This is a genomic window from Sphingomonas glacialis (assembly GCF_006439055.1).
GTDB classification, from domain to species: Bacteria; Pseudomonadota; Alphaproteobacteria; order Sphingomonadales; family Sphingomonadaceae; genus Sphingomonas; species Sphingomonas glacialis_A.
The window spans coordinates 112431-169635 of sequence record NZ_RCZC01000009.1 but is presented as its reverse complement, the minus strand read 5'-3'; the positions used below and the strand labels follow the sequence as shown (position 1 = coordinate 169635).

Sequence of the window (57205 nt, the reverse complement as noted above, 5' to 3'; positions counted from 1 at the left end):
CTTGATGATCGGCCCGCTGCCCTGGAACACCAGTTCCTGGCGGCTGGCGGTCGAATCGCGATTGTTGGTGCGGTAGGTGTTGGGCGAGGACCCGCGCAGGTCGTTGGGCTCCCACGTGCCGGTGATGCTGGCGTGATAGTCGTTCGACCCCGATTTGGTCGTCGCGACGACATAGCCGCCGGTCGCGCGGCCGAATTCGGCGGGCGCGCCGCCGGTCTTGACCTCGACCGTCTGGTAGAAGTCGAACGGCACCTCGGTCGGCTGCAGGCCCGAGACGAAATCGGTGACGTTGAGACCGTTGATGTAGAATGCGTTCTCGGTGAACGACGCGCCGGCGAGCGACACCTGGTTGGAGAAGCCGCCATTGGCGCCCGACGAGCCCTGCACCGCACCCGGCGTCAGCAGCATCACGTCGCGCAGCGTGCGCCCGATCGGCACGCGCGTCTGCAGCGAGGCGAGGTCGATCACCGCGCCGGTGGTGGTGTCCTGGAAATCGGCAACGCGCTGGCGGCGCCCGGTCACGACGATGTCTGAGGCGCCGGCGGGCGGGGCGAGCGTGAAGCTGTTGGCGCCGCCGGTACCGCGGGTGAGCGCGATGTTCTTCTCGCTATAGGGCGCGAAGCCCGGCGCGGTGACGGCGAAATCGTAATTGCCCGGCGCGAGCTGCGGAATGGTGTAGGCGCCCGATTCGTTGGTCGCGGCGACGCGGCTGATGCCGCGATCGGACGAAGTGATCTTCACCTCGGCATTGGCGATCGGAGCACCATCCTCGCCAATGACGCGGCCCGATGCGGCGATGTTGGTATAGTCCTGCGCCTGCACTGGCTGGACGAACAGCGTCGCACACGGAACCGCAGTCCCGAGCAAAAGTACGGCGCGCACGACGACGGCGCGCGAAAATCGCGTTGAGCAGCTCACGGTTTGATGTCCCCCTCAGGCAGATAGGTGCGACGCGGGTGAGTCCCGCTCGCCTTGATCCCGGCCCTAGACGCGCGCCGTGGACATTTTGTGACTATCGGGAAAGAAATCCACACGCGAGATGGATTGCGTGTCGGTGACGGCCCGCTGGCGATCGCATATGCATCGATAGCCAAGACACGCCGGTGGAGACGACACGCCATTTCGATCGCCGAGCGTGCCTAGGTCAATCGCAGGCACTCAAGGATGTTGCTTGAGTGAGCGCGCCGATCAGGAGCGCCCCGGTTCCGCGAAACGCGTCACACTCCAGAAATGGATACGCCCCCTGGCCCATTGCAGCGCGTTGGCTTGGTACCATCGTCGCGCGACTCATGCGCCGCAGCGAGGCCCAGAACGGTTGCGCAGGCATGCGAACCGATAGAACCGAGCCTAGACGGCGAGCGCCCGTTTTCCGGGGTGATGTCAATATATGTGGACTGTTGCGGCGGGCTCCGAACGAGCCCTTGGCGGAGACGGAGGGGTTCGATATTATCCATTAGGTTGCTGTTTTCCCGATGTTTTTACAACTTGGAAGTCAGAAAATACCCTGGAACGCGCCCCGTAAAATAAGCATTTTATTTTAATCCCTTAAGTCAATATTTCGATTCCTTGCTTGAGATTCGAACCCTCAGACGGCAACTACTCGGGAACAATCGGACTTCATTCGGGGGAGGCCACCGCAGCCTTGAAGCGTGCCGCCCCGGCCAGCGGCGCGGACTATGACAGCGTTCGCGGCCGCATCAGTAAGCGCTGGGCGCGCCAGGGTGACAGCGTCTTCACGCTCGACGTCACGCTCCCGCCCAATATGCGCGGTGGAGTTCATATGCCGCTCGCATCGGGAACACGTGTGCTCAAGGAGGGGCGCCCGCTGACCGGTCGTGCAGGCATGCATATCGTGTCGAGCGACGCGTCCAAGGCGGTGATCGCGATCGGCAGCGGCCAGTACGGCTTCTCCACCGCCTGAGGCGATCGTCATCGCCGTCCGCGGCCGGACCGGTCGGTCAGTCAGTCGTCTGCCAGGCTCCCGGTTCGTGCAAGGCGAGCAACGCGAAGAAATCCTCGATCGTAAGGCGCGTGTCGAGCACATTGAAAACTCGCGCCGTACGCCCTGGAATCTCCTCGCCATAGCGTCCGTCGAGCTGAATGCGCCGCGCTGGGCGGACTACCGAAAGGCTACTCTCCGCCGACAGAGCGGTTAGCAGCACGGTCGCGCTGTCCCCCATCGCCCAGCTTCCGCCGATCTTGATGAAGGCGGGAAGCTGCAGGAACCGATCGTAAAGCCACCGCCCAAGCGGTGAGGCACCCCGTAAACGAACGCTCATTTCGGCGACCGACATTTGGAGCTGGCGATACGCTGGCTGTGGAACCTGCCACAGCGGAATCGCGGACTCCTCAATGACGTGGCGGGCCGCTGCGATATCGCCCGCCAGATTATATTCCCAGTGACCATCGGGATAGGCGCCTCCGCCTATCCAGACCAAAGTTGCCCGCGCTGCAATGCGTGGTTCAATCCGCAGGGCAGCGGCGATGTTGGTCAGCGGCCCGCCGCAGGTGATGAACAACGGCAGCGGATCATCGCGCATCGCTTCGGCAACAATAGCCTGCGCCGCCGCGGAGACTTGCTGAGGACCATCGCCGAAATGCTTGGCGCCCGCGATCACCGGAACAGGCGGGAAGGCGCCCTGAGCGATGAGGTCGGCGGCGATGCCTCGACCAGTCTTGGCGCTTCCGGGCACTGCAGATTCGGTGCTGCGATAGGCATAGAGCGGCGAGCTGGTGACCAGTGTCGTTCGGGTGGTGGAGGCCATCAATTGGTGCGCCAGTGCAATCAGCGCGTCGGGGTCGCCGGCAAAGTCGTTATCGACGATAATCCTGGCTGAGCGTTGCTGGGGAATCTTTGTGCCGGGCGCCGCCACGGCGCGCCGGGGCAAGACCACCGCGGTCGTGGCGAGCCCCGAGCCGAGAAGGATGGAACGGCGATCTACTGGGAAGCGCGTCACGGCCTTCTCCTCAAGGTTTAACCGTTTCGGTCCAGCGCTCAAACATTGCATCGGGCGAAAGTCAGCGATTCGCGACATTCGGCGAAACGCCGCCCTAACCCGCTACCTTGACGAAGCGATCCGTAAAACTCCGGGCCCGCAGCGGCGCGTCGGAACCGGGAGGGCGGATCATCCAGCAATCTTCCGTGTCGAGCTCGGCGACATTGACCCAGTGTGAAGGACAATGATCTGCTGGATGATCCCAACTTCGTGAAACGATCAATCGGGATTTCGCCACGACATCAGCCGCAAAGGTAGCGGTTGCAGCGCAATCGCCGAGGGGAGGCCGCCGATCTTGCCGCAACCTCCCCGTCGTGCATTAGAATCGGAACTGCGCAGACAGACCGATCGTCCGAACCGAATCGAGCCCGAACTGCTGGGTGTAGGACAATAGCGGCGTCGCCTGCCCGCGCGCGTTGCGTGCATTCGCGTCGCCCGAGTCCACACCGATTGCGGTCGGCGTGATCTTGTTCGTGCAATTCTTGCAGAACAGCGAGAGACGCAGCGCCTTGCCGACCTTGGCGCCGACACTTGCGCCGAAGATATCGACCGCGCTGACCGTCGCGCCCGGTGCCTGGCTCACGACATAGTTGATGCTCGAACGGTGATACCAATTGCCTTCGATGAACGGCGCCACCGGCCCTTCGGTCGGCACTTCGTACATCGCCTGGAAGCTCGAGGTGAAGGCCGGCGCGGCGGGAAGCCGCAGCCCCGACGCATCGAACGTCTGCACCGTCGCCGAACAGCCGCGCGTGGTCTGCGTGGGATAGCATTGCGCGCCAGTGAAATTGTCGAACTTCGACGACAGGAACGACATGCTCTCATTGATGCTGAATCCGGCGAACGGACGCAGCCCGACCGCCACTTCGACCCCCTTCGACGTCACCTTGGCCGCGTTCTGGACAAGGAAGGACACCGTGGTGGGGTTAAACGCCTGGACCTGGAAATTGTCGAACTTGGTGTAGAAGGCGGAGACGTTGAACGTCACGCGGCGATCAAGGAAGCTCGTCTTCACGCCGATCTCGCCGGTATTCGACGTCTCGCCCCGCACGATCACGTTCGCCGTCGCGGTCGGGAAGGTATCGTTGAAACCCGGCCCCTTATAGCCGCGGCCATAAAAGCCATAGGCCATGATGACCGGGGTCACCTGATATTGCGCGCCCGCCTTCCAGCTGAAGTCGGTATTGCCATAGCTCGACGAGAAGGTGCCGCGCGGACCTGCCAGTGCCGAGAAATAGTTGAGCTGATTTTGTACGCTGGTGATGTCGATATCGTCGCGAGTCACACGCCCGCCGGCAAAGGCGGTCAGCCCGGCAGCGATCGTGTAGGTCAGCTGGCCGAACGCGGCATAGCTCTTGGTCCGCAGCACATAATTGATATCGCTGCCAATCTGGGCGACGTTGCTGACCGTGCAGCGCGGCGTCGTGCCGACGATCGCCCCGACGCAGAACGGCGAACCGCCCACGGCCGAATCGGGCGTGTAGCTGTTGCCGGCCTGGAAACGCTGAAGGCTGAGGTCCGACTGGAAATAATAGAGCCCGGCCTGACCGCTCAGCCGCCCGGACGACGGCAGCGCGAGGCGCAGCTCGTTCGAATATTGGTTGTACTTCGCGTGGGTTTCGTTGCGGTTCAGCCCGTTCGACGACAGATAGTCGGTGTCGAAATTCTGGTCCTGCTTGTAATAGCGCCAGGCGAACAGATTGCTCAATTCCCAGCCGCTGCCGAAATTGTAGCTTACCTTGGCCTGCGCCCCGCCGGTAGCCAAGTCGCGATACTGATCGGCATCGCCACCGAATTTGAGGTTTTCGGACCCAGCGACGATCGCGTTGGCGGCGAGCGGCCCGGTGTTGAGGCTGTTCGTGGCGACCTGGCGATAGGTGACATCGCCGATCCCAGCGATGCCATGGCTCTCGTTATAATCCCCGATCAGGTAGAACGACAGATCATCGGTCGCCTGCCAGAAATACTTGCCCTTGAGCGACAAGGACCGCGCATTGAGGTCATGCCGGGTGCCGTTCCGCGGCGTGCCGACATAGGTCGTGCCGGGCTCCTGATACGAATAGAGCATGTTGAGACGCAGCGCCGAGGTCGCGCTGACCGGGATGTTGAGCGTCTCGCGGGCGATGATGCCAGGTGCCGTGCCGCGGCCGCCCAGCGTATCGCGCGAGGCGAATTCCAGATCGGTCGCGCTCGACGCCACGCCGAGCACCGGGCGTGCGGTGACGATGTTGATCAGGCCGGCCGAGGCATTCTTGCCGAACAGCAGGCCCTGCGGCCCGTTGAGCACTTCGACCCGCGTCAGATCGTTGAGCAGCGGCGTGTTCAGGATCGGTCGGCCGAGATTGACCTCGTCGATCGCGGTCGCGACGCTGCTGTCGATCGTGCCGGCAAACGCGAGCGTGCCGACGCCGCGCACCGAGAAGGTGTTATCGATCCCGACCTGCAGGGTCGGTGCCGCGCGCGAGATCTGGGTGAGGTCGTTGAGATTGCGCGAGGTCAGCGTTTCTGCCGACAATGCTGTCACGCTGACCGGAACGCGCTGCAGGCTTTCGCTGCGGCGCTGTGCGGTGACGATGATGTCGCCGGCCGCCGCCGAGTCCGGATCGACTTGGGCGCTGGCGATGGTGGACGGGGTAGCCGATGCTTCGGGTGCTGGGCCTGCGGGTGGCGTCGCATCCTGCGCAAATGCCGGCGCTACGAACGGCGGCATCGCGGCGAGCAAAAGTGCTGCTCTGAGTCTCATGACCTCTCCTGTCTTGACCATTTTCTTATGGAATCGGCCTAACTGGTCAGGCCATAGCGCTCAAATTGATTATTTTTCTTACCAACGATTTGTATAATTTATCGATTCATTTACGGAAGAAGATGCGCCGTACGGTTCAGGGTCTCGATCTCAACCTATTCGTCGCGTTCGAGTCGCTGATGGAAACGCATAACGGTGCGCTTGGCAGCAATCGCCTGGGACTCAGCCAACCCGCCGCCAGCGCCGTGATCGCGTGGCTGTGCGACAAGACTTATGTCGTCGCCAGCTGGGGCTAGCACCCGATCTTCCAAGGCTACATCACGACCGAGGATGTCTTTCGCTACGAGCATGTGGCGGTCTCGATCGGCGGACCGCTCGGCTATACCGTCGGGGACCGGCGGCTCGACCTGCTCGAGCATCGGCGCGTGATCGAGTTCGACGGCATCGTTCAGCTTAGCGCCCTACCTTTTTGTCGGCACGATGCGGTTGAGCCTGATGGACGAGGAACTGGCGCGGATCTCCGCCAAGAGGTTCGAGATCCAATATCGACCGCTGCCCTTCGCGTTCGAGCCGCTCCGCGAACTGGTACAGATACACGGGAGCCGTGTGGCCGACCCGGGCGTCCACTGGTTGAGCGAACAAATCCGCGCGCAAGCGGCACGTGTCGACTTAGCTATCGCGCCGCCACGGTCACTGCCCCGCGGGTCCGATGGCCGTCCTCGGTGTCGAAGCCGGCGATCAAACTGAAATTGTTGAACGGATCGTTCTGAAGAAGCGTCGTGAATTGAAGCCTCTCCTATTAGGGAAAGCCATCGATCACGATCCGTAGATTGAATTTCCGCTTGGCCTAAAACATTCCTACCCTCGCCTCCAAGCGGAGAAGGCCTAAGCCACGCCATTCTACTGGCCGGATCGATTGCGCCCATGGCGTCGTACGATTGGGCTGCACCTGAACTGGCAGGCCGATCCCGCGCTCAGCGAACGCAGTTCATATCGGAACCCATTATGCCAATCCTTAATCGTCGCGACCTGGTTGTCGGCGGATCCGCGGTCTCGGTCGCCGGGGCGGCGCTCCTCGCCGATCGGCTCCAGGCCAAACCGCCGGCCAAACGCTTCGCTAAGGATTTCCTGTGGGGCGCCGCGACCGCCGCCTATCAGGTCGAAGGCAACAACGTCGGTAGCGACGTGTGGACGGTCGAACACGTCAAGCCGAGCGCCTTCCGCGAACCATCGGGCGATGCATGCGACAGTTTCCATCGCTGGCCGCTGGATCTCGACATCGCGCGCAGCCTCAATCTTACCTGCTATCGCTTCTCGATCGAATGGGCGCGGATCGAGCCCGAGCCCGGCCAATTCTCGGTCGCGATGCTCGATCATTACCGTGCCATGCTCGACGGATGCCGCGCGCGCGGGTTGAAAGCGGTGGTGACCTTCAACCACTTCACTTGCCCGCGCTGGTTCGCGATGCGAGGCGGCTGGACCAATCCCGAGGCGCCGCAGCTCTTCGCGCGATTCTGCGACCGCGCGGCGCGCGCGCTCGCGAGCGGGATGCACGCCGCCGCGACGCTCAACGAACCCAATTTGATGCGGTTGCTGCGCTATAAATTGCCGCCCCAGGCGCTCGCCGGAAGCGAGGCGGTCCAGGTCGCCGCAGCCCACGCGTCCGGCTCGGATCGCTTTGTCGCAACGATGATCGAAAGCGCGGCGCAGACCGAGGCGGTGCTGCCGATCATGATCGCGGCGCATCACGCCGGACGCGCCGCGATCAAGGCGGTGCGCAGCGATCTGCCCGTCGGCGTTTCGCTCGCGATCGAGGATGACCAAGCGGTCGGCGCGCCGCAGGGACGCGACCGCAAACGCGCGCTATGCTACGATGCCTGGCTTGAAGCAGCGCGCGGCGACGATTTCGTCGGCGTACAGAATTACGAACGCGCCCGCATCGGCGCGGCCGGCACGCTTCCGCCGCCCGCGGACGCGGTGCGCAACGCGGCTGGCGCGGAAATCTACCCGGCGTCGCTCGCGGGTGCCGTCCGCTATGCGTGGGAGACGGCGCGCGTCCCGGTCCTCGTCACCGAACACGGTGTCGGCACCGCCGACGACCGGCAGCGCGCCGCGCTGATCCCCGCCGCCCTCGACCATCTCCACGATGTGATGGCCGAGGGCGTGCCCGTTCTGGGCTATATCCACTGGTCGCTGCTCGACAATTTCGAATGGGTGTTTGGCTACGGGCCAAGATACGGGCTCGCCAGCGTCGACAGTGCGACGTTCAAACGCACGCTCAAGCCCAGTTCCGCTGTCCTTGCGGCGATCGCCCGCGCCAACGCTGTGTGACTCAGGAACCAGCCGCGAACGCAGGATGAACCGAAGGGCCGGATCAGCGTGAGAACCAAACCTATCGGTAGTAATGATCTTCGTCGCTGGGCAGGAATGTCTCGCCGGAATCCCTTTCCAGCCGGTAGGTTCTGGTGTCGAAGTCATCCGCCAAGCTCGTGGCTGGTGGTTCACTGTTAGCAATTACGACGACACGGCATGTTCTTGCAGTAGTGGTGACGAGTCTGGCCAGCGGGCCCAACAAGGTGGAATGCAAAAATAAATTTTGACTCGTTGAGGATGAGAATGTCCGGCTTGCTCAGTGGGCGTCCGAGCAACTGCGTCACAGCGGTTCGGAGTCGCTTATAGTGAGCGCCTCCGCTCGGCATCTTCGTCGTTGTCGAATATCATGTTCGAAGGACAGATCGAGCCCACGACCTTCAGTCCTGCTTCCGCCTGCTCCAACCACTCGTCGATCGCCCCGCACGACGGTGTTTCGGCGGCGCAACGCTTCAGCCAGCGATCAATGCCCACGGGCAAGCAATCTGGGATCAAGCTGTCCCAGGTGCGGCCCAAGATAGCAAACGATTGCCGCCACGACGACAGCACCGATTATAACAATAATAGGCCATCGCGCAGCGCGCAGGAGCGCGTCGTGCCCGCGATCGCCGCGCTTATTGAACAGCATTTTATTTCCACTTCTTGATCCGTCGCCAAACCAACGCTACTAACATTTGCATTCGAATGCAAAGGATCGCTTATGGCATATCATCTCAAGCGCGGCGCGACGCTCGAAGCAAAAGCAACGCGCAACCGTGAAGTCCGTGACGCCGTAGAGAAAATTCTGGAAGACATAGAGACGCGCGGCGATGACGCCGTACGCGCCCTGTCGATCCGCTTCGATGACTGGGACCGCGAAAGCTTCCGCCTGAGCGCGAAGGAAATCCAGGATTGCATTGACCAACTCGCCGCGCAGGACCTTAAGGACATCGAATTCGCCCAGACACAGATCCGCAACTTTGCGCAGGTCCAGCGCGATTCGATGCGCGACGTCGAGGTCGAGACGCTTCCCGGTGTCATCCTCGGTCACAAGAACGTGCCGGTGAATGCAGCGGGCTGCTATGTTCCGGGCGGCAAATACCCGCTGCTTGCCTCGGCACATATGTCGGTCATCACCGCCAAGGTCGCCGGGGTGGCGCGTGTGATCACCTGCGCGCCGCCCTTCAAGGGCAAGCCTGCCCCGGCGATCGTCGCTGCGCAGGCAATGGCGGGCGCCGATGAGATCTACTGCCTCGGCGGGATTCAGGCGGTCGCCGCAATGGGGATCGGCACTGCCTCGATCGCCCCGGTCGATATTCTCGTAGGGCCTGGTAACGCCTTCGTCGCCGAAGCAAAGCGCCAGCTTTTTGGTCGGGTGGGGATCGACCTGTTCGCCGGCCCGACTGAGACGCTCGTGATTGCCGACGAGGTCGGCGCCGACGCCGAATTGTGCGCGACCGATCTGCTCGGCCAGGCCGAGCACGGCCCCGACAGCCCCGCTGTACTTCTCACCACCTCGGAAAAGCTGGCGCGCGAGACGATGGCCGAGATTGATCGGCTGCTGCAAATCCTGCCGACCGCCGATTACGCACGCAAAGCATGGGACAGTTTTGGCGAGGTGATCGTCGCAGAGTCCGATGCGGAAATGGTCACGATCGCCAATGCGATCGCCTCCGAGCATGTCCAAGTGATGACGCGCGACCCCGACTATTTTCTTGCCAACATGACCAATTACGGCGCGCTATTTCTCGGCGCGCGCACGAACGTCGCCTATGGCGACAAAGTCATCGGCACCAACCACACACTGCCGACGCAGAAAGCAGCGCGCTATACCGGCGGGCTGTGGGTCGGCAAATTTCTCAAGACCTGCACCTACCAGAAGGTGACGACTGACGAGGCCTCGGCCATGATCGGCGAATATTGTAGCCGGCTGTGTGCGCTCGAAGGGTTTGCCGGGCATGGTGAACAGGCCAATGTCCGTGTGCGACGCTATGGCGGCCGCAACGTGCCCTATGCCGGGCGCGCCGAGCCGCTGGTCGCGGCCGAGTAGATGCGGCTGCCGATCACACCGTCCGCGTCGCTTCGCGGCAAGCGCGCGATCGTGACCGGTGCGGGGCGTGGCATAGGCCTCGCCTGCAGCGCCGCGCTGGCGGCGGCAGGCGCGGCGGTGACGCTGGTGGCGCGCTCCATCGGCGAGATCGAACAGGCGGCAGCGGCCATACGTGCAACCGGCACACCGGCCGAGGCAGCGGTGCTCGATGTGTCAGACCTCGCTGCCGTCTCCGCCTTCTTCGCCGAGCGGCCGGCGTTCGACGTGCTGGTCAACAATGCTGGGACCAATCGGCCAAAGCCCATGCAGGAGGTCGAGGAGGCGGATTACGACGCGGTGCTCGACATCAACCTCAAGGCGAGCTTCTTCGTCGCGCAAGCTGCCGCGCGGAGGATGATCGCCGAAGGCCTGTCCGGTTCGCTGATCCATATGAGTTCGCAAATGGGCCATGTCGGCGGCCCCAATCGCGCGCTGTATTGCGCGTCGAAATGGGCAATCGAGGGCATGAGCAAGAGCTTCGCGTTAGACCTAGCACCCTACGCCATCCGCTCGAACACGATCGCGCCAACCTTCATCGAAACGCCGCTGACACGCCCCTATTTCGAGGACGCGGTATTCAAGGCGGCCGTGCTCGCCAAGATCAAGCTCGGGCGGATTGGCCAAGTCGAGGATTTGATGGGTCCGGTGGTTTTCCTCGCCGGCGCCGGTTCGGCGCTGATGACGGGCACCAGCCTGATCGTGGATGGCGGCTGGACCGCCGATTGATCGCGCTGCACCGTCAGCGCATTTACATGGGACAAGACTGATGGCCGACCGGATTCTGACGACGCATGTCGGCTCACTGCCGCGCGACAAGGCGGTCACCGACCTGATCTTCGCGCACGAACGCGACGAGCCGATCGACCCTGGCGAGTTCGACCGCGTCGTCGGTGCCGCCGTCGATGCCTGCGTCGCGCGCCAGGTCGCTGTTGGCATCGACTTAGTGTCGGACGGCGAGATGTCGAAGATCTCGTACGCCACCTATATCAAGGACCGAATCACCGGCTTTGCCGGCGACAGCGCGCGCACGCCGCCGGCCGATCTCGAGGCATTTCCTGGCTTCCTTGCGCGCCAAGCCGCAGCTGGCGGCACGCCGACCTATCGCCGCCCGCGCTGCGTCGCCGAGATCGCGCCGCTGACGCTGCAACCGCTGCACGACGACGTCGCACGGCTGGATCACGCCGTGCACCTACATGCGCCGCACGGCGCGTTCATGAACGCCGCCTCGCCCGGCGTGATCGCCTTGTTCCAGCCCAACGACTTCTACCCAACGCAGGACGCCTATCTCGAGGCGCTGGCCGAGGCGATGCGGCCCGAATATGAAGCGATCTGCGCGGCCGGGCTAATCCTGCAGCTCGACAGCCCCGATCTCGGGCTCGGGCGCCACATGATGTACAAGGATCGCAGCGACGCCGACTATCTCGGGCTGATCGGCCAGCACGTCGAAGTGCTCAACCACGCGCTGCGCAACGTACCCGCGAGCCAGGTGCGGATGCATGTCTGCTGGGGCAATTACGAAGGGCCGCACCATTGCGACGTCGAGATGGCGGTGATCTTGCCGACGCTGATGCGGGCGAAGCCGCAGGGGCTGCTGTTCGAAACCTCCAATCCGCGCCACCAGCATGACTGGCAGGCCTTTACTGACATGGTAACGCTGATCCCCGAGGACCGCGTGCTGATCCCCGGCGTGATCGATTCGACCACCAACTTCGTCGAGCATCCCAAAGTGGTGGCCCAGCGGATCGAACAATATGTCGATATCGTCGGTCGCGAGCGGGTTATTGCCGGCACCGACTGCGGCTTTTCTACGTTCGCGGGATTTGGTGCGATCGATCCCGATATCGTCTACGCCAAGCTCGCGGCGCTGGCGGACGGCGCGACAATTGCGAGCGAACGGATTTGGGCACGGGCTGCATGACGTCTCTGAAACAGCGCCTTGCCGCGCGTGAGACCTTGGTCGGGACCTTCGTCAAGACGCCATCGCCGATCATCGTCGAGGTGCTCTCACTGACCGAGCTCGATTGCCTGTGCCTCGACGCCGAGCATGCCCCGTTCGATCGCGCCGCGATCGACGGCTGCGTGATGGCGGCGCGGGCGAGTGGCAAGGACGTGTTGGTGCGCATCGCATCGGCCGATCCCGCGCAGATCCTCGGCGCCCTCGATTGCGGCGCGACCGGTGTGGTGATCCCGCACGTCCGCTCGGCCGATGAGGCGCGCGCGGCGGTGCGCGCCAGCCAATACGGCCATGGTGGTCGAGGCTATGCCGGCTCGTCGCGCGCGGCGGGCTATACCACGCGCTCGATAACCGATCATCTCGCCTGGAGCGCGGCGCGCACCGTGGTAATCGCGCAGATCGAGGATCCCGAAGCGATCGACGCGATCGATGCGATCGCCAAAGTCGAGGGGATCGATGCCCTGTTCGTCGGGCGCGTCGACTTGACCGTCGCCTATGGCGCGACCAGCCAAGACGATCCGCGCGTCGTCGCCGCGATCGAAGCGGTCTGCGCCGCCGGCCTGCGCCACGGACGCCCGGTGGGCATGTTCCTTGCGCGCGTCGCAGATGTCCCGCTCTGGACGGCGAAAGGTGCCAGCCTGTTCCTGCTCGGCTCCGACCACGGCTTCCTGCTCGGCGGGGCCGGCGGACTGATCGCCGCCGCAAAGACATGAGCGCGACCGCCGCCCGGCGCTACGGTGCGGCCGGCGCGGTAATGCCGCTGCTGGGTTCGATGATCTCGCTGTGTATCGGCACGTCCTACGCCAAGACGGTATTCCCGGTGGCCGGCCCTGCGGGGATGACCGCGCTTCGCCTGGGTCTGTCTATGCTGCTGATCGTCGGGTTGCAGCGGCCCTGGCGCTGGCGGCTGGATCGAGCGGAATCGGTCGCGGTGCTGCGCTACGGCGGTGCGCTCGGGCTGATGAACCTGAGCTTCTACGAAGCCGTCGCGCGGCTTCCGCTGGGCGTTGCGATCGCCATCGAATTTCTCGGGCCGCTCGCCGTTGCGATCCTGGGATCGACGCGGCGGATCGATCTGCTGTGGATCGCATGCGCTGCCGCAGGGGTGGCGATCCTGGTGCTGCCGGGACCGCAGGCGCACGCGCTCGACCTGACCGGCGCGCTGTTCGCGCTGGGCGCAGCCTTCTTCTGGGCGCTGTACATCGTATGGGGACGCCAAGCGACCGCGGTCCTGCGCGAGACGCAGGTCGTGTGCCTCGGGCTGATCGTTGCGGCGCTGATTGCGGTCCCGGTCGGCTGGGCCACCGCCGGCGCCGTGCTGTTGCGACCCGATGTGCTCGGGATCGGCTGCATCGTCGCACTGCTTTGCAGCGCCCTGCCCTATTCCCTCGAGATGATCGCGCTGAAGCGATTGCCGGCGCACGTCTTCGGCCTGCTCGTCAGCCTCGAGCCGGTGATTGGCGCGCTGGCCGCGTTCGCGATCCTCGGAGAGCGGCTCGGCGTGCTGCAGTGGCTCGCGATCGTCGCGATTATGCTTGCCTCCTGCGGCAGCACGGTCTCGCATGTCCGAGACGCTCGAGCGGCGCCCGTCCTACTTTAGCCGCCCGAGCGCCAGAGCGGCTTCGGGTGCGTTTCTGGCAACATCAGCCACAGCAGGGCGGCGATGACGAAGATCACGCTCGCCATCCCCATCGTCGCGCCAAGTCCGATCGCGCCTGCCAGCGAACCGGTGATCAGCGGTGCAAAGAAGCTGACGATTCGACCCCAATTGAATATCGACGCCGCGGTTGATTTCAGATGCGGCGGATACAGCTCGGTCAGCCACGGGCCCCAAACCACGCTTGACGAGAGCATGAAGCCGTATAGCGCGCCGATCACGCCAAGCAGCGCGAGGTTGGCAGGCACGAGCAGATACGCGGCGATCGCCGCCGCGCCGAGGAAAAAGCCGAGCGCGTTGAAGCGGCGCCCAAAGCGATCACTTGCCCAGCCCCAGAAGAAGCCTCCGACAATGTTGGCAGCGAAGGTCCAGGCGACGAGCCCGCCAATCGCGGCCGACGAGAGTAGCCGTACATCCTTCAGGTAGGTCGTCAGCCATCCGCTAAACGCCTGATAGGCAAAAAAATTGAGCCCCATTAATGCCGCCAGCATCGCGGTCTGCAGGGCCAGGCCCGGACCGAACAGTTCGAGTACGGGCAAGCGTGCGCGCGGCTGTTCGGGGCGGCCCGTATCGACGCTGTGCGGCACGATGACATAGGCGAAGGCAGCCAGAACGATCGGAGGGACGCCGCCGATCCAAAGCAGCAGGTGCCATTGCTCACCCGCGCGCTCTGGCAATTGCCGCACCGCAACTCCCATTGCGATGACCGCGAGCCCGAAGATCGCGTTGATCAGGCTGGCAAGCCGCCCGCGGACGTTCCCACGGAACAACCCGACATAGATGCCGACGACGATCGGGAAGATCCCGCCCATCATCACGCCGAGCACGAAGCGTTGCGCGATGAATTGGAGATAGGTCGTGACCGCGACGCCGGCGAGCAGGCTCAGCCCATAGCCGACCATGACCACGACGAGCATATTCCGACGGCCGAAGCGATCGGCAAGTTGCCCGATCAGCACCGCGCCGATCAGCGCGCCAGCGCCCTGCGCCGAATAGCCCGATCCTGCCTCGGTCAGGGTGAGGCCGAGGCTATCGCGAATATACGGCCGGAGGATGTCGACCGAATTCCACGCCCAGCTGTAAAAGAACTCCGCGACCATCAGAAACGCGAACGCCGCCACCGCTCGACGTGTCGAGGGATAGGCGGCGGTCTGGTCGGCGAATGCCGGCGGCAGCGTTTCTCGAGTGCCGAGGGTTCCTGTCCCGGCCGTCACGCTGCCGCACCCGGCGCGGTGGGCCGGGACGGCGGTCCGGCGGCAAGCGAATGCCGCGAGAACGGTGACATCCGCCACGCTCCTGCCGGACCGCGGCGCATCAGAATTTGCCGCCGACGCGCACGCCGAAGACCCGCGGCGGGCCATAGGATTCCTGGACCCGCGCCGAGCTGCCGAGCGTCGCGCTATAGATCACCGCGTAATTGCCGATGTTGTTGACGAAGCCCTCGATGTAATAAGAGCCGGGCTTCGAGGTGTAGCGCAGGCTGAGATCGACCACGCCGTACGCCTTCTGGCGGTCGAGCACAGTGTTGTAGTCGGTCGAGTAATATGACGACGAATACAGGACGTCGACGTGTGGCGTCAGGCGGCCGGCGTTGCCCAGATCGATGTCGTAATAGGCGCTTGCTGTGCCCTTGAACGTGGGTGACATCGGCACGTCCTTGCCCGACAGATTGACCAGCGTCGTGTTGCCGAACGGGTTGGGCCGGGTGTAGCTTGTGAATTCGGCATCGAGCAGGGCCGCGGTCAGATCGACATGGAGCCCCTGATAGAGCATCGTCTTCACTTCGAACTCGGCGCCGTAACTGCGCGCCGCGCCGGCACTGGCATAATAGGACAGGTTGGTGCTCGGATCGAGGATCGTAATCTGCAGGTTCTTGTACTTGTTGTAAAAGGCGCTGATGTTGACCGAAACGTGGCCAGCATCGAACAGATTTTTTGAGCCGACCTCATAGGCCGTCACGGTCTGCGGCGCATAGCTTTGCGGGATCAACGCGTTCGACGAATTGTTGTTGATGCCACCCGACTCGAACCCGGTCGAGACCGTCGCGTAGAGCATGTTGTTGCGCGTCAGGTTCAGCTCGGCGCCGGCGCGCCACGTCACCTTGTTGTACTTTGCCTCGCCCGATGCCCTGGCCGCGGTCTGCGTCGCGAAGTTGAACGTTCCGGGAGGCGCCGTGAAATTCGTGATCGTATAGTTCTTGGTCTCGTCCGAGTAGCGGACGCCACCGATGATACGCAGCGTGTCGGGGATGACCGCATAGGTCGCCTGACCGTATGCCGCATAGGCCTTGGTATCGATCAGCGTACGCGAGCGCGTGCCAAGCGCCGTGGCGGTCGGCGCGGTATAAACCTGACTGTACAGCTCGTCGACCATGTCATGGAAGTAATAGCCACCGACGATCCACTGCAGCGGCGAGCTCTTGCTGTTCGAGGAAAGCTGCAATTCCTGGCTGAACGAATTGTCGCGCGTGTCGGGCTGCTGCAGGCCCGAGCCCGCAAAGCTCGATGTCACGCCCGCTGCGGGAAAGACGACCGAGGTCTGATCAAGGTCACCGCTGCGCTTCGAGCGGAAGCTGTTGTAGCCAGTGATCGCCTTCGCCACGACCGCACCGAGGTCGTAGCTGAGTTGGCCGCTGATGTAGCGCTCGTGCAGCTTCTGGGTCGGCTGGTAATCGGCTTGGATGTGATAGGCGTCGCCGGTGACGGGCACGCCGATATCGACACCGTTGAAGAACGCGGAACCGTTATGGACGCTCGGGTTCACCGCATAGGGCAGACCCGTGATCGAGCGCGCCCCGGTCGTCGGATTGATCAGCGTGCCGACAGTTTTGTAGCCGTAGGCGCCGGCGCCGGCGTCGTTGCGATCCCACAGCGCGCCGTGGACGAGAATCTCGAGCTCGGCGGTCGGCGTCCATTTGGCACTGGCGCGCACCACGGTCTGGTTTTCGTCGTTGAGCTTGATGTCGGGGTTGGTGGTCGAGCTGACATAGCCCGAATGCTCGCTGTGATAGCCCGCCACACGGAACTGCAGCGTGTCGCTCGCCGGGATATTGAGGAAGCCGTCGAACTGGCGAGCGTCGTAGTTGCCGACCATGGCGTTGAGGCCACCCTCGAAGCTGTTGGTCGGCTCCTGCGTGATCACACTGATGTTTCCGCCGAAGGTGTTGCGGCCATAGAGCGTGCCCTGCGGCCCACGCTGCACTTCTATCCGCGAAACGTCGAAGATCGGGATGCTCTGCTGCTGGGTGCGGCTCTGATAGATGCCGTCAAGGTAGAAGCCGATGACCGGGTCGCTCTGCGCGCTCACCAACTGGGTGCGTACGCCGCGGATCGCCGGAAAAGAATCGGCGCCTTGTTGGCCCCATGTCAGGCCAGGGGTCAGATATTGTAGGCGGCTCGCGTCGTTGATGTGATTGCGGGCGAGGTCGGCTCCGCTGAGCGCGGTGACCGCGAGCGGGACGTCCTGCAGGCGCTCGCTGCGGCGTTGCGCCGTCACCACGATGTCGGCACTGTCGGCCGGCAGCGGAGCAGGAACCGCGGACGAGGAGGATTGGCTCGACTCCTGCGCCGAGGCTGCGCTCGCGTACAGCGCCAAGGAAATCGCCGACGCCCCGAAGAGCCAAATTCGATTGCGCATATCGTTTCCCCTTAAGCCGCCGCCGGCTGTGCAAACCGTGGTCAATGACCGAATGCTATCAAGCGGATCGGAAAGCGTCCATTATAAAATGCATTCGAATGCATAGAGTTGCTGTCTTACTTTCGTGCTGCCCACGCGCTGCACGACCAGCCTAAACCATTGTTATTTATGGATTAAGTTTGCCGACGGGGACCGCTCGTCACCTGTGGCCGATGTCGCACATGATCGACCGGTGTCGTATTCGTGAAACTAACGGCAAACCGCTGCGTTCGAATGCGTCAGAACCGGGGTGTGATTCGCGCCGACTTCCCGGCGATGAATTTGCCCGCAAACAGCCGCCGTTCGGCTGTCGCACTGTCATCCTCGATCCGCTCGATCAGCATCATCACCGCCGCCTTTGTCATGCGCGCAACAGGCTGCTGGATCGAGGTCACCTGATAACTCGTCCAGCTCGCCGGGCCAGAGCCATCGAAACCGACGATCGACATATCGTGGGGAATCCGCAGATCGAACACGTCCCGCGCGGTGTCGATCGCGCCGATCGCCATCAGGTCGCTCACCGCGATAACCGCATCGAGTGTTTTTTCTTTATCGAGTAACGCGCGCAGCCCTGCCCCACCACTCTCGTAGCTGAAATCGCCGCGTACCACCGCCACGTCCTGCAGCCCCGCATCGGCAAGACGTGCCAGCGCGGCTCGACGGCGCTCCTCGCCGACGTAGGAATCGTCTGGCCCGGCTATGATCCCGAACCGGCGATGCCCTGCGGCAAGCAGTTTTTCGACCAATTCACGTTCGCCCGCGGCCGAGTCACAGCAGACGCTCGCCGCCTGCGCAGTGTCGGGCATGCGATTGTAGAGCACCAAGGGTACGCGATGCTCGGCGAAAAGGAGGATCTGCTCGTCCGACAGCCGCGCGGCGCAGATCACGCCATCAACGCTGTGGCGCCAGACCTGGTCGAGCACGCCATCGACATCGCTTTCGGCGCCCAGCGAGAACAGCAGCACGCGCGTGTCGCGTTCAGTCAGCCGGCGGGTGAGTTCGGCCAGAACTTCGGGATAATAAAGGTTGGTCAGGTTCGAGATCAGCAGCGCGACGATCTTCGTCCGTCCGGAAATTAGCCCCTGCGCCAGTGCATTGGGCCGATACCCCAATTGGGTCGCGACCTTGACGATGCGCGCGCGAGTCTTGGGCGCAATGCTACCACCCGGAGCAAAACAGCGCGACACCGCGCTTTGCGATACGCCGGCCTCGCGCGCGACGTCGTAGGAGGTCGGGCGCCGCATTGGCGGCTTGATCTCTTCGCTCATCATGTTCCCTTGGGTGACTGCGGATGACCCTACGCGCTCGCGAGCGCAGAATAAACACGCACCGATCACCTCGACGGGTGACATCTGCATTCGAATGCATTAGATCGCGTCAGCATGGCCGTGCGTGGCCAGTTTTCCCATGAAAGGATCGCCCGAATGGCCAGCGTGTCGGCTCCCAAATCCCTCCAGGGCAGCCTCGAATATGTCAAAGCGCCGCAGCGCGACAATATCGGCGACAACAGCCAAGTCATTGAGCTCGTGACCACGGTGCTCAAGGACGTGCGCGAGCGCGGCGATGCGGCAGTGCGCGACTATTCGCAAAAGTTCGACGGCGTGTCGCTCGACCAGTTCGAAGTGTCGCCGGCTGATCGCCAGCACGCGGTCGATCAGCTCGACAAGCAGACACGCGCCGATACCGAATTCGCGATCGAGAATGTCCGCCGCTTCGCTACCGCGCAGCTCGGGACGATCCTGCCGCTCGAAGTCGAGCCGCTGCCCGGCCTTCACCTCGGGCACACCGTGATCCCGATCCAGCGCGTCGGCGCCTATGTGCCCGGCGGACGCTTCCCACTGCTCTCGGCACCGATCATGACGATCGTGCCCGGCAAGGTTGCGGGCTGCGACGAGGTTGTCGCATGCCTGCCGCCAAACGCGCACAAGGCGATGGTCGCTGGCTGCCACCTTTCGGGTGCCGACCGCATCTTCCTGATCGGCGGGGCCCAAGCGATTGCGGCAATGGCCTACGGCACCGACAGCGTCCCCGCGGTCGACAAGATCATGGGCCCTGGCAACGCATTTGTGAACGAGGCCAAGCGCCAGGTCTTTGGTCCGGTCGGGATCGACCAACTGGCCGGCCCGTCCGAGATTTTCGTCGTGGCCGATTCGACCGGTAACCCGGAACTGATCGCGACTGACCTGCTCGCGCAGGCCGAGCATGACGTTCGCACTCGGGTCGGGCTGATCACCACCGACAAGGCGCTGGCAGAAGCGACCCTCAAGGAAGTCGAACGCCAGTTGCGCGATCTGGCCACTGCAGAGATTGCGGGCGAGAGCTGGAAGAATTACGGCGAGATCGTCCTCTGCGCCGACGATGCGGCCATGATCGCCTACTCCGATCATGTCGCGGCCGAGCATCTGCAAGTCCATACTGCCGATGCACACGGTTTCGCCAAGAAGCTGCGGAACTACGGTTCGCTGTTCGTCGGCGAGAACGCCAGCGTGGTTTATTCCGACAAGAATGTTGGCACCAACCACACTTTGCCGACGATGGGCGCCGGCAAATACACCGGCGGACTGTGGGTTGGCTCCTACGTCAAGATCGCGACGTACCAATGGCTCGAATCCGATGCGATCCGGGCCGTTGCCCCGGCAGCAATGCGACAAAGCGATAGCGAGGGACTCGAAGGTCATCGCAAGGCCGCAGCGATCCGTCTCGAGCGCTTGAACGCGGTAGCGTAAGGGTGAGGGTGAGGGACGGTCCGCCGCCCCTCGTCTCGGCCGGCCAACTCCAATCCTTCAGTAATGATCGCGTTTTCGGACACCCGGGGGAGAATAGCAGCTGTACCCGTCACCGACGGCATGCAAGCCCACTGCCCCCCGGGGTCCCCGCTAACGAACCCGCTGGGTACTCAGTTCGTAGTCGGCGCCTCGCTGCTGCGGTAGACCGCACCTTGCCGCCGCGCGCCCTGCCCGTGCAGCACGATCAACGCACCGCAGGAAATTGGACGTAGTGCGGCGGCGCCCGTCGCAGAGGCGCGCGCCCGTTCGAAGTCGGGCACCCTAGCCAAATACGGGCATCGCCGGACTCTCGGTACCGCGCACGACGAACACAACCGCCGGAACAGACGCCGTATTGCGGAAGGCACGCGGCAAGCCGATCGGCACGGTCAACATATCCCCTGCCCCCATCACGATCGCACCGTCCGCCCAGGAAACTTCGAACGTCCCCTCCTGCACAATCAGCACCTCGGCTTCGGCGCGAGCGTGATGCGGAACATACGCGCCGGTCTGCAGGGTCAACTGGCGCAGGTTGCACCCGTGTGGCCACCAGCCCTTGATCGGCCCGGCAGCGAAGCCGTCGCCGGTCGCCTGTGGTACGATGATCCCAGCTTCCTCGACCCCCTCGGCGGCCAGCGGCGATTTGGCGTTGGCCTTGGCCGAGCCGTACGGCACGACGCATTCGAGGATCTTTTCGATGGGCGGCGTCTTGAGTCCCGCAACACTATCGGCGTCGAGAACGTCCTCCAACTCGACATCCTTCAAAGCATAGTCGCCCTGCGAGGTGTCGATCAACCGGCCGCCCTTGGCGAGTTTCAGTCCATGATCGGCGGCGGCTTCGAACACTGCGGGCGCCCATGTCACCTTGCCGGGATCGTCCTCGCCGAGGATCGTGAACAGAAAGCCGACCCCGTCGTCGATCTTCTCGAACCCGCGAAACATGTGGATCGGTACCGAGGCCACGTCACCCGGCCCGATTTCGAGCGCGCCGTCTTCTTTGTTGGCCCCGAACAGCAATCGCCAACGCCCCGAATGGATCATGAAAACCTCGGCGGTGTCATGGCTATGCTGCGAGTTGATACACCCGAACGGCTGGCGCGCGGCGCCGATGTTGAAGCCGTGCTTCTCGGTGATGTGGACGTGCTGGTCCGCGCTTTCGGAGACACCGGCGCCGATGATCGTGAAATTTTCCTTCTCGGTCGATCCCGGTGTCTTGGTATCGAGAAAGGCGGTGCGGCACGGGATGAGGTCGGCATAACGAACTAGCCGCGCATTCATTGCCGCTTGAGTCGAGGTCGTCACGATTAAGCTCCCGCGCATACTTGCATTCGAATGCATCGCAGGTAGAACATCCAATACCAAGTCGCAAGCCGGATGTGGAAACGACGGATGAACATAGCAACCTCGAGCCGATGCGTCGCAAGCACGGACGTGCGTGTGCCGCTGCTGCTGATCCCGGGCACGCTGTGCGACGAACGGATGTTCGCGCCGATGCTGGCGGCGCTGCCCCATATCGATGCGCGCGTCGCACCGCTGTGCCACGACGAAATCGGCGCCGCCGCACTTGCGATCCTCGCCGAGGCCCCACCGCACTTTGCGTTGCTCGGCTTTTCGCTCGGCGGGATGGTCGCGCTGGAGCTTGCCGCAATAGCTCCAGACCGCGTCGTGGGCCTCGCTTTGGTTGACAGCAACGCACGCGCTGTCGCTCCCGATCTCCACGCCATGCGCCGTACCGAGGCGGCGCAGGGCGCCAGCGCGCATGTCGCGCGGCTATGGCCCGATTACGTTGCGCCCGCGGCCCAGCACGACGCCAATCTGCGCGCAAAAATCGAGGCGATGGCGAACGCGATCGGGAGCGACGCACTCAAACGTCAGACCGCGCTCGCTTTGTCGCGGCGCGACAGCCGGTCGCGCCTGGCGAGGCTTACCATGCCGGCACTGGTGCTCGCCGGCGCGCACGACGCGCTGTGCCCACCCGCTTGGCAGCAAGAGCTCGCCGACGGCCTTCCCGATTCGACACTCGTCCTGATCGCTGATGCCGGCCATTTCGCTCCGCTCGAACGCCCGATCGCGGTCGCGGCCGAGGTCGGCGCGTGGCTTGCCCGACTTGCTACACCACTCGAAGATACATTCGTGCCACACCTTCCATCCACAGGAGATCCCATGACCGACGCTTCCAAGAGCCCCAAACCCGTCGATGAGCCTGCGGATGACCCCCGCGCCGTGCTCCAGGTCGAGCGTCGCGACCTCACCCAGTTGATCCCGACCGATCGCCCGCGCGTCCAGAGCATGCGCGGCTTCGACCCGGAATATACCGATATCGTCGATTACATCGTGCGCTGCACGCACCGCATCTGGGACGAACGTGATGTCGGTCTGATCTACACGCATTACACGCACAATTGCGTTGTGTACGGCAACCTGTTCACGATGTACGATCGCGAAACGCTGGTGCGCGAGACAATCTCACGCTTGGTCGAACTGCCCGACCGCCGCGGCATGGCGACGTCGGTGATCTGGCGGGGCAACGACGTCGATGGCTTCTATACGAGCCACATGACGCACGGGGTCGGACGCCACACCGAGTTCAACCAGTGGGGCAAGCCCACCGGGCGCCCGTTCGTCACGCGCACGATCGTCGATTGCATGATCCTCGAGAACAAGATCTATCGCGAGTGGGTTGTACGCGACAATATGGCGCTGCTGATCCAGCTCGGGATCGAGCCGCACGCTTATGCCGAGACCTGGGCGCGTGCAAAGCTCGAGCGCGGCGAAGCGGTTCCCGAAATCGCCGAGAGCGGTCGTCTGCTTGGACAATATCCCCCGCAGTCGGAAGCAGACGTCTCGATCGCGCATACGCCTAGCGAAGAGCAGATGCTGCGCTGGCTGCACCACATCTATACGATGCGGATGTTCGGCAAAATCAACGAGATCTATGCGCCAAATTGCCAGTGGCACGGGCCGCTGATGCGCGAACTGTCGGGCCGCGCCGCGGTGCTGCAGCAGACGATGCGCTTGGTCGCGATGATCCCAGACTGCGAATATGTCGTGCAGCACATCTGCTCGAATCAGAGCGAGGAGGGCGGCGAGAAAATCGCAGTGCGCTGGACCATGGAAGGCCATCATTTCGGCTATGGCTCGCTGGGCGCGCCGACCGGGCACAAAGTGTCGGTGATGGGCTTCAGCCATTATCATGTCGTCGACGGCCAGATCATCGACGAGTGGACGGTCTATGACGAGTTCTCGATGCTGGTGCAGCTGAAGATGGCAGCGATGCAGCAAGCCGCGGCATAATCCGGCGGGGCAGCTGGCGGGGATCGGGCGATGCCCGCCAGCTTGGTGTTGATGCCGGGGCCACGCGTATCTCGCGATGACAGCATGGGAGCGAGCGCTTGTCCGAAGCGATCTTTGATAAATCTCTGAGGGACGTGGCGGCAGCGCTAGCCGGTGGGCGGATCTCAGCGGTCGAGCTCCTGAACGAGTCGCATTCGCGAATTTGCAAATTCGACAGAGGGGAGGCGCGCCTTGGCGCAACCCTTCAACTCGACGAGCGGGCTTTTGATTACGCCCGCAACTGCGACTGCGAGCGGCAGGCCGGCCGGTCGCTTGGCCCCCTTCACGGCGTGCCGGTCATCGTGAAGGACAATATCGACGTGGCGGGATTGCCCACCACGTCAGGCAATCGTGCAATGGCCGGTGCCATGCCTCACGCGGATTGCGCGCAAGTGCAGAGGCTCCGTGGTGCCGGGGCGATCATCATTGGCAAGGCCAATCTGTCCGAATTCTCGTTCGAGGTACGATCGCGCAGTTCGCTTGGCGGCGACGTGCTCAATCCGTTTCGGCGAACCGTGACCTCGGGGGGCTCGAGCGGAGGCACCGCAGTCGCGGTTTCGGTCGGCTTTGCGGTCGCGGGATTGGGGACCGACACCGGTGGATCTATCCGCGTGCCGGCGGCCTATACCGGCCTTGTCGGGCTGCGGCCGACCTTTGGCCGATTGGCGGTGACGGGTATCGCTCCACTCGCGCCGAGTACCGACACGGTAGGACCGATCGCACGCACCGTGGACGACGCTGCGCTGATCTTCGCGCTGCTGGCGGGCCGCAATCGTCCCACCGCCGCCCGCCCGATCAGGGGCCGACGCGTGGGTGTGGTCGAGCAGGCATTCGGCACTGATCCGGAGGTTCTGGCAGCAATCGACGGTGCGTTGGAGGTGCTGAGGCGCGACGGAGTCGAGGTGCTTTCCGTTCCCGCCTTGCCCGATCATCTCTTGCCGGTGGATCGGCCTCATATCGTCGATGAAGAATTCGTCGATGCGTTCGATCAGTATCTCTCGACGAACTTCGTCGTGGGAACGGCACCTGCCTCGGTCGCGGCGATCGTCGAGAGCGGCGCCTCATTGCCCGACTATGCAGATGTGCTTCGAATGCGGCTGGCGCATTCGGGCGGTGCGCAACGCGCAGCCGTGCTCGCCTATTATGCCGAACTGCGCGCCGCGCTGGCGAAGATGATGAGCGCGTTGCGGCTCGATGCCTTGGCTTTCCCCGTCTCCGTCACGGTGCCCCAGTCGCTGGATAATCCCAAAGGCGGATGGGCCCCAGAACTTGCCGCTTGCAGCGGTTGGCCGGCGCTCTCGGTTCCGATCGGGCAGGCCGTGTCTGGGATACCGATCGGACTCGAATTGCTGGCGCAGGCCGACCAGGAAGACATCCTGTTCGATCTGGCGCGGCATATCGAGCGAGCCGTTGGCCCGCGCGCCATACCGCCACTGATATGACCGCTTGAAACACACGGCTTGGCATTGCCGAGCCCTGTCGCTCGAAACACAGGGCCTGGCGTTGCCAGGCCCTGTCGAACGATGGGCGCAGGTCTCGTTTAGAAGCGAACGCCTGCGCGTATTCCGTATGTCGCCGGCGGTCCGTACGAGACCTGAACACGCTGGCTGCGCCCGACCACGGCGCTGTAGAGCACGGGCTTGCCGAAGACGTTGTTGCCGTAGCCCTCGACATAATATTTGCCCGATTTTTCAGTCCAGCGCAGCGACAGATCGATCAGATTATATTCGCCTTGCCGATCGAGGACCGTGTTGAAATCGGTCGTATAGTAGCTCGTCGAGTGCAGCCAGTTCACATAGGGGGCGATTACACCGGCATTCCCGAGGTCCAGGTCGTAATAGACTTGAACCGTCGACTTGAAGCGCGGCGACATTGGCACGCGCTTGCCCGCCAGATTGACCGACACGGGATCCTGCCCGTTCGACGCCCCGTAGAAATTGTTGCCGCTGATGTACTGCGTGTATTGCGCATTCAGATAGGCGAGTGAGGCATCCACGTGGAGGTTTGTGATCGGCAAGCTGCGCACCGCGAGCTCGGCGCCATAGCTGCGAGCTTTGCCGGCCGATCCGAAATAGGAGACGAGCGGCGTGTAGACGTTGATCTGCAGGTTCGAATAGCGATTGTAGAAGACGCTCAGTTCGGTCTGCAGCTTGCCGGCCAGGAAGCGGTTCTTGAGGCCCGCCTCATAGGCATTGACCTTCTGCGGCGCATAGGATGCGGGGATCACGGCACTGCCGCCGGTGTCGTTGACACCACCCGAGGCGAAGCCGGTCGATGCGGTCGCGTAGAGCATCGTGTTGCGGTCCGGCGTGTATTGCAGTCCCGCGCGCCAGGTCGTGCTGTCGAACGACGGCGCTCCCGACGTGACGCTGTAGGGCGTGATGAAATTATAGGTGTTCGGCGCCGCGTCGGCGAAATCGGCGAAGTTGAAGGCCTTCTTCTCGCTGCTGTAGCGAATCCCGCCGATGATCCGAACTTTATCGGGAACGATGAAATAACTGGCTTGGGCGTAGGCGGCATAGGCATCGGTCTTAAGTGCAGCGTCCGCGCGGAAGCCGGTAACCGTCGAGTTGGGCGCGGTGATCTTCTGTTGGTAGGTCTCGAAAATATCGTCATGCAAATAGTAACCGCCGACGATCCACTGGAGCGGCGTCGTTGCGGTCGACGCAAGCTGAACTTCCTGCGTGAAGGTGCGTGCGCGCGTGTTTGGCTCCTGGATACCCGAGCCGAACCCAGCAGCAGGGGCCTGGAATATCACGCTGCTCTGGTCGTTATCCGCACTGCGATGCGAACGGAAAAAGGTGTAGCCGGTGATCGAACGCAATGTAACCGGACCGAAATCGTAACTGGCCGTGCCCGACACATAGTTTTCCAGGATGTGCTCGAACGGCTGATAATCCCAGTCGTTGGTGTAGGCACCCCCGGTCACGGGCACGCCGATATCGACGCCCTTGACGATCGCGGTGCCGTTATGGACCGATGGATTGACGGCATAGGGCACGCCGTTGATCGACTGGTACCCTGTCGCCGGATTGATCAGCGTACCCGCTACCTTGTAGCCGTATGAGCCCGCGCCCGCATCATCGCGCTGCCAATGGCCGGCGTGAAGCTGAACCTCGAGCTCCGACGTGGGCTTCCATTTCAGGCTGACACGCTGCGCATTCTCGTCATTGTCGACCAGCCGCACACCCGGCGTGGTCGAGCGGACATAGCCGTCATGCTTTTGAAAAACGCCCGCTACGCGGAGCTGCAGCGTATCGCTGATCGGCAGATTGACGAAGCCGTCGATCCGCTTCGACGCGTAATTGCCGAAGTCGGCGTTCAAGGCAGCCGCGAGCACCTTGGTCGGCTCGGCGGTGACGACGCTGATATTTCCGCCAAAGGTGTTACGTCCGTAGAGCGTTCCTTGCGGGCCGCGCTGCACTTCGATCCGACCAACATCGAAGATCGGCAAGCTCTGCTGCTGCGTACGGCTTTGATAGATCCCGTCGAGATAGTAGCCAATGACCGGATCGTTCTGCGCGCTAACCAGACTGGTGCGCACGCCGCGAATAGCCGGGAAGCTGTCGGAGCCCTGCTGGCCCCAGGTGAAACCGGGGGTCACGAGCGCGACACGACTGACGTCGTTGGCATGCAGGCGATTAAGATCGGCGGCCGAAAGCGCGGTAACCGCAATAGGGACGTCCTGCAGACGCTCAGTGCGGCGCTGCGCGGTGACCACGATATCGCCCGGCTCGCTGTCCGGAGCCGCGGCGCCGCCGGTATCCACCGCGCTGCTCGCCGGTGCCGTTTGCGCCGTCGCGGGCGACATGGCGACCGTCAAAGCTATGGTTGATGCGCAGATCAATAGCGTTCGATTTAGCATGACGGTCCCCTTTTTGTGCCATCGCGTTGTTGCGACTGACTCGAGTGAGCTATCGCAGCGTAACAAAACTGTCCACAGTTTTGTGCATTCGAATGCAGGGCGTGTCTTTTCGGTGGTTCGGGTCGTCACTAGGCAATGTTTCCGCGCTTCGTATATCGCACCGGCTGCTGCAAAGACGCACCGCTTCCAGAGTGCTCTTACTTAGATCGAGGCGCATATCCATCTCGCCGTCGGACCAACGTCGATGCCCGTTTGCTGTGCTGTGACGCCCACCAACTGGCGGGCTCGGCCAGCTGCGACGGCCAATAAGCGGCTTTACAATTGCATCCGAAGTCAGTCTAAAAGCCTTTAGGCTGTTTGGGGGGCGGGTAGCAAAGTGGTCGAGCCGGTAGATATGAGAGCTGCGGTGTCGCGCAACCGACGACTGGCCATTTTTGCGATTCTGCTAATTGCCGAATTCTTTTATGGCTGGGCTTGGAACTCGGTGGATGTCCTTCGCCCCTTTCAACGCGCCGCCCTGCATCTGTCGTTGCTTGAGGCTGGATCGACATATTCGGCGCAAGGTGCAGGCGCGTTGATCGGCGCAATCTTGCTTGGCCAATTGGCCGATCGCTTCGGACGCCGGCTGATTTTTGCGATTCTGGTCTTCGGCTACGGGATTACGCTGATCGCCGGTACCGCGGTGGCGAGCTACCCGGAATTGCTGCTGCAACGCTTCGTGATCGGTGTGTTCATGGGTGGCTCCTTCCCTGTCGGGGTTGGCATTTACGTCAATCTCTTCGAGGCGCGCGTCCGCGGTCGATTGGCGGGCACCTTGAACGCCTTTTTCAGTTTTTCGATCGTTGCCTTGGGCTTGGCGCTCGGCCAGCTCGGCGGCGCGGACTGGCACGTCCTGTTGTGGATCGGCGGCGTGCCGCCGCTCGTCCTTTCGGCGGTTGTCCTGTTCCTGATCCCGGCGCACTCGTCGATCGATCGTTTCCACGTTCGGAGCGGCAAACTTCCGATCGGCGAACTGTTTCGACCCGGGCTCCGCCGCCAGACCCTGCTGCTGGCGACGATGACCGGGCTCAATTTCTTCGGCTATCAAGCCTATAGTGGATGGCTGACGACCTACCTCACCGAAACGCGCGGCTTGTCCTCGACGGTGAGCGGGGAGCTTGTTGCCTGGCAGTTCGCCGGCAACATTCTCGGAGGTTTTCTTTGGGGGTGGACGGCGGATCGGTTCGGGCGGCGTTTCAACGCTATCGGCTTCGTTATCGCGTCGGTCGCCATAGCGTGTTTTCTGGCCGCGCCGTCCAACATCGCGCTGCTGAGTGCGATCGGCTTCGTCTATGGCGCGAGCCTGTGCTCAAGTGTCATATGGGGACCGTGGCTCGCTGAACTGTATCCCCCGCATTTGCGCTCGACGGCCGCGTCCATCTTCAACTGGGGCCGGATCATCAGTTTCTTTGCCCCGCTTGTGACTGCCCAGATCGCGGGTAGCTTCGGGCTCGCGGCAGCGATGGCGGCGGCGTGCGTTAGCTTTTGCCTTGCTGCACTAATCTGGATCCTGCAGCGTGAAACGCTTAACGAGCATAGCGTCTAATCGGGGGTCGGTGACTCAAAGCCGTTGAACGCTTTGCTTGTCCGCAGGGACTGAAGAAAGAGACCGACTACGGATAAGCCTGGAAGTGCCACTACCAGGTGTGATAGTTCTCATCAGTTCAATAACGACTTTGATTTATGCGAGGATTCTACGCGTTTGTAAGGCAAAGCGATTAAAGCATCCCGTGTAACGGCAGGCCAAAGGAAGGATCCTTGACCGCCCGACCACTCAATGCCGTTATGACGATGTGGACGCGCTACTCCGACCTAATTGGCCGCGGCGCGCCTGAACGTAGGTCAGGCCTGCGAGGGGACTGGGTGATTGTTTTTGGCCCGACCTCGAAAGCGAAGCGACGGGGGTGGGCCCAGAAAATCCGAGACGGGCTCGTGCCGAGCGCGGTGATGTAATTGCGTGTCAAAATTGGCTGGTTGGACGACGCAACTGTCATTGGCGTACTCGGGGCAAGGTCGGCTTCAGCCCCGTGGTACCAGTAGTTCGCGCATCGCGGCGATCTCTCCTGGTGTCGCCTTGTCGATCCAACGTTGCGCCCACCATGTATCGGTCGACACCAGTTCGGTGCCGATAACCGACCCGGTAACGGCAGCAAGAGTTTCCTCCGCTTCGACGGATCCTGAGCCTGCGGTGGACGCCGAAGGCGTGGGAGCCTTGGTCAAGTGAGGCGGATCGGTTTGCTCGCTGTCACCGACGTCTCGGTGGCGGGTCCGTTCGCAAGCAGCTTGCAAATTCTGCACGATAAACTTGAGGGTGCCAGGGACCGTCTTGTAGCTCAGAAGTCCCTTAAGCTCATCCTCCGCCGTCGCCGTCGCCGTCGCCGTCGCCGGCGAGATGTGGGCGGTTTCGGTCGGCAGGGTGTTCCGCTCCTCGGCCATTATGGTTCCTTCACAAGGCGCGGGCGCAACATGACGTCAAACGCCCTCTCAAGCGAGAGAGTGTCCGACGCAACGATCTACACCGGTTTGCTCAGCCGTTCAGGCGGTCTTTAATAGCCTTGGCGGCGTAAAACTTATCTTTTTTGATGCGGCAATCTGAATGGTTTCGCCCGTGGACGGGTTGCGACCTTCGCGGGCGGCGCTGTCCTTGACCTTGAATTTGCCAAAGCCGTTGAGCGAGATTTCTTCGCCAGCGGCTGGCGTGTCGGCGATTGCGGCGAACACCGAATCGACCACGCTCTCGGCGTCGCCCTTGCTCAAATCGTTTGAGGCGGCAATTTTCTCTACGAGAACAGAATTGTTCATAATTCGAGGCTTTCGCTGAGAATGGAAGGCGCCGCCTATCGATAATCCTGCACACTGACCAGACGATCGGCGCGCTCGCGCGATGTCGGCAGCGTTATGGCCTTCCCCCGGGCGCATCTAGCGCGGCCAAGGTTTCAGGCCGCAACTTGGTGCCGCGCTTCAATCTCCGGCATCGCGCTCAATCTTGGATAAGCGTATTGCACGTTGCGTGCACAGAAACTCGAAACGTTACGGCCCGGTCATGGCCGCAAACAACGGTTTTCTGGGGATTTCGTTAAGGTATGTGGACTGTTGCGGAGGGCTCCGAACGGGCCCTTGGCGGAGACGGAGGGATTCGAACCCTCGGTACCAGTAAACCCGGTACGGCGGTTTAGCAAACCGCTGGTTTCAGCCACTCACCCACGTCTCCGGATCACGGCGAAGGCGGGCTATAACCGCGCTTTGCGACCTCGGCAACTGCTTGTGCGCATGTTGCTCGCCGCGGAATCGATTCCGCTGGTCGCGGCGGCGGCGCTCGTTCATTGGCGCGACAGCCAGGACGGCGCTATCATCGCGCAATTGCAGCCCTGGGGGAGAATGACGATGCACTTGCGCTGGACCAGCGCCCCGAGGATTGGCGCGGCAATCCTGCTCGCGCTGGCGACCTCGGGGGCCCCGCTTGCGGCGCAGGTGCGCACGATCGATCCCAATCAGGCGATCGATTCGGATCTGCGCCAGCCCCAGTCACAATCGCAGCGCCGGACGCCCAACTCGGCCCCCGTCCCTTCGGATCCTGCTCCGGCATCCGACACGCCGCGCTATCCCGACGCGCCCGGATCGACCGAGCCGGTCGACCCAGGCCCCTCCACGCCGCAGCCGGGCGCGCCAGCAGGCACGAATGGATCCGCCCAGGACGTCGCGCGCGACGGGGCAGAGGTCGAATCGGCCGACAGCCAAACCTTCCAGAGGCAGGAATTGCTCCGTGCCGCCGAGGGCACGTTCGGCAAGGGCGCGTCGGGGCTCGCCGGCATCCTCGAGCGCACGCTCAAGGAGCAGGGCTATCCCAACGCCTATATCGCCGGGCGCGAGGCGTCGGCCGCGGTCGTCGTGGGCCTGCGCTATGGCAAGGGCGAGATGTTCCACAAGGTCGAGGGGCGCCAGCCCGTCTATTGGACAGGCCCGTCGGTCGGCTTCGACCTCGGCGGCGATGCCAACAAGGTGTTCGTGCTCGTCTACAACCTTTACGACACCGCAGACCTGTTCAAGCGCTTCCCCGCGGCCGAGGGACGCGTCTATTTCGTCGGCGGGTTCGCCGCGACCTATCTGCGCCGCGGCAACACGGTGCTGATTCCGATACGGCTCGGCGTCGGATGGCGGCAGGGCGTCAATCTGGGCTACATGAAGTTCAGCCGAACCTCGAAATGGTTCCCGTTCTAAGCGCAGCGCGGCAGGCCGCTCCAGCGGCCCGACTTGTGCAAGCTCGGCCGGCGGGGCGCGCCCCGTCCGACGGCATGGGCTTTGCCCATGCCCGACAAGCGCCTAACGTCCCCCGGTGACCACCACCCGCCAGATCCTCCGCGCCCTCCTCGCCGCCGCCTATCTCGCGGCGGGTATCCTCCACGTTTTCGTCCCCAAACCCTTTCTCGGCATAACCCCGGACTGGGTGCCCTTCCCCGCCCAGGTGATCCTGCTGACCGGCCTGTGCGAGATTGCCGGAACGATCGGCCTGTTCGTGCCGCGGACGCGCTGGTGGGCGGGCGTCGGTCTCGCCGCCTATGCGGTGTGCGTCTATCCCGCGAACGTGAAGCACGCGCTCGATTTCATCGAAACCGGCCGCGGGGGGCTGGGGCTATGGTACCATATCCCGCGGCTTGCGTTTCAGCCGGTGATCGTGTGGTGGGCGCTGTTTGCCGGCCGCGTGATCGACTGGCCCTTCCCGCGACGGAGCGCAGCATGAGCGATATCGACGACACCATCATCGACACGCCCGAGGGTCCGATGACCTGGGCGGCTTGGAAGAAGAAGAACCCCGTGCAGATCCCGTCGCGGCGCACCAAGGGCAAGGACCTGCCCGTCAAGGTGAAGCGCTTCACCGAACCGAAGTGACGCGCGGTTAGGCGACGCACCGCCAGCCGAGCGTCTGCCCGGCGTGGAACGGCACGACGGCCGTGTCGCCCGCACCGATCAGTTCGGGAACTTCCTCGTCGCGCCGCTCGAGCGTGATCGTGCCCTGGTTGAACGACAAGCCATAGAAGCGCGCGCCATGTTCCGAGGCGAAACCCTCGAACCGGTCGAGCGCATTTTCCTCGTCGAACACCGCAAGATAGCTTTCGAGGGCGTAAGGCGCGTTGAAGATGCCCGCACAGCCGCACGCCGCTTCCTTGCGCGCACGGCCGTGCGGTGCGCTGTCGGTACCGAGGAAGAAGCTCGGCGACCCCGATACCGCCGCCGCGCGCACCGCTAGGCGGTGGCGCTCGCGCTTGATCACCGGCAGGCAATAAGCGTGCGGCTGAAGCCCGCCATCGAACAGCGCGTTGCGGTTGAGATGGAGATGCTGCGGCGTGATCGTCGCGGCGACGTCTGGCCCCGCTTCGGTCACGAACGCAGCCGCCTCCGCCGTCGTGATATGCTCGAGTACGATTTTCAGCGCAGGATAATCGCGCACCAGCGGCGCCAACGTCCGCTCGACGAAGATCGCCTCGCGATCGAAGATGTCGATCTCGCGGTCGGTCACTTCGCCGTGAATCAGCAGCGGCATGCCGATCCGCTGCAGCGTCTCGAGCACCCCCGACAGCGCGCGGATATCGGTGACGCCTTGCGCGGAGTTCGTCGTCGCATGCGCCGGGTACAGCTTGCACGCCGCCCACACACCCTCGTCATAGCCGCGTGCGATCTCCTCGGCATCCGCCGCATCGGTAAGGTAGCAGGTCATCAACGGCGTGAAATCGGTCCCCGCGGGCAAGGCTGCGACGATCCGCTCGCGATACGCCTCCGCCGCCGCGATCGTCGTCACCGGCGGAGTCAGGTTCGGCATGACGATCGCGCGCGCGAACTGGCGCGCGGTATACTCCACAACCGCGGCGAGCATCTCGCCATCGCGGAGGTGGACATGCCAGTCATCGGGGCGGCGGATCGTCAGGCGCTCGGTCATGCCGTCCGCGTAGCGCGCGTCGCGCCGAATCGCCAGCCGCGTATTGCCGCTGCCCCCCGCCGCCCCTACCTCCATCCCATGCACGCCACCACGCTCGCCGATAGATCGCTGCTCCGCCTGTCGGGGGACGATGTCCGCGGCTTCCTGCAGGGGCTCATCACCGCCGACATGGCCGGGCCCTTCCCAGTCTGGGCGGGCTTGCTGACGCCGCAGGGCAAGGCGCTGTTCGACTTCATCGTCTGGACCGACGGCGACGACGTCCTGCTCGACTGCGAGGCGAGCGTCGCCGATGCATTGCGGCGGCGGCTGTCGATCTATCGCCTGCGCCGCGCGATCACGATCGAGCAGACCGACGGCGCGGTGCATTGGTCGCTCGAGCCCGGCGAGGGCGTGCCAGATCCCCGGCTGGCCGCACTCGGCTATCGCTGGATCGGCGAGCTGGGTGAGACCGCGAACGGCTGGCACGCCCACCGCCTTTCACTCAGTGTTCCCGAGGGCGAGGCCGAGCTCGGCAGCGACAAGACGCTGTGGCTCGAGGCGAACGCGCGCGAACTGAACGGCGTCAGCTTCACCAAGGGCTGCTATGTCGGCCAGGAAAACACCGCGCGGATGCACCATCGCAGCAAGATCAACCGCCGGCTGGTGGTGGCCCCGCTTCGCGAGCCGGGTGAGCGTACGCGCGCCACGTATCCCGAACTCGGCCTGATGGTCGAACTGCGCCGCGTCGAAGCGCTGGGCGATGCTTTGATTTCCGACTGGCTGGCGGCGGCGTTGGCGCAAGCGGACGCGTAACCCCGACCCCCGTCGCCAACCGCCCCTTTACCGCCCAATCGAGCTATACGCGAACCCGGCACGCTCGGCGTCGCTCGGTGGATAGACGTTGCGCAGATCGACCATTACCGGCGCCGCCATCGTCGCCGCCAGCCGCTTGAGATCGAGCGCGCGATAGATGTTCCACTCGGTCACGATCACGACCGCATCGGCGCCCTGCGCGGCCGCATAGGCGTCGCTGCAATAGGTGATGTCGGGCATCATCGTCTTGGCGATCTCCATCCCTTCAGGGTCGTGCGCGCGGACCATGATCCCCGCATCGAGCAGGCTCTGGACGATCGCCAGGCTCGGCGCATCGCGCATGTCGTCGGTATTGGGCTTGAAGGTCAGCCCAAGCACCGCGACGGTCTTGCCGCGCACGCTAGTCCCGTCGCCGCCGCCCAACGCCGCGATCACCTTGCGCCCCATCGCGCGCTTGCGGGTGTCGTTGACCTGCACGACCGCCTCGACGATCCGCACCGGCGTCTCGTAATCCTCGGCGGTCTTAAGCAGGGCGAGCGTGTCCTTGGGGAAGCACGAGCCGCCATAGCCCGGCCCGGCGTGGAGGAACTTCGAACCGATACGGTTATCGAGCCCGATTCCGCGCGACACATCCTTGACGTTCGCGCCGACCGCTTCGCACAGATCGGCGATCTCGTTGATGAAGGTGATCTTGGTCGCCAGGAAGGCGTTGGCGGCATATTTGATCAGCTCGGAGGTCCGCCGTCCGGTGAACAGGATCGGGCTCTCGTTGAGGTAGAGCGGGCGATAGACATCGCGCATCACCTGCTGCGCGCGCGAATCCTCGGTGCCGATCACGATCCGGTCGGGGCGCTTGAAGTCGCCGATCGCGGCGCCCTCGCGCAGAAACTCGGGGTTGGAGACGACCGCGATCGGGAAATCCCCCGCGAGCTCGTTGAGGATTTCTTCGACCTTGTCGCCGGTGCCGACCGGAACGGTCGATTTGGTCACCACCACCACAGGCCCGTCGATAGCCTCGGCGATCTCGCGCGTCGCGGCAAAGACATAGCTCAGATCGGCATGCCCGTCGCCGCGCCGCGACGGCGTACCGACCGCGATGAAGATGGCATCGGCGCCCGCCACCGCCGCCTTGAGGTCGGTGGTGAAGCGGAGCCGACCAGCCGCGACGTTGCTCGCAACGAGCGTGTCGAGCCCAGGTTCGAAGATCGGCATCTTGCCGGCCTCCAGTGCCGCGATCTTGGTCTCGTCCTTGTCGACGCAGATCACGTCATGGCCGAAATCCGAAAAGCATGCCCCTGATACCAGGCCGACATACCCCGAGCCGATCATCGTAATCCGCATGATAAATCCTCAAGTCTCGCGAGCGCACGACAGTCTAGGACCACACCGAAGCGCGCCCTACAGGCGCTGCTCTAGCGGATCATAGCGTCATTGCCACCCTGGTGCGACCCATCGCCGCCCAGCCGCCCGCCCGTGTCAGCCGCGCACAAAAAAGGGGAGACCGGCTTGCGCCGATCTCCCCGATTTCTGACCGAAGTCGAGTCTGGGTTTAGTTGCCCGAACCCGGACCGTAGGACACTTCCACGCGACGGTTCTGCACTTCGCGAACGCCATCGGCGGTCTGGACGCGCAGATGGGCGGGATCTTCACCGAAGGCTTCGGTTGCGATCGAGCCATCCGGGATCGAATGGGCGGTCATGTACGCACGAACCGCATCGTTGCGGCGCTGCGACAGACCGACGTTATACTTCGGCGTACCCGAACGGTCGGTGAAGCCAGCAAGCATGACCTTCGCGTTACCGCAGTTCTGGTACTGCGCGATCGCGCCGTCCAGGATCGACGCTGCCTCAGGGGTGACGTCCGACTTGTCCCACTCGAAGAACACGATGAATGGTCCAGGCGAGCAAGGCGTCGCAACAACCGGCGCCGGCTCAGGCGGCGGGGGAGGAGGCGGCGGCGGCGGGGGCGGCGGCGGCGGAGCAGCAGGCTCGCCGAAGTTGTACGTCAGACCTGCGAGCAGGCTGTGCGTACGATAGCGACCGTTGTAGCCACGACCCGCGACGTCGACCAGCTTGACGTTGTCGGCGGTGAAGAAGCGATACTTGATCGACGCATCGACATGCTTGGTGATCGGCGCGCGAACACCAGCGAGGCCCTGATAGGCGAAGACCGTGTCACTGTCGTTGAGCAGGTTCTGCAGGCTGTTGATGCCAAAGCGTTCCTTGACGCGTGCAACACCTACACCACCGCCGACGAAGCCCTGAATGCCGTCATCGTCACCGAAGTCGACCAGGCCGTTGACCATGAAGCTCAGTGCGGTCGTGCGACCACGAGCATACTGGTACGTGCCCGCGGGATAGTTACCCGTTGCGCCCGACGGGATGAGACCCGGCGTCGTGACCGACGAACGGTAATCGTCAACCGAATTGCTCTTGTAGCCGACTTCGGCTTCAAGGCGGAACATGCCAAGGTCGTACCCGATCACGCCATCGACGTCGTAGCCGTAACGATGATCAACAGTACCAGCGCTCTTCACATTGTTGATATCGAACTTGATATCTTCCACGAGCACTGCACCACCATCGACGCCGACGTACCAGGACTTATCCCGGGCAAGCGCTGGTGTGGTAACGAGAGCAGTGGAGGCAAGCGCTATGGTAACGGCTAGCTTCCGCATAAAAATCCCCTTCATCTGGTTGTCACTCGGACAGCGCAAACCCTCTACCGAATGGAAGGTTTCCACGCAAGCGCACAAATGTCGGGGGTGTTGCCGATTTAACACAGCTTTAGCGGGTACCAACGTCGTTTTCGACGCTACGCCGCATCAATCAGACCAAGCGATTGAAGTGCCTCTAAAATCGCCCCCAACGCCGTGCGCGCCTCGGTGTCCACCACGCTTCCGTTCGCAGGTGCAGCAATATGCGGACGCCGTGGCCCGAGCATCGCAAACCGCCCAGCACAAGGGGCGACGCAACGATCGTCCCGACGGTCCAGCGGGTTCCGTCGAAGCGCGCTTCGGCCTGATCGGCCTTGCTCCACATCGTCATTCCCGGTCGCGACGGAACGAACCGCCAGCCGCTGTCGGTCCAACCCGCCAGCGCTTGCGCCTGGCCCGTCCAGGCCACCGTAGGAACCGTGCCGACGATCCAGCAGGCATCCGGCGCGGGGTCGGCGGGCGGGGTGTCGAGCGCAATCGCTTCGACGCTCGGCTGTACTGCCAAGTCGAGCAACGTCAGCGCTTCGTTGTGCGTAAGCTCCTTCTGCGCCTGCCCCGCCTGCAGCAGGGGCAGGCCCAGCCGCGTGCTCGTCTGATCGCCTATGCAAAGTCTCCCATCATCCGTGCCACGCCGGCAGCGCGACCGTCGCGCTCGCCGATTCCCGAACCGCGCCGATCTGCACCACGTGCAGCACCGCCCGCCGGTCCGGACGTCCCGGGCTATCACGACGCTCGGTTCCACCGTTTCGAACGATCGCACACCGCCGTCGCCGCGGACGAGCGTGAGGCGATAGACTTCGCGCTCCTCGCCGATCGGGACGTCGATGCCGTCGCTCCAGCGCCAGCCGTTTCGGCTGCGCCGCACCCAAGGAATCTGCACAGCGCCCGCCCCGTGCTCGCGCCAGCGCAAATGGACGGGGGCCAGTGGTCGGACCGAAGTGCCACCCAGCGTCACGCTGGTCGCCACCGGCCCATCCACATCCCCCGACCCGGTCGCCAGAATCCGGACTTCGCCGCCGAGCTCTGCCAACGGCAGATCGAGCGAAAGCGCGGTATCGGCCTCGATCATCGCGAACCGATCGCCGATCGCCTGCGCGCCAACCGCCGCCTCGGTTCCGCGCCGCCCACGCCACAGCCTTAATAGCCGCCAGCGCAGCGGCCCGAGCTGAGTCGCCACGCCGAATTGCAGCAGTTCATCGCCGACCAGAGCGAGATTGGCGCCAGCGTCGAGCGCACCCGCGTCGGCGCTTTCCAGCGTCATCGCGGGGTAAGCGAGATCGACGTCGAACGCGTGCGCATGATCGATGATCGCGCTCGATGCGGCCCCCGGCACGCTTGCGAACCGCCCGATCGTCCCCGGCGCCGCGGTCGAGCCGAGCGCGCTCCAGCGCGCGCCGCCGTCGAGGCTGTAGAGCAACGCCGCAAAGGCGCCAGCCCGGCTGCGTCCCCCCGGCGACGATCGTCACGCGCGGCGCGGACAGCAGGCCGTCGTCGAACGGCACGCTCTCGAACGCCGTGATCAGCGTCTTGCCCCGTCGCGACATCGGGCGCCGCGAGCACGCGCCCCGGGCTCGCCGCGAGCGGCAGCGCCCCGCCTGCCAGCCGGACGCACTCGAGCGACAGCATCATTTTTTCGAGCAACCATGCGGTAACGCGCCACACCCCCGCCACCCCGGCGATCGTCACGCAGGCGCCCGGCACAACGTCGAGCGCATCCCAGCCGAGCGTAACCGTCCGCCGCTCGCGCCCCGCCGCGCCGCGCGCGAGAATCGCCGCGGCGAGCGTCTTGGCGGTGCCGGCGTAGATCGCGGCGGGCAGTTCGACCTGATCCTCGCGCCGCCCGGCGCCCGGCCGCCGCGCTGTCTGCAAACCGATTTGGTACTCGCGCGCTGGATTGTAGTGCGACAGCGTGAGCTGGCACCGCACGCTTTCCAGCGCGGCCACTGCGCGCTAATGCGGCGACCCGCGTCTCGCCATCGGCGATCTCGCGCTCAGCACCTTTGCCGTAAACTGTTCGGCCAACCCCAACGCGCTTTCGGCAAAGGCGGCGATCAGCGCATCCTCGTCGTCGCTCGCGATGCGCAGCACCGCCTTCACCGCCGCCACCGCCAGCGCACGGTCATCCCCCCGAGCGTCACCGAGCCCGGGCCATTGTCGTCGATCATCCGGGGTCTCCGCCTGTTGCGAAAAGCCCCTCCCCTTCAGGGGAGGGGTTGGGGTGGGGAAGTCCGAGACGTTGCCCTCTGCGAGACTCCGCCCCACCCCCATCCCCTCCCCTCCCCTCCCCCCTGAAGGGGAGGGGCGCATCTTGCCTTCAGGCCGCCGCGAACTTGAGCAGCTTGATCGCCTCGCTATTCGACACGCACCCGCCGACGCGCTTGGTCGCGTAAAATTTACGAACGGCTTGTTCCTGTAGGGATCGCGCAGGATCGCCGTTTCGGTCCGCTCGGCGATTATATACCCCGCCGCGCCGCTCGCCAGATATTGCAATGTCCCGAAAGCGCGCGCCGCGTCCGCCGTGTTGGCGATCGGCACCTGGAGGAAGCCCTTGGGCCGGTTGACCCCCGATCCGTTGACGAACGCCGCCCCCTCGGCCTGTGCGAATTCGGTGGCGATCTCGTCGGCGAGCCACGCCTCGACATCGAAGGCCGCGTCGTCGAGCATCGCCTGGCTCGCGCTCGGATTGGCGTAGAGCTCGCCCATCGGCGGCGCGATCTCGGTGAAAACCGGGATCGCGGTCGTCGCGCGGGCATCGATTTCGGCCGCCCAGCCCGACGTCACACCTCCGGTGGTGACGAGCTTGCGATAGCCCGCACTGCCGACGCTCACGACATTTGCGACCGCGTGGATCGGCGAGATCGCCTGCAACGTCGCGTCGATCACCGCGTCGATCTTGCGCGGCACGGCATAGCCGCCTGCATCCCCCGTCACCCCGGTGAACGCCTTCAGCTCCACGCTCGCGCCCGAGCGCAGGAACCCTTCGAACGCCGCCTCCGCGGGCGTTCGCGCCCCGGCGAGCAACGGGCGCTGCACCGCCACGGTCGCGCGCTCCTCCGCGGCAAAGCTGGCGTCGAGCGCGTCATGCGTATCGGTCATGCTTGGTCTCCTTGGTTGTGAAATCCATTGCTCACGCCCGGCTGGCCTGAACTCGCCAACGCGACGCCTCCCGGCAACAGGCGCTGCGCGCGCCGCTGCGGTGATGGGTTCGCGCAGAGGCGCAGAGGCGCAGAGGACGCGGAGAGGTGAACACCGCCGCTCTGTCATCGCCCGCCAGGAGTGGTGATAAAGGCCCGGTCGCGCGGAACAGCTCCGCGTCCTCCGCGCCTCCGCGCGAACCCAATCAACGCCGGACACGAAAAAGGGGCGCCGAAATCGCGACGCCCCTCCGGCAGTCCGAAACGAGGCCGCAGCCCCGCTAACAGTTACGCCTGCGAGACGTTCTCCGCGCGCGGGCCCTTCGGCCCCTGGCCGACGTCGAACGTGACCTTCTCGCCTTCGCGCAGATCTTCGTAGCGCACGCCCTGGACGCTCGACATGTGGAAGAACATGTCGTTGCCCGATGCGTCGGCGATGAAGCCGAAACCCTTGTCGGTCAGCCGCTTGATGGTGCCTTCAGCCATGATCGTATCCTTCAGTCCGCGCGCGGCCGCCGAGGATCGGGAACCATGTCTGGAGCGCAGACTGTACCATGCTCCGTGACGAGATGCACCCGTGCGGCGGGCTGCATCGTTGCGGCGACCAAATTGACCTCGACCGGATCGAGCGCGGCAAGCTCGCGCACGCTGCCGCGCCGCCGTGCCGCGACCGCGCGATAGCCGATCGACAGCCCGGCCAGCGCCCCGCTGCGCACCAGCGCCGCGACGCGCGCATCGTCGATCGATCCGCCCGATCACGCGCAGCCCCCGCGTGTCGGTCGCGATCCGCTCGGCCGCGCCGATCGCACCCCCGCGATGCTGCCACAGCAAGGGAACACGCGCCGGCAGATCGGCGATGGCGCCGGCGCGGATCACGTCGCGGCCGCGGTCGACCCGGTCGAACACCGCGGCATAGCCGGCAAAGCGCAGGCTCATATCACCCAGTCCCAGAAGCCGAACTTCGCGGCCAGCCCGGTCAGCAACAGCGCACCGCCGATCCGCATCACCCAGCCCATCGTCGCCTTCCACACCGAACGCTTCGCGTCGCGCAACGCGCCGAGCAGATCGCGCAGCTCGGCCATGTCCTTCGCCGCCGCCGCATCGTCGAGCCCGAGCCGCGCAAGCGCGCGCGCCGCCGCCAGCTCGCCCGCTTCCTCGGCGATCGCGCGCAGCGTAGCGAGGTCGGCGCCGGCACTCGCGCCCTGCGCCATCAACTGCGCGAGCACCGCGCCATCTGCGACTGTCATGGAATGTCCTTTCTAAGCGTCCTCACCCGCCGGCAGCGCGCGTCCGATCCCGACCATCGCGCGCTTCTCGTCGCGCGAAAGGATCTCCGCCGCGCCGACCTGCGACCACAATCGCTCGCGATCCTCGGCAAGCGCGGGCACGCGGTCGAGATCGACCTGCAGCGCCGCCCCGGCGATCCACCTCTCCACGCCCTGCGCCAGCCCCGCGCAGATCGTGCCCGCCAGCGGCAGAATCGCCTGACGCAACAGTGCGCGATTGGCTTCCTTGTAATTGGCGTAGGTCGCATCGCCCGGCAGCCCCAACAGCATCGGCGGCCCCCCGAAACTGCACGCGATCTCGCGCGCCGCCGCCGCCTTCATCTCCGCAAAATCGAGATCCGCCGGCGTCAAACTCAGCGCCTGCCATTTGAGCCCCTCCCTCGAGCAGCATCGGCCGCCCGGCATTGCGTGCACCGACAAAGCTCGCATCGAGCTCGTCGCGCAACCGCGCGAACCGCTCGCGCGACAGCGCAGAATCCGTCGCCCGGATCATAGACCAACGCGCTCGACGGCCGCGCGGCATTGTCGAGCAAGGCGGTGTTCCATGCCGCCGCCGCATTGTGCAACGCGATCGCGCCAGCCGCCGCCCCCAGACAGCCGAGCCCATAATGATCATCCAGCGGATGGAACGCCTTGATATGGACGATCTGCGGCCGCGGCTGGTCCGCCATCAGCCGCACCGATTGCGCCCCCCACGCCGTAGCGATACGCGACCGGCCACCCGCCCGCATTGGGCTCGACCGTCACCCGCTCGGGCCGCAGCGCAAACAGCTTGGCGAGCCCCTCCCTGCGCATCGGTCAGCATTTGCACATAGGCATTGCCGTGGAGCAGCAGCTGCGCGGCAAGCGTCGCGGTCAGCGCCTGCCCGCCCGAGCGCACCTGCACCAGCCGCACCAGCTCGGGCGTCCCGCCGAGCGGCGCCTCGCGGAGCGCATCGGCGAGCATCCGCACCGAACGCTGCGCCACGGCGTTGCGCAGATACAGCGCGCGCACCTGTTCCTGGTAACTCGCCGGCACCGCCCCCGCCCCCTCGACGAAGCGCGTGCGCGCACGCTCGGGCACCGGACGCGACTCATCGCGCCCGGCCTTGCGACCGAACAATTTCATGCAGATCTCCTGCTTCTTTCCCCGCCCCTTCTTGCTCCCCTCCCGCTTGCGGGAGGGGCTGGGGGAGGGCCCGCGCTCTACGCAGAACGTCCGGTCAAGGGTCGCGCGGCTACCCGCGCGTCGCGAACCAGATCACGTGGCGCGGCCCCTTGCCGTTCTGCCGCGCCTTGACGACGACCTCCTCGACATGGAAGCCGGCACCCTTCAACCGGGTCACGAAGCGCGGATCGGGCCCGGCCGACCACACTGCGAGCACACCGCCCGGCCGCAGCGCGTCGCGCGTGATCTTCAGCCCGCGCGGCGCATACAGACGGTTGTTCTCCGCGCGCACCAGCCCGTCAGGGCCGTTGTCGACATCGAGCAGGATCGCATCATAGCCCCCTGCCCCCTCGCTCGCGCCCGCCGCGATCGCCGCGGCAACATCGCCCTCGAACACACGCGTCCGCGGATCGTCGAGGCACCCGGCAGTCACCGCCGCCATCGGCCCGCGCGCCCAGGCGAGGATTTCGGGCACCAGCTCGGCAACCGTCGCCTCGGCCTTCGGCCCGACCTGCCCGAGCACCGCGCGCAGCGTGAAACCCATGCCGTATCCGCCGATCAGCACCCGCGGCGCCGCCACGCTGACGATCCGCTCGCACGCCAGCGTGCCGAGCGCCTCTTCGGAGCCATTCATCCGCGTGCTCATCAATTCGTTGCGATCGACCACGATCATGAAGTCCGCGCCGCGGCGGTACAGCGTCATCACGTCCCCACCGGGGATCTGCGCGCTGTCGATCAATTCCCGCGGCACCATCGCTGCGCTCCTTCATGCCGCGGCCGGGGATGGCCGAGCAGCCGGGCCATACGGTGTCGAGCCGGTCTGCGAAAGCCATGGGTGCATTCGGATCGCGGATCGTTCCACCAGCAGGCTCGTTCGACGGCGATGACCGACCGCCACCTCCGCATGCTCGGCTGGATCGCCACCGCGACCGCCATCGCCATTGCCATGTACCTGTCCTAATATCGACCAGATCCGGCTCAACCTCGCCGGCGAGAAAGGCTCGGTGCTCCAGCCGATCGCTACGATCGTCAATTGCGCATCGTGGGTGACCTAAGGCTTTGCGCGCGAAAAACGCGACTGGCCGATCGTGCTCGCCAACGCGCCGGGCGTGGTGCTCGGGCTCGGCGTCCTGCTGACCGCGCTCTAAGCACCGCCCCCTCACAGCGGCCGCACCCGCGCCGCCTTGCACTTGACGATCATCAGCTCGGTCAGCGCCCATACCAGGGCATCGCACCGGTCCGGCGACCGGCTCTACCCGCGATACACCCCGCCGACGAGCAGCCCGCACAGCTCCGCCTCGAGCTCGGGAAACACCCCGACCTACGCCACCTTGCCGCGTTCGTAGAGCGTCGCGACCGGCTCGGCGCGCGCGCTCTTGCCATCCTTGGCATGGACCAGAGCGAGCGGCAGCGCGGCATCGGCGGCGAACAGCACGCTCGCCACCATCTGCCCGCCCTGGTTCTTCTCGGCGATCACGCGGTCGGCGCCATGCCGCGCGGCACACGCCACCACCGCACGCGCCCAGCCCTCGGGCGACAGCCCCGTCACGCTCGCATCCTCGAGCACATAGCCACGCTCGTCTTCCCCGAGCGCGACCGCGACGATCCCGCACGCATCGCCCGTCGGCGCTCCCCGCCCGCGGATCGACCGCGACGACGACGCGCACCAGCTCGGGCGCCGCCGCGACACGGCAATCGTCGAGCATCGCGCGCGTCCACAGCGCACCGTCGAGATCCTCGATCAGCTCGCCCGCAATCTCCTGCCGCCCGAGCCGCGTCCCGCCATATTGCGCCTCGATCGCCTCGAGAAACGCCTCGGGCAGAGGCGGATTGTCATGGCTGCTGCCGCGCGTCTCGATCGTTCCCGCCGCGCCCATCACGCGCTGCATCAGCGGGACTGCGCGCGGCGTCGTCGTCACCACCACGCGCGGGTCGGCGCCCTGCCGCATCCCGAGCATCAGATTGTCCCACGCCGCATCGCCGTAGCGCCATTTGGCGAGCTCGTCGCACCACGCGATCTGGTGCTCTGGCCCGCGCAATTTCTCGGGTGCCGCCGCCGAAAAGATCGCCGCGACCGCGCCCGAATGAAATTCAAGCACGCCATCGGTGCGGCGATAGGAGATCCGCTCGCCGCCATGCGCGACGCAGAGCAGCCCCGCCTCGCCCTCGATCATCACGCGCCGCACATCCTCCTCGGTGGCGCCGACCAAAGCGATCCGCGCCTTGGGATGCGCGCGCGCCATGACGCTGACCCATTCGGCCCCGGCACGCGTCTTGCCGAAGCCGCGCCCCGCGCGGATCAGCCAGACGCGCCACGCACCCGGCGGCGCGAGCTGTCCGGGATGCGCCCAATAGCGCCACGCATTGTTCAGCGTACGCAATTGCGGACGGCTCAGCTGCTTGAGGATCCGAATTTGATCGGCGCGATCGAGTCCGGCGAGTTCGTCGAGCACCGCTTCGAGGCTTGGGCGGTGCGTCGCGCGAGCGCGCTTTACGCGCGTCATGCCAAGATGCTCCCCGGGCGGCGCTTGGCGCGCGCCGCCAGCTTCGCGAGCAAGGCTGCATGGACCTCCTCGGTCGCGACATGCTTGAAGGCAAACGGCGTGGTGCGCGTTTCGGCACGGGTCGCGCTCCCGACCCGCATCGCGTGTTGGTGGCGCAGCAGCGTAAACGCCGCGACCGCGTCGAACGGACCGACGACAATCGCACTTGGGTCGCCGATGACCGCGCCGTCGTCGCCATGTCCAAGCGCGAGCGCGAGCAGTTTTGCCTCGAGCTGCTGGTACCCTGCGTCGAGTGCCAGGCGCCACAGCGCGGCAAAGTCGGCATCGCGCAGGCGCAGCGCGTGCGCACCGCTCGGCGAACTGCCAACCGCCTTGGCGGATTGCACGACGTTGCACGCCACGGCGAGATGATCGAGGAACGCGATACGCCTGGCGACCGTCCATTGATCGGGCCGCGGTACGAGCGCGCTCACCGGCGCACTCTCGACCGAGGCGCCCTCGGCGGGCACGGTCCCGCCCGACCCGCCGACGGCTGGGGCATTACCGACCGGCACACCCTCGACCGGCGCGCACTCGACCGTTCCGCTCTCTGTCATCGCCCTCTCCCGTCGCTGTCCCGCAGAGCGCGCCAAGCAAAAGGGGCCGCAGGCGTTTCCGCCCCGGCCCCTCAGGTCGCATTTCTGCATCGTTCCTGTTATGTACCAAAACAGCGCGACGATGTCAAGCGGATTTGTACCGCTTTGGTTCGTTTAGCGGCAGCGCACCTCCGCATTGTTCTGGTCGACGCTCTTGCCGACGACACCGCCGGCGATCGCGCCGAGGATCGTGCCGACGCCGCGCGAATGGCCACCCGCGATCACGTTGCCGAGCACGCCGCCACCGACCGCGCCGACGATCAGCCCGGTCGTGCCGTCGTTGCGCTTGCAATAATAGCGATTGTCGGTGCCGCGATAGATGCGGTCGTCGCTGCTTAGCACGCGCTCCTGATAGCGCGACGGATCGGCGCGATAATAGCGTGTGGGATCATATCCGGCTTCGTCGCGATCGTCGTAGCGCGGATCGGCATAGCGCGGGTCAGGATAGCTCGAGTCGTTGTAAGCCGGCCGGACGTCGCGATAGCCGCGCGCGCGCGCCTGCTGATAGCGGTCGAACTCGGCGCGGAAGATGCCGAGCTCGTTGTCGAGTCGCTGCTGCGCCTGGGCGAAACGCTGCTCGTCCGCCTGGCTCTGCGCGAGCGCCGGCGAGGCAAGGCTCGTGCCGGCGATCAGCAGCGCAAGCGCGGGAGCAAAGGAAGCAAGACGACGCATAAAAGACCTCCAAATGGTTACGGACCCATAACGACGTGAGCCGCCTTTGGTTGCGCCCGAAGCGGACCAATCTCAGACGATCGCATCGACCACAGCACGCCACGCCGCGACTTCCTCGTCATGGCGCGCCGTCACGGTGACGGGCCCGGCTGTGCGCGTGTCGAGATGAACATCTACCGAACCGCGCCATTCGACCGTCGCATTGCCCGACAGCCGCACCATCCCGTCCTCGCGCGCCTCGACGCGGACCAGCCCGCCGCGGTTGCGCACGGTGATCTCGGTGCCGAAGCCGCAGCGCCTCGTCAGGCACGCGGCATAGGTCGATGCCGCCATCGCGCTGCCGCAGCTGTCGGTCAGCCCGACCCCGCGCTCGAAGGTGCGGACGAACAGCACGTTGCTGCCCTGGACCTCGACGAACGAGACGTTGGCGCGGTTGGGCAGCCAGTCGGGCGCCGCCTCGCATTGCTCGCCGAGCGCGACGAGTTCGGCCTCGTCGATCGTCTCGACGAAGCTGACGAGATGCGGGTTGGGGATCGCTACCGCGGTAAATGCGCGGTCGCTGCCGAGCTGCGCGATCGGCGCCTCTACGATCCGCTCGACCCCGGTCCGCATCGGCCAGTGCGACACATCGAGATCGACCGGCCCCGCGACCTCGCGGATCGTCACCACGCCCGCGGCGAGATCGGGGTCGCGCGACACATGCGCATCCGACGTCTTGAGCCGCACGCGCGCCTCCTCGATCCCCAGCGCCTCGAACCCCGCGCGCGCCACGCAGCGCAAGCCGTTGAGGCAGGTCTCGGCCTCGCTCCCATCCGAATTGAACATCCGCATGCCGAAATCGTGCGTCGCATCGCCCGCGGTGAGGAGCAGAATCCCGTCGCCGCCGACCGTACCGCCGCGATCCGCCAGCGCGACTGCAACGCGCGGCCAATCCGCTTCGGGCAGCGCGAGGTCCCGCGCGTCGATCAGCGGGAAGTCATTGCCCGAGCCATGGCATTTGAGAAAGTCTATGTTCATGAACAGCGCCTTAGCGGGACTAGCGGGAAAGCGACAAGCCGCGCGCGATGGTCCGCACGTCTCGGACGGCGGGCGGCCGGCGGTTAGAGCCGGTTACAATAGCCGATATCGGGTTTCGCCTGCCCCGCGACCTGCAGCCGCCAGATCCGCTGCAACGCGTCGATCCCAGTCTCTTCGACGACCTGCACCAGCCCCGCCGCGAGTTCGACGAACCCGTCCCACTGCGCCGCCACCGCCACGTTGAACGCGTCCTGCCCGATCTCGCCGATCAGCGTGGTCGCGGCATCGGGCGCGAAGAACCAGACGGGCTTGGGGTCGAGCGGCGCCACCGCCGCAGTGCCGGCATCGTAATGCGTCACCCCGACGCGCAGGCACGCCGCGATCCGCCCCGCCACCTGCGCATAGACCGCCTCGAGCAGCGCCGCGTCACCGGCGAAATCGATCAGCACGCTCGACCCCGTCGGCGCGAGCGTCTCGATCGCGTCATACGCCAACACGGTGTCATAGAGTCCGGTGCCCTCGACAAAGGCGCGGTTCGCCGCCGAGGTCAGCCCGATCCGCTGCACCCCCGGGCTGCGCTCGCGCAGGACATAAGCGGTGCCGAGCGCGGTCTTGCTCGACGCGCTGGTGAGGACGACGCTCTCGCCGCCATGGAAATCGGCGCGGCGCAATGCATCTTCGATCAGGAAGCTGGTGAGGAACAGCGGCTCGAACAGCATCCGCAACGCCTCGCGCTCGGGTGTCGCAGGGAGTTCGGCGCCGAGCCGGCGATACTGGTTATAGACCACGCTCATCGGCTGGCGATGCGGCGCCATGTCGCGGAACAGCCCGCGACCGATCTTGCCCGGCATGACGATCAGGTGCGACGCCATAGGCATGAAGCCATAGACGCGCTCGCCCACGGCAATCTCGGGACAGCGCGAAGCGACGACACGCGCAAAGCCCCACGCCGGGACCACGCCCCACCCTTCCGGTGCGGAAAAGAAATTCCAATAGCCGACCGTCGCACCGACCACGGCATAGGTCACCGTATTGGCGGTCAGCGCGAACGCCTCGACCTGCAGCAATACCTCGCCCTCACCAGCCTCAGGCGCGAGCGTCTCGTTGATCGCAAGCTGGTCGAGCGCATCGCGCCGCACCAGCATTTCGCGCTTAATCGGCATTCCGGTCTCCTCGTTGCGTCGCCACATCATGGCCGGGCGAGCGGCACAAGGCCAGTGTTATGCCGGTTGCGTAACGTCTTGCGGCACCGCCACGCCGATCGACCGCGCGGCGATCGCGGATAAGGGGCTCGCGCGCGTCACGCCCGGCGACCGCGTCGCCCGCGCCTGCTCGAGCCGCTGCGCCAGTACCAAGGCGACGAGCCGCGCGCGATAGAGCTTTTCGAGATCCTCGTGCATCGCGCGGATCGCGTCGCACGGCGCCAGGTCGGCAAGTTCGAGGTGCGTATCGATCTGGTGTTGCAGGTGCGCGGCATGGATCGACAAAGGCATCAGCGGCTTGTCGTTGATCTGAATTAGCGAAGCGTGCGCGATTGTGGTTAAAATACGCCAATGGCCGCGGCGGCGTTCGCAGCGTGCGCGCGCCGCCGGACTCCCGCAGCAAAACATCGCATATCCGGCGCCCCCGGGGCACGCCCGGGGGATCATCGCAACCCGTAAAAATCGGCCAGCCGGTCGAGCGCGAGCGTCAGCACCAAACGCCCCGCACGCTGCGGCCAGCCGAGCGCCTTCTCGGCGACCGGCAACGCCTCCCCGGCGCACACCACGCGCCACAGCACGTCGCGCAGTCCCTTGCCGACCGCATCGATCGCCGCATCGAAGCGCCGCTTGGCGGCGATCTGCGCGAGCATCGGATCGAGCGCCTCCCCCGCGCCGCGCGCGCCATCGACGCGTTCGTTCCACCCCATCGTCACACGCGCCGCGAGCGCCGCCATCTCGTAATCGCCACGCAATCGCTCGCCCGCCTCGAACTGGCGCGCATCGACCAGCCCGCGCGCGCGCAGCCAGCCAAGCGGTGACTCAGCCTGGTTGACCGTGACGCTCCGCCGCGCCTTGGCCCGACCGGACGTCGCCCGCTCGCGCCCGATCACGCCATCGACGAAATCGCGTTCCACCAAATCCCGCATTGCCCTGCTCCTTGCTCGAGTCGCGAAAGGGGATTGCCATGCAGGCGCGCCTGTAGGACAGCGAAAAAACCGATCTGGTTAGGAGCCGCCGATGATCACCGCGATTCGCGAAGTCCGTCGCGCCAAGGGAATGACGCTCGACGATGTCGCGCGCGCCTGCGTGCCCCCGACCACCGCCCAGACGATCGGCCGCCTCGAGACCGGGACGAGGACAGTTTCCGTCGGCTGGCTTAACAGAATCGCCGCCGCGCTCGGCGTCCAGGCGGCCGATCTCGTCACGCTGCCCAATCGCGCCGACATCGCCGTCGCCGCCTTGCTCGACCCGAGCGGCGCGCACGCCCCGCGCCAGCCCGCCACCGTCATCCCACCGGCCGCCGCGCCCGAGCATGTCGCGGTCAGCGTCCAGGCCGGCGTCGGCGAGTATCGCGCCGGCGACCAGATCTGGTGCGCGCGGCTCACGCCCGATCGCTTCGCCACCGCGCTCAACCGCGACGTGCTCGTTCCGCGACCCGCCGGGCGCTTCCTGTTCGGGCGGCTGATCGGCCGCGAAGGCCCCGCGTCGGGGGGCGGGGGCGGCAAGCTGCATCTGCTGCCGCTCGGCCCGGGCTCGCGCCAGCAGGTCGTCGCCGATCCCGCCTGGATCGCGACCGCCGTCACGCTGGTGCGCAGCCTGTGATGCGCGCGCTCCTGCTCGCCGCGCTCGCCGCCGTCCAGAGCGTCGCCCAGCCCGCGCCAACCGCCGCGCCCGCCCCGATCACCCCCGAACCCGCGCGCATCCTTGCCAGCTATCCGCACGATACCAGCGCCTTCACCGAGGGCCTGCTGATCGACCATGGCACGCTGTACGAGAGCACCGGCCGCGAAGGCCAGTCGGACATCCGCCGCGTCGATCTGACCAGCGGACGCGTGCTCGCGCGCGTGAAGCTCCCGCCGGCCCTTTTCGGCGAGGGGATCGTCGCATGGCGGAAAGAACTGTTCAGCGTCACCTGGCACGGCGGACAGGGCTTCCGCTGGACCCTCCCCGCGTTGAAGCGCAGCGGCGGCTTCCGCTACGAAGGCGAAGGCTGGGCGATGACCGAGGACGGCCACGCGCTGATCCTCTCGGACGGCACGCCCGTGCTGCGCTATTTCGATCCGGCGACGCAGAAGGTCGTGCGGCGGCTGACCGTGACGCTCGGCGGGCGCCCGCTCGAGCGGCTCAACGAGCTCGAATATGTCGATGGCGAGATTCTCGCGAACATCTGGATGACGCGCTACATCGTCCGGATCGACCCGGCCGACGGGCATGTCCGCGGAGTGATCGACCTTGCGCCGTTGATTGCGCAGGTCGGCGCGACCGATCGCGATTCGGTCCCCAACGGCATCGCCTATGACCGCGCGGCGCATAAGCTGTACGTCACGGGCAAGAACTGGCCGCGGCTGTTCGAGATCGCGCTGCCGCAGACGACCCCGTAACGCAACCTGCTCGAAAAGGCGGGGACGGCGGCAACGCCGCCCCGCCCGTTGCGCCTCAGCAGCTGCAGCCGAAACCCTTTTTCAGGATCAGCTGACCGGCCGCCGACAGCGTCACCTGCACGCCGCACGGAATGCCCCATTTGGTGCAGATGTCGAGGCAGGCCTGGACCGCGGTGCCATTGGGCACCCAGCTCGGGACGCTGAAGCATTTGCTGCCGATGCCGGCTGGCAAATTGAGGCAGACCTGGCCGTCCTTGACGGTGACGCTGATACACTGCGCGCCGACCAGCAGCGCGCCGTCGGTCAGCTCGATCGCTTCGGGCGCCAGCCCTGCGCGGAGCGTCTCGCTATGCGCGGCCGCCGCCGCCAGCGATTGCTCGATGATCTTCGGGTCGAATGATGCATGTTCGTGCGTTGCCATGATGATCCTCCTTGGTGTTGCCAGAAACTGGCAGCGACAAGTCTATCAATTCGGCAGCGATGGCCGCGCGGAGACGCACCCGTTTCGGCGGGAAGCGGGCGGCCGGGTTGCGGAAGATGGGAGAGGTGGTGGGCGATGACGGGCTCGAACCGCCGACATTCTCGGTGTAAACGAGACGCTCTACCAACTGAGCTAATCGCCCTCGCTCTCGCGAGACGCCAGGAAAGCTGCGGCCATTACCTCGCGGAAGAACATGGCCAGCCTTCCTTGCGCGTTGGCCAGATAGTCCGGATCATATTTCGCGTAAACCCCAGTCGTCCCTTTCCTTGCGCGTTGGGCGGCACGCGGTTGCTGCGAGATTGGTCGAGATTGTTGGCGGACGGGCTCTTGGGACATCCTCGTCGCCCCCGTTCAGCCGGCGGCGCAGCGTCCGCCGCGACATGCGGGTCGGACCGCTCGAATGCGGACGATTCGGCTTGCCAGGCGACCAAGTCTGGCGGAGCATATAAACGCTCGACGTATCGCCGACATTGACATAGCTTTCTAACCGGGGAGCATAAAATGACCGAGCCTAGCGTATGGATGGTGGATCAGCTGACCGCTGCAAAAGTGGTTCGCGAACTGGATCTTAGCGTCACCGAGAGCCAGATGCAGCATCTGGCGGAACTCTTGGCCGAACATCGCATAAACACCCTCGACCTAGGGGTATCGCGCGTACAGTCGAAGATATCGGACGCGATCCAGGACGTCCTCAGCCGCCATCGGCATATGACAAATGACTGGTCCGACGGATGCAGGTTCGCCGAAGCCGCGATCTATACGGCAACGTTGGACGCAATTCGGGACATGAAACCGAAACAGCAGCGATCCAAGGGACAGGTCCTTCGATCGTTCCTTCGCCAGGCCCGGACCGCCCAAGCGGCGGCCGATCCGATCTTCATGCGGATCGAAGCGCCGTCCGGCAAGGGCTCCGCTAGAAGCGCAAACGGCGCCACCTAGCCCGCGCAATACGCGCGCCGGCTGCCGGGTATGCGCTAGGCAATCGCCATGCCGGCCTGGCGTAACGCCGCGAAATAGTGGCGCATCCCCAGGCTCGCCCGGCGGGACAGGCCCATGAACGCGCGGCGCCGGTCGAACGGATCGGGGCGGCGTTCGAACAGTCCCGCTTCGGTCATCCGCGCGATTCAGCGCAGCGCCGTCGTCGGCGCCACCGCCGCGGCGATGCACAGGCTCGAAACCGAGACCTGCGCTCGCTCCAGTTCGGCGGCGAACAGATCGAGCAGCATGTCCCACGCGGGATCCTCGAACAGCCCGCCGCCGAAATGTTGGTCGCGCAGCCGCCGCGCGCGGATCGCCTGACGGATATCGCGCGGGGCGATCTCGAACGCCCTCGTGTCGGGCGGCGGGGCGCGATACGACATCGTCGGCTCCTCGACGCTGCGTGCGAAGCTCTGCTCGGCGTGCGGCCCCGCATCATCGCGCGTCAGTCGCGCGAGCGTCTCGGCGATGCGCGCGACCTCTTCGTGCAGGCGGCGCAGCCGGACGGCTTCGGTCTCGCGGACCACGTCATGCGCACGGTCGCCGTGCTAGCTGCCGGCCAGGCACAGGGCGACGACGCGATCGGCGAGCGTCGGCGCGCACAGCAGATCGACCCCCGGGCCCGCGAGCGCGCTGGTCACCAGATCGATCTGATTCGGTTCGATCGTCGCGACGATGCGAGCGGGCTCGCGCCGCGCGATGGCATCGAGCACGGGCAGGACCCGGGCGAGCAGATCGTCGTCGATCCCCGCCGCCTCGGTCAGCACGATCGCGACCGCGCCCTGCTGCTCGAACCGATCGAGCGCGTCGTCCCACCCGATCCGCGCAAGCAAGCGTCCCTGCGCCGCCGCGACCGCATCCTCGGCCGTGCGCGCCGCCGCATCGCTGGCGATGATCAACACACCGTCGGGCGAAGCGCCGCGCACGGCCCACTGTGTCGAATGCGTCGTCGCGACCATCTCCGCTCGCCCCTAGTGCCCGGCATATGCCGTAGCGTGATCCGCAAATTACGCATTACTCCGAAACGGAATAGCCCAAGTCACGCCGATTCGGGGGTAACCCGTGGCGCGGCAACGGATGCGGCAGAGGCTTTCATCCGGAACGGACGAGATTATCTTCGACCAGAACGGCGGATTGCCCCGCGTGCCTAGCGGCCAGGGTCGTGAGCGCCGCCACGGGTCATTCGATCGCCTTGACGATTTCCTCGACCATCTTCTTGGCGTCGCCGAGCAGCATCATGGTGTTGTCCATGTAGAACACGTCGTTGTCGACGCCGGCATAGCCGACCCCGCCCATCGAGCGCTTAATGAACAAGACGGTCTTGGCCTTTTCGACGTCGAGCACGGGCATGCCGTAGATCGGCGAGCTCTTGTCGGTCTTGGCCGCCGGGTTGGTGACGTCGTTGGCGCCGATCACGAAGGCGACGTCGGTCTGCGCGAATTCGGAGTTGATGTCCTCGAGCTCGAACACGTCGTCATACGGCACATTGGCTTCGGCGAGCAGCACGTTCATGTGCCCCGGCATACGGCCCGCGACGGGGTGGATCGCGTATTTCACGCGAACGCCGTGTTCTTTGAGCTTGTCGCCCATCTCGCGCAGCACGTGCTGCGCCTGGCTCACCGCCATGCCGTAGCCTGGCACGATGATGACCTGTTCGGCCTGGCCGAGCAGGAAGGCGGCGTCCTCGGCCGAGCCGCGCTTCCACGGCCGGTCGGTCGCAGCTGCGGCCGCGCCCCCCGCGCTGTCGCCGCCGAAGCCGCCCGCGATCACGCTGATGAAGCTGCGGTTCATCGCCTTGCACATGATGTAGCTGAGGATCGCGCCCGACGATCCGACCAAAGCGCCGGTGATGATCATCGCCGTATTGTGCAGCGTGAAGCCCATCGCCGCCGCCGCCCAGCCCGAATAGGAATTGAGCATCGACACGACGACCGGCATGTCGGCGCCGCCGATCGGGATTATCAGCAGGAAGCCGATCACGAAACTGAGGACCGTGATCGTCCAGAAGATCCACGGGCTTTGGTCCTGCGTGAAATAGGCGATCAGCCCGAGGATCGCGGCGAGCACGCCGAGATTGATGACATGGCGTCCCGGCAGCATGATCGGCTTGCCGCCCATATTGCCGTTGAGCTTGAGGAAGGCGATGACGGAGCCCGAGAAGGTGATCGCGCCGATCGCAACGCCGAGGCCCATCTCGATCCGGCTGACCGGGAAGATATAGGCGAGCGGTACGCCGGTGTCGGACACGAGCATCTGCGCAATGCCGAACGCGCCGGGATTGAGATAGGCGGCACACGCCACGAGCACCGCGGCGAGCCCGACCAGCGAGTGGAAGGCGGCAACGAGCTGCGGCATGTCGGTCATCGCGATCCGCCGCGCCGTGGTCACGCCGATCACCGCGCCGATGCCGATCGCGGCGAGGATCTCGACAAAGGTCAGCGCATCGATCCGCGACAGCATCGCGACATAGTCGAAGCCGCTATCGGTCGTGCCCACAGCGAGCGTCTGGATCGTCGGGACATGCGTGATGAGCGTCGTCACGACCGCGATGGTCATGCCGATGATGCCCATGCGGTTGCCGCGCTGCGACGTCGCCGGGCTCGACAGCCCGCGCAGCGCGAGGATGAAGCACACCCCTGCGACGAGATAGGCGAGCGATGCCCAGGGATTGACCGTTAAATGTTCCACGTGTTCGAACCCCTTACCGTCACCCCGGACCCGTTCCGGGGTCCACCGCGCCATTTGCCCCAGCGTCAGTGGATGAGTGGACCCCGGCACGAGGCCGGGGTGACGAAATTCAGTGCTTCGCCGCCGCCGGCGCCTTCTTCTTGTACATCGCCAGCATCCGCGCGGTGACCGCAAAGCCGCCGAAGATGTTGACGCTCGCCAGCACCACCGCGAGCAGCCCGAGCCATTTCGACGTCGCCCCGCCACCGCCGATCCCGGCCGCGGCGGCCGCGATGAGCGCGCCGACGATGATCACGCTAGAAATCGCATTGGTCACCGCCATAAGCGGCGTATGCAGCGCCGGCGTCACCGACCAGACGACGTAATAGCCGACGAAGCAGGCCATCACGAAGATCGAGAGAATCGAGATGAAATCCATGGTCAGTCCCCCAGTCGGTCAGGCGGCGGCGCGGCGAGGGTGTGGGACGGGACGCCCCATTTCCTGCGCCGCCTCGATCCAGCACCCGATCGCGTCGTAGATATTGTCGAGCGCCTCTTGCGGGGTCTCGCCATCGGAACGGCAGCCCGGAAGTTCCGGGGCAACCGCAGTATAGCCGCCGCCATCCGCGGCGGAGAGCGGCAGGATGTCGACTTCATAATCGAACGGATTCATCTCCGTAATCCCTGCACTGCGTCGACGAACCGTACGAGCTCCCGGATGTAGATCGGCTTGATCGGCCGATGCGCCGGGATCGTCAGGATTTCGGGTCGCTCGACATGCTTCACCTTATAATGTGACCCCTTGCGCGGTGGCGTGCAAGCGATCCCGAACCCGTTGCACACCGCCGCCACATCCTCGACCCGCCAATCGCGCGGGTTGGCGCGCATGCGCTCGAGGAGTTTGTCGGCATTGGCCACGGCCGGGCATCACCCCAGCAACCGCGCGTTGACGACCTTGCCACCCTGCGTCAGCCGGATCGCATCGCCGATCTCGGCATCGAGCACGGGCTTGCCGGCTTCCTTGTCCCAGAAGGCGTTGAGGAAATTGTACAAATTGCGCGAGAACAGCGCCGACGCATCCGCCGCGAGCCGCGACGCCACGTTGCGATAGCCGACGATCGACACGCCGTTGACCACGACCACCTCGCCTGCGACCGCACCCTCGACATTGCCGCCCGCCTCAACCGCGAGATCGACGATCACCGAACCCGGCTTCATGCTCGCCACCTGCGCCGCCGAGATCAGCCGCGGCGCGGGGCGCCCCGGGATCAGCGCCGTCGTGATGACGATATCCTGCTTGGCGATATGCCCCGAGACGAGCTCGGCCTGCGCCGCCTGATATTCGGGGCTCATCTCGCCGGCATAGCCGCCCGAGCCTTCGCCCTCGATCCCCGCGACATTCTCGACGAAGATCGGCTTGGCGCCGAGCGACTGGATCTGCTCCCTGGTCGCCGAACGCACATCGGTTGCCGAGACCTGCGCGCCCAAGCGCCGCGCGGTGGCGATCGCCTGCAAACCGGCGACACCGACGCCCATCACGAACACGCGCGCCGCCGAAACAGTGCCCGCCGCGGTCATCATCATCGGAAAGGCGCGGCCATAAACGCCGGCGGCATCGAGCACCGCTTTGTACCCGGCCAAGTTCGACTGGGACGAGAGGATATCCATCGACTGCGCGCGCGTAATGCGCGGCATGAACTCCATCGCCAGCGCCTCGAGGCCCGCAGCGGCATAACCGTCAATCCGCGCGCGATCGGCAAACGGGTTGAGCCCGGCAACGAGCCACGCACCCGGCGCCACGCCCGCGAGCGCATCGGCCGACGGCCCCTGCACGCCCAGCACGATCTCCGCACCCGCCAGCGTCGCGGCGCGGTCGGCGACGGTCGCGCCGACCGCCGCATAATCGGCATCGGCGATCGAGGCGGTCGCGCCGGCGCCAGCCTCGACCGCGACGTTCGCGCCGAGCGCCATGAATTTCTTGACCGTTTCGGGGGTCGCGGCAACGCGGCGCTCGCCCTCGAGCGTTTCGCGGAGGACGGCGATCTTCACGCCTACTTGCCCGAAACCAGCCACACCACCGCAAAGGCGATGATGAAGACCGCGACCGCGCCATATTTCATGACGTTGATGACCTTGTCATAGGTCGCACGGTGGACCTGCATGTCGTTGTCGGCAGCCATCGATCATCCCCTGAAA

Annotated in this window: 55 protein-coding genes, 2 tRNA genes and 4 pseudogenes (1 of these 61 running past the window's edge); 20 read left to right on the top strand and 41 right to left on the bottom strand. The window is 65.1% G+C overall.

Annotated features, from left to right (window positions below):
• Positions 1-918, bottom strand: the beginning of a protein-coding gene (locus tag EAH76_RS21240) for a TonB-dependent receptor (protein ID WP_140852261.1). The gene continues 2088 nt to the left of window position 1, outside the view; only the first 918 of its 3006 coding nucleotides appear in the window; the start codon lies at positions 916-918; the stop codon falls past the left edge of the window.
• Positions 919-1642: 724 nt separating this feature from the next.
• Between EAH76_RS21240 and EAH76_RS21235 the strand changes: the two genes are divergently transcribed.
• Positions 1643-1921 (top strand): alpha-L-rhamnosidase C-terminal domain-containing protein, encoded by a 279-nt coding sequence (locus tag EAH76_RS21235; protein WP_140852260.1) that lies wholly within the window; start codon positions 1643-1645, stop codon positions 1919-1921.
• A 37-nt stretch (positions 1922-1958) separates the two neighbouring features.
• On the opposite strand, the gene EAH76_RS21230 is transcribed toward EAH76_RS21235, so the two are convergent.
• Together EAH76_RS21230 and EAH76_RS21225 are read right to left on the bottom strand one after the other, a co-directional pair.
• Positions 1959-2957: a nucleoside hydrolase gene (locus EAH76_RS21230; RefSeq protein ID WP_161989111.1), complete on the bottom strand. Its 999-nt coding sequence runs from the start codon at positions 2955-2957 to the stop codon at positions 1959-1961.
• Between the two features lie 358 nt (positions 2958-3315).
• Entirely contained in the window at positions 3316-5739 is a 2424-nt protein-coding gene (locus EAH76_RS21225; RefSeq protein ID WP_241659823.1) for a TonB-dependent receptor, read from the bottom strand.
• Between the two features lie 122 nt (positions 5740-5861).
• Between EAH76_RS21225 and EAH76_RS24035 the strand changes: the two genes are divergently transcribed.
• From EAH76_RS24035 to EAH76_RS21190, 8 genes are all read left to right on the top strand, one after another.
• Entirely contained in the window at positions 5862-6035 is a 174-nt protein-coding gene (locus EAH76_RS24035) for a hypothetical protein (RefSeq protein ID WP_161989110.1), read from the top strand.
• 715 nt (positions 6036-6750) lie between these two features.
• Entirely contained in the window at positions 6751-8070 is a 1320-nt protein-coding gene (locus tag EAH76_RS21220; protein WP_140852306.1) for a glycoside hydrolase family 1 protein, read from the top strand.
• Between the two features lie 388 nt (positions 8071-8458).
• A complete protein-coding gene (locus tag EAH76_RS21215) occupies positions 8459-8755 on the top strand; it encodes a hypothetical protein (RefSeq protein WP_140852257.1) in 297 nt (98 codons plus the stop codon).
• A 54-nt stretch (positions 8756-8809) separates the two neighbouring features.
• The gene (gene hisD / locus EAH76_RS21210; protein WP_140852256.1) at positions 8810-10138 is read left to right on the top strand and encodes a histidinol dehydrogenase; all 1329 of its coding nucleotides are present in this window, start codon (positions 8810-8812) and stop codon (positions 10136-10138) included.
• A complete protein-coding gene (locus EAH76_RS21205) occupies positions 10139-10903 on the top strand; it encodes an SDR family NAD(P)-dependent oxidoreductase (protein WP_140852254.1) in 765 nt (254 codons plus the stop codon).
• A gap of 40 nt (positions 10904-10943) precedes the next feature.
• The gene (locus EAH76_RS21200) at positions 10944-12095 is read left to right on the top strand and encodes a cobalamin-independent methionine synthase II family protein (protein ID WP_140852253.1); all 1152 of its coding nucleotides are present in this window, start codon (positions 10944-10946) and stop codon (positions 12093-12095) included.
• A complete protein-coding gene (locus tag EAH76_RS21195; RefSeq protein WP_140852251.1) occupies positions 12092-12844 on the top strand; it encodes an HpcH/HpaI aldolase family protein in 753 nt (250 codons plus the stop codon). Before EAH76_RS21200 ends, EAH76_RS21195 begins: the two co-directional genes overlap by 4 nt.
• Positions 12841-13731, top strand: coding sequence for an EamA family transporter (locus EAH76_RS21190; protein WP_140852250.1), 891 nt, complete (start codon positions 12841-12843; stop codon positions 13729-13731). The genes EAH76_RS21195 and EAH76_RS21190 overlap by 4 nt, the downstream gene beginning before the upstream one ends.
• On the opposite strand, the gene EAH76_RS21185 is transcribed toward EAH76_RS21190, so the two are convergent.
• The 3 genes from EAH76_RS21185 to EAH76_RS21175 all read right to left on the bottom strand — a co-directional run bounded on the left by EAH76_RS21185 (position 13728) and on the right by EAH76_RS21175 (position 18731).
• Positions 13728-15002 carry an MFS transporter gene (locus EAH76_RS21185; RefSeq protein ID WP_161989109.1) on the bottom strand — a complete coding sequence of 425 codons (1275 nt, stop codon included), beginning with the start codon at positions 15000-15002 and terminating at the stop codon, positions 13728-13730. The two genes, EAH76_RS21190 and EAH76_RS21185, sit on opposite strands and share 4 nt — an antisense overlap.
• 100 nt (positions 15003-15102) lie before the next feature.
• A complete protein-coding gene (locus EAH76_RS21180) occupies positions 15103-17424 on the bottom strand; it encodes a TonB-dependent receptor (RefSeq protein WP_140852248.1) in 2322 nt (773 codons plus the stop codon).
• A gap of 278 nt (positions 17425-17702) precedes the next feature.
• Positions 17703-18731, bottom strand: coding sequence for a LacI family DNA-binding transcriptional regulator (locus tag EAH76_RS21175; RefSeq protein ID WP_161989108.1), 1029 nt, complete (start codon positions 18729-18731; stop codon positions 17703-17705).
• Positions 18732-18887: 156 nt separating this feature from the next.
• On the opposite strand from EAH76_RS21175, the gene hisD (EAH76_RS21170) reads away from it, so the two are divergent.
• Positions 18888-20189 (top strand): histidinol dehydrogenase, encoded by a 1302-nt coding sequence (gene hisD / locus EAH76_RS21170; protein WP_140852246.1) that lies wholly within the window; start codon positions 18888-18890, stop codon positions 20187-20189.
• 321 nt (positions 20190-20510) lie between these two features.
• On the opposite strand, the gene EAH76_RS21165 is transcribed toward hisD (EAH76_RS21170), so the two are convergent.
• Complete coding sequence (locus tag EAH76_RS21165) at positions 20511-21530, bottom strand: cupin domain-containing protein (protein WP_140852245.1); 1020 nt, start codon at positions 21528-21530, stop codon at positions 20511-20513.
• Positions 21531-21617: 87 nt separating this feature from the next.
• Between EAH76_RS21165 and EAH76_RS24345 the strand changes: the two genes are divergently transcribed.
• Together EAH76_RS24345 and EAH76_RS21150 are read left to right on the top strand one after the other, a co-directional pair.
• A complete protein-coding gene (locus EAH76_RS24345; protein ID WP_206667918.1) occupies positions 21618-23522 on the top strand; it encodes an alpha/beta fold hydrolase in 1905 nt (634 codons plus the stop codon).
• Between the two features lie 98 nt (positions 23523-23620).
• On the top strand, positions 23621-25003 hold the full coding sequence (locus EAH76_RS21150; protein ID WP_140852244.1) for an amidase: 1383 nt from the start codon (positions 23621-23623) through the stop codon (positions 25001-25003).
• Between the two features lie 98 nt (positions 25004-25101).
• Here the strand turns inward: EAH76_RS21150 and EAH76_RS21145 are convergent, their stop codons facing one another.
• A complete protein-coding gene (locus tag EAH76_RS21145) occupies positions 25102-27372 on the bottom strand; it encodes a TonB-dependent receptor (RefSeq protein ID WP_161989107.1) in 2271 nt (756 codons plus the stop codon).
• A 430-nt stretch (positions 27373-27802) separates the two neighbouring features.
• On the opposite strand from EAH76_RS21145, the gene EAH76_RS21140 reads away from it, so the two are divergent.
• Positions 27803-29011 (top strand): MFS transporter, encoded by a 1209-nt coding sequence (locus EAH76_RS21140; RefSeq protein ID WP_140852242.1) that lies wholly within the window; start codon positions 27803-27805, stop codon positions 29009-29011.
• 473 nt (positions 29012-29484) lie between these two features.
• Here EAH76_RS21140 and EAH76_RS21135 read toward each other — a convergent pair whose 3' ends face one another.
• The 3 genes and pseudogenes from EAH76_RS21135 to EAH76_RS21125 form a co-directional block, all read right to left on the bottom strand.
• Positions 29485-29901, bottom strand: coding sequence for a hypothetical protein (locus EAH76_RS21135; protein ID WP_140852241.1), 417 nt, complete (start codon positions 29899-29901; stop codon positions 29485-29487).
• A gap of 91 nt (positions 29902-29992) precedes the next feature.
• Positions 29993-30267: pseudogene (locus tag EAH76_RS21130) on the bottom strand (HU family DNA-binding protein).
• 316 nt (positions 30268-30583) lie between these two features.
• Positions 30584-30676, bottom strand: a tRNA-Ser gene (locus tag EAH76_RS21125).
• 167 nt (positions 30677-30843) lie between these two features.
• Between EAH76_RS21125 and EAH76_RS21120 the strand changes: the two genes are divergently transcribed.
• From EAH76_RS21120 to EAH76_RS24220, 3 genes are all read left to right on the top strand, one after another.
• A complete protein-coding gene (locus EAH76_RS21120) occupies positions 30844-31683 on the top strand; it encodes a DUF1134 domain-containing protein (protein ID WP_140852304.1) in 840 nt (279 codons plus the stop codon).
• A gap of 115 nt (positions 31684-31798) precedes the next feature.
• Entirely contained in the window at positions 31799-32203 is a 405-nt protein-coding gene (locus tag EAH76_RS21115) for a DoxX family protein (RefSeq protein ID WP_140852240.1), read from the top strand.
• Positions 32200-32352 (top strand): hypothetical protein, encoded by a 153-nt coding sequence (locus tag EAH76_RS24220; protein ID WP_165954556.1) that lies wholly within the window; start codon positions 32200-32202, stop codon positions 32350-32352. Before EAH76_RS21115 ends, EAH76_RS24220 begins: the two co-directional genes overlap by 4 nt.
• 7 nt (positions 32353-32359) lie before the next feature.
• Here EAH76_RS24220 and pyrC read toward each other — a convergent pair whose 3' ends face one another.
• A complete protein-coding gene (gene pyrC, locus EAH76_RS21110) occupies positions 32360-33397 on the bottom strand; it encodes a dihydroorotase (protein ID WP_140852238.1) in 1038 nt (345 codons plus the stop codon).
• A 78-nt stretch (positions 33398-33475) separates the two neighbouring features.
• Here pyrC and EAH76_RS21105 point away from each other — a divergent pair, with 78 nt between their 5' ends.
• Entirely contained in the window at positions 33476-34189 is a 714-nt protein-coding gene (locus tag EAH76_RS21105) for a YgfZ/GcvT domain-containing protein (protein ID WP_140852237.1), read from the top strand.
• Positions 34190-34216: 27 nt separating this feature from the next.
• Here the strand turns inward: EAH76_RS21105 and EAH76_RS21100 are convergent, their stop codons facing one another.
• The 18 genes and pseudogenes from EAH76_RS21100 to EAH76_RS21010 all read right to left on the bottom strand — a co-directional run bounded on the left by EAH76_RS21100 (position 34217) and on the right by EAH76_RS21010 (position 49428).
• A complete protein-coding gene (locus EAH76_RS21100) occupies positions 34217-35530 on the bottom strand; it encodes a UDP-glucose dehydrogenase family protein (RefSeq protein ID WP_140852236.1) in 1314 nt (437 codons plus the stop codon).
• A gap of 208 nt (positions 35531-35738) precedes the next feature.
• Complete coding sequence (locus EAH76_RS21095; RefSeq protein ID WP_140852234.1) at positions 35739-36866, bottom strand: OmpA family protein; 1128 nt, start codon at positions 36864-36866, stop codon at positions 35739-35741.
• A gap of 175 nt (positions 36867-37041) precedes the next feature.
• Positions 37042-38238: a DUF2793 domain-containing protein gene (locus EAH76_RS24625; protein WP_431358008.1), complete on the bottom strand. Its 1197-nt coding sequence runs from the start codon at positions 38236-38238 to the stop codon at positions 37042-37044.
• A complete protein-coding gene (locus EAH76_RS24620) occupies positions 38163-38849 on the bottom strand; it encodes a phage tail protein (RefSeq protein WP_241659822.1) in 687 nt (228 codons plus the stop codon). The genes EAH76_RS24625 and EAH76_RS24620 overlap by 76 nt, the downstream gene beginning before the upstream one ends.
• A 6-nt stretch (positions 38850-38855) precedes the next feature.
• Positions 38856-39167 carry a phage gp6-like head-tail connector protein gene (locus EAH76_RS24615; RefSeq protein ID WP_140852232.1) on the bottom strand — a complete coding sequence of 104 codons (312 nt, stop codon included), beginning with the start codon at positions 39165-39167 and terminating at the stop codon, positions 38856-38858.
• A 52-nt stretch (positions 39168-39219) separates the two neighbouring features.
• A pseudogene (locus EAH76_RS21075) lies at positions 39220-40001 on the bottom strand (phage major capsid protein).
• Positions 40002-40327: 326 nt separating this feature from the next.
• Positions 40328-40525, bottom strand: coding sequence for a cold-shock protein (locus EAH76_RS21070; RefSeq protein WP_140852231.1), 198 nt, complete (start codon positions 40523-40525; stop codon positions 40328-40330).
• Positions 40526-40536: 11 nt separating this feature from the next.
• The gene (locus tag EAH76_RS24800; protein WP_347233116.1) at positions 40537-40755 is read right to left on the bottom strand and encodes a hypothetical protein; all 219 of its coding nucleotides are present in this window, start codon (positions 40753-40755) and stop codon (positions 40537-40539) included.
• 216 nt (positions 40756-40971) lie between these two features.
• On the bottom strand, positions 40972-41286 hold the full coding sequence (locus tag EAH76_RS21060; protein WP_140852230.1) for a DUF6127 family protein: 315 nt from the start codon (positions 41284-41286) through the stop codon (positions 40972-40974).
• Positions 41287-41298: 12 nt separating this feature from the next.
• Positions 41299-42433: pseudogene (locus EAH76_RS24740) on the bottom strand (phage portal protein).
• A gap of 109 nt (positions 42434-42542) precedes the next feature.
• Positions 42543-43226 (bottom strand): spermidine synthase, encoded by a 684-nt coding sequence (locus tag EAH76_RS21050; protein ID WP_140852229.1) that lies wholly within the window; start codon positions 43224-43226, stop codon positions 42543-42545.
• A 405-nt stretch (positions 43227-43631) separates the two neighbouring features.
• Positions 43632-44976 (bottom strand): annotated as a pseudogene (locus EAH76_RS21040) (DNA-packaging protein).
• Positions 44973-45572, bottom strand: a complete 600-nt coding sequence (locus EAH76_RS21035; RefSeq protein WP_140852228.1) for a hypothetical protein — start codon at positions 45570-45572, stop codon at positions 44973-44975. Before EAH76_RS21035 ends, EAH76_RS21040 begins: the two are co-directional and overlap by 4 nt.
• Before the next feature lie 153 nt (positions 45573-45725).
• Entirely contained in the window at positions 45726-46283 is a 558-nt protein-coding gene (locus EAH76_RS21030; RefSeq protein WP_194151057.1) for a glycine zipper 2TM domain-containing protein, read from the bottom strand.
• A gap of 72 nt (positions 46284-46355) precedes the next feature.
• Positions 46356-47300 (bottom strand): diaminopimelate epimerase, encoded by a 945-nt coding sequence (gene dapF, locus EAH76_RS21025; RefSeq protein ID WP_140852227.1) that lies wholly within the window; start codon positions 47298-47300, stop codon positions 46356-46358.
• A gap of 83 nt (positions 47301-47383) precedes the next feature.
• Positions 47384-48463, bottom strand: a complete 1080-nt coding sequence (locus tag EAH76_RS21020) for a DUF2855 family protein (RefSeq protein ID WP_241659820.1) — start codon at positions 48461-48463, stop codon at positions 47384-47386.
• 57 nt (positions 48464-48520) lie between these two features.
• Entirely contained in the window at positions 48521-48793 is a 273-nt protein-coding gene (locus tag EAH76_RS21015; RefSeq protein WP_140852225.1) for a hypothetical protein, read from the bottom strand.
• Positions 48794-48945: 152 nt separating this feature from the next.
• Positions 48946-49428, bottom strand: coding sequence for a DUF6456 domain-containing protein (locus EAH76_RS21010; RefSeq protein ID WP_140852224.1), 483 nt, complete (start codon positions 49426-49428; stop codon positions 48946-48948).
• Between the two features lie 91 nt (positions 49429-49519).
• On the opposite strand from EAH76_RS21010, the gene EAH76_RS21005 reads away from it, so the two are divergent.
• Positions 49520-50104: a helix-turn-helix domain-containing protein gene (locus tag EAH76_RS21005; protein WP_140852223.1), complete on the top strand. Its 585-nt coding sequence runs from the start codon at positions 49520-49522 to the stop codon at positions 50102-50104.
• The gene (locus EAH76_RS21000) at positions 50104-50883 is read left to right on the top strand and encodes a glutaminyl-peptide cyclotransferase (RefSeq protein WP_431358007.1); all 780 of its coding nucleotides are present in this window, start codon (positions 50104-50106) and stop codon (positions 50881-50883) included. The genes EAH76_RS21005 and EAH76_RS21000 overlap by 1 nt, the downstream gene beginning before the upstream one ends.
• A 55-nt stretch (positions 50884-50938) precedes the next feature.
• Here EAH76_RS21000 and EAH76_RS20995 read toward each other — a convergent pair whose 3' ends face one another.
• Together EAH76_RS20995 and EAH76_RS20990 are read right to left on the bottom strand one after the other, a co-directional pair.
• Positions 50939-51304 carry a hypothetical protein gene (locus tag EAH76_RS20995; RefSeq protein WP_140852221.1) on the bottom strand — a complete coding sequence of 122 codons (366 nt, stop codon included), beginning with the start codon at positions 51302-51304 and terminating at the stop codon, positions 50939-50941.
• Between the two features lie 126 nt (positions 51305-51430).
• Positions 51431-51506, bottom strand: a tRNA-Val gene (locus EAH76_RS20990).
• A gap of 359 nt (positions 51507-51865) precedes the next feature.
• Between EAH76_RS20990 and EAH76_RS20985 the strand changes: the two genes are divergently transcribed.
• Positions 51866-52303 (top strand): hypothetical protein, encoded by a 438-nt coding sequence (locus tag EAH76_RS20985; RefSeq protein ID WP_140852220.1) that lies wholly within the window; start codon positions 51866-51868, stop codon positions 52301-52303.
• A gap of 35 nt (positions 52304-52338) precedes the next feature.
• Here the strand turns inward: EAH76_RS20985 and EAH76_RS24030 are convergent, their stop codons facing one another.
• The 9 genes from EAH76_RS24030 to EAH76_RS20945 form a co-directional block, all read right to left on the bottom strand.
• Positions 52339-52479, bottom strand: a complete 141-nt coding sequence (locus tag EAH76_RS24030) for a hypothetical protein (protein ID WP_161989106.1) — start codon at positions 52477-52479, stop codon at positions 52339-52341.
• A 9-nt stretch (positions 52480-52488) separates the two neighbouring features.
• Entirely contained in the window at positions 52489-52869 is a 381-nt protein-coding gene (locus EAH76_RS20980; protein ID WP_140852219.1) for a hypothetical protein, read from the bottom strand.
• Positions 52870-52890: 21 nt separating this feature from the next.
• A complete protein-coding gene (locus EAH76_RS20975) occupies positions 52891-53268 on the bottom strand; it encodes a hypothetical protein (RefSeq protein WP_140852218.1) in 378 nt (125 codons plus the stop codon).
• Between the two features lie 253 nt (positions 53269-53521).
• The gene (locus tag EAH76_RS20970; protein WP_140852217.1) at positions 53522-55030 is read right to left on the bottom strand and encodes an NAD(P)(+) transhydrogenase (Re/Si-specific) subunit beta; all 1509 of its coding nucleotides are present in this window, start codon (positions 55028-55030) and stop codon (positions 53522-53524) included.
• Positions 55031-55139: 109 nt separating this feature from the next.
• Positions 55140-55448 carry a proton-translocating transhydrogenase family protein gene (locus EAH76_RS20965; RefSeq protein ID WP_140852216.1) on the bottom strand — a complete coding sequence of 103 codons (309 nt, stop codon included), beginning with the start codon at positions 55446-55448 and terminating at the stop codon, positions 55140-55142.
• 18 nt (positions 55449-55466) lie between these two features.
• Complete coding sequence (locus EAH76_RS20960; RefSeq protein WP_140852215.1) at positions 55467-55682, bottom strand: type II toxin-antitoxin system HicB family antitoxin; 216 nt, start codon at positions 55680-55682, stop codon at positions 55467-55469.
• Positions 55679-55927 carry a type II toxin-antitoxin system HicA family toxin gene (locus tag EAH76_RS20955; RefSeq protein WP_140852214.1) on the bottom strand — a complete coding sequence of 83 codons (249 nt, stop codon included), beginning with the start codon at positions 55925-55927 and terminating at the stop codon, positions 55679-55681. Before EAH76_RS20955 ends, EAH76_RS20960 begins: the two co-directional genes overlap by 4 nt.
• A gap of 9 nt (positions 55928-55936) precedes the next feature.
• The gene (locus EAH76_RS20950; RefSeq protein WP_140852213.1) at positions 55937-57058 is read right to left on the bottom strand and encodes an NAD(P) transhydrogenase subunit alpha; all 1122 of its coding nucleotides are present in this window, start codon (positions 57056-57058) and stop codon (positions 55937-55939) included.
• 2 nt (positions 57059-57060) lie between these two features.
• Complete coding sequence (locus EAH76_RS20945) at positions 57061-57189, bottom strand: aa3-type cytochrome c oxidase subunit IV (RefSeq protein ID WP_241659819.1); 129 nt, start codon at positions 57187-57189, stop codon at positions 57061-57063.
• Positions 57190-57205 lie beyond the last annotated feature (16 nt).

Bases quoted from the DNA above. Each gene is read 5' to 3' on its own strand.
- EAH76_RS24220 (WP_165954556.1), top strand. From the start codon at position 32,200: ATGAGCGATATCGACGACACCATCATCGACACGCCCGAGGGTCCGATG.
- EAH76_RS21175 (WP_161989108.1), bottom strand. From the start codon at position 18,731: ATGAGCGAAGAGATCAAGCCGCCAATGCGGCGCCCGACCTCCTACGAC.
- hisD (WP_140852256.1), top strand. From the start codon at position 8,810: ATGGCATATCATCTCAAGCGCGGCGCGACGCTCGAAGCAAAAGCAACG.
- hisD (WP_140852246.1), top strand. From the start codon at position 18,888: ATGGCCAGCGTGTCGGCTCCCAAATCCCTCCAGGGCAGCCTCGAATAT.
- EAH76_RS21225 (WP_241659823.1), bottom strand. From the start codon at position 5,739: ATGAGACTCAGAGCAGCACTTTTGCTCGCCGCGATGCCGCCGTTCGTA.
- EAH76_RS21195 (WP_140852251.1), top strand. From the start codon at position 12,092: ATGACGTCTCTGAAACAGCGCCTTGCCGCGCGTGAGACCTTGGTCGGG.
- EAH76_RS21215 (WP_140852257.1), top strand. From the start codon at position 8,459: ATGTTCGAAGGACAGATCGAGCCCACGACCTTCAGTCCTGCTTCCGCC.
- EAH76_RS20945 (WP_241659819.1), bottom strand. From the start codon at position 57,189: ATGGCTGCCGACAACGACATGCAGGTCCACCGTGCGACCTATGACAAG.
- EAH76_RS20965 (WP_140852216.1), bottom strand. From the start codon at position 55,448: ATGGATTTCATCTCGATTCTCTCGATCTTCGTGATGGCCTGCTTCGTC.
- EAH76_RS21095 (WP_140852234.1), bottom strand. From the start codon at position 36,866: ATGCGGAAGCTAGCCGTTACCATAGCGCTTGCCTCCACTGCTCTCGTT.
- EAH76_RS20995 (WP_140852221.1), bottom strand. From the start codon at position 51,304: ATGGCAACGCACGAACATGCATCATTCGACCCGAAGATCATCGAGCAA.
- EAH76_RS21020 (WP_241659820.1), bottom strand. From the start codon at position 48,463: ATGCCGATTAAGCGCGAAATGCTGGTGCGGCGCGATGCGCTCGACCAG.
- EAH76_RS21145 (WP_161989107.1), bottom strand. From the start codon at position 27,372: ATGTCGCCCGCGACGGCGCAAACGGCACCGGCGAGCAGCGCGGTGGAT.
- EAH76_RS20960 (WP_140852215.1), bottom strand. From the start codon at position 55,682: ATGAATCCGTTCGATTATGAAGTCGACATCCTGCCGCTCTCCGCCGCG.
- EAH76_RS21005 (WP_140852223.1), top strand. From the start codon at position 49,520: ATGATCACCGCGATTCGCGAAGTCCGTCGCGCCAAGGGAATGACGCTC.
- EAH76_RS21100 (WP_140852236.1), bottom strand. From the start codon at position 35,530: ATGCGGATTACGATGATCGGCTCGGGGTATGTCGGCCTGGTATCAGGG.
- EAH76_RS24030 (WP_161989106.1), bottom strand. From the start codon at position 52,479: ATGACCGAAGCGGGACTGTTCGAACGCCGCCCCGATCCGTTCGACCGG.
- dapF (WP_140852227.1), bottom strand. From the start codon at position 47,300: ATGAACATAGACTTTCTCAAATGCCATGGCTCGGGCAATGACTTCCCG.
- EAH76_RS21000 (WP_431358007.1), top strand. From the start codon at position 50,104: ATGCGCGCGCTCCTGCTCGCCGCGCTCGCCGCCGTCCAGAGCGTCGCC.
- EAH76_RS21015 (WP_140852225.1), bottom strand. From the start codon at position 48,793: ATGCCTTTGTCGATCCATGCCGCGCACCTGCAACACCAGATCGATACG.
- EAH76_RS24035 (WP_161989110.1), top strand. From the start codon at position 5,862: ATGCGCCGTACGGTTCAGGGTCTCGATCTCAACCTATTCGTCGCGTTC.
- EAH76_RS21010 (WP_140852224.1), bottom strand. From the start codon at position 49,428: ATGCGGGATTTGGTGGAACGCGATTTCGTCGATGGCGTGATCGGGCGC.
- EAH76_RS21035 (WP_140852228.1), bottom strand. From the start codon at position 45,572: ATGACAGAGAGCGGAACGGTCGAGTGCGCGCCGGTCGAGGGTGTGCCG.
- EAH76_RS21050 (WP_140852229.1), bottom strand. From the start codon at position 43,226: ATGGTGCCGCGGGAATTGATCGACAGCGCGCAGATCCCCGGTGGGGAC.
- EAH76_RS21180 (WP_140852248.1), bottom strand. From the start codon at position 17,424: ATGCGCAATCGAATTTGGCTCTTCGGGGCGTCGGCGATTTCCTTGGCG.
- EAH76_RS24345 (WP_206667918.1), top strand. From the start codon at position 21,618: ATGAACATAGCAACCTCGAGCCGATGCGTCGCAAGCACGGACGTGCGT.
- EAH76_RS21120 (WP_140852304.1), top strand. From the start codon at position 30,844: ATGACGATGCACTTGCGCTGGACCAGCGCCCCGAGGATTGGCGCGGCA.
- EAH76_RS20985 (WP_140852220.1), top strand. From the start codon at position 51,866: ATGACCGAGCCTAGCGTATGGATGGTGGATCAGCTGACCGCTGCAAAA.
- EAH76_RS21190 (WP_140852250.1), top strand. From the start codon at position 12,841: ATGAGCGCGACCGCCGCCCGGCGCTACGGTGCGGCCGGCGCGGTAATG.
- EAH76_RS21060 (WP_140852230.1), bottom strand. From the start codon at position 41,286: ATGACAGTCGCAGATGGCGCGGTGCTCGCGCAGTTGATGGCGCAGGGC.
- EAH76_RS21030 (WP_194151057.1), bottom strand. From the start codon at position 46,283: ATGCGTCGTCTTGCTTCCTTTGCTCCCGCGCTTGCGCTGCTGATCGCC.
- EAH76_RS21205 (WP_140852254.1), top strand. From the start codon at position 10,139: ATGCGGCTGCCGATCACACCGTCCGCGTCGCTTCGCGGCAAGCGCGCG.
- EAH76_RS21105 (WP_140852237.1), top strand. From the start codon at position 33,476: ATGCACGCCACCACGCTCGCCGATAGATCGCTGCTCCGCCTGTCGGGG.
- EAH76_RS21200 (WP_140852253.1), top strand. From the start codon at position 10,944: ATGGCCGACCGGATTCTGACGACGCATGTCGGCTCACTGCCGCGCGAC.
- pyrC (WP_140852238.1), bottom strand. From the start codon at position 33,397: ATGACCGAGCGCCTGACGATCCGCCGCCCCGATGACTGGCATGTCCAC.
- EAH76_RS21070 (WP_140852231.1), bottom strand. From the start codon at position 40,525: ATGGCTGAAGGCACCATCAAGCGGCTGACCGACAAGGGTTTCGGCTTC.
- EAH76_RS21135 (WP_140852241.1), bottom strand. From the start codon at position 29,901: ATGGCCGAGGAGCGGAACACCCTGCCGACCGAAACCGCCCACATCTCG.